51 protein-coding genes, 1 other RNA gene, 6 pseudogenes, 1 riboswitch and 2 other annotated features (2 of these 61 cut by a window edge) are annotated in these 57,671 nt (G+C 37.7%); of the genes and pseudogenes, 13 read left to right on the forward strand and 45 right to left on the reverse strand.

Features of this window, described 5'->3' with window-relative positions; translation table 11 throughout:
• The 3 genes from BK574_RS13300 to BK574_RS13310 all read left to right on the forward strand — a co-directional run.
• Nucleotides 1–39, forward strand: the end of a protein-coding gene (locus BK574_RS13300; protein ID WP_075386783.1) for a hypothetical protein. Its footprint begins 240 nt before the window's first position; the window shows 39 of its 279 coding nt (coding positions 241–279); its start codon lies off the left edge, out of view; its stop codon occupies nt 37–39.
• 1 nt (nt 40) lies between these two features.
• A complete protein-coding gene (locus BK574_RS13305; RefSeq protein WP_078428942.1) occupies nt 41–1,690 on the forward strand; it encodes a sodium:solute symporter family transporter in 1,650 nt (549 codons plus the stop codon).
• 110 nt (nt 1,691–1,800) lie between these two features.
• Complete coding sequence (locus BK574_RS13310; RefSeq protein WP_078428943.1) at nt 1,801–2,373, forward strand: YIP1 family protein; 573 nt, start codon at nt 1,801–1,803, stop codon at nt 2,371–2,373.
• 83 nt (nt 2,374–2,456) lie between these two features.
• On the opposite strand, the gene BK574_RS13315 is transcribed toward BK574_RS13310, so the two are convergent.
• Both BK574_RS13315 and mtnN read right to left on the reverse strand, forming a co-directional pair.
• The gene (locus BK574_RS13315) at nt 2,457–2,708 is read right to left on the reverse strand and encodes a YrhC family protein (RefSeq protein ID WP_158211651.1); all 252 of its coding nucleotides are present in this window, start codon (nt 2,706–2,708) and stop codon (nt 2,457–2,459) included.
• 147 nt (nt 2,709–2,855) lie between these two features.
• Entirely contained in the window at nt 2,856–3,554 is a 699-nt protein-coding gene (gene mtnN / locus BK574_RS13320; RefSeq protein WP_078428945.1) for a 5'-methylthioadenosine/S-adenosylhomocysteine nucleosidase, read from the reverse strand.
• 125 nt (nt 3,555–3,679) lie between these two features.
• On the opposite strand from mtnN, the gene BK574_RS13325 reads away from it, so the two are divergent.
• Complete coding sequence (locus BK574_RS13325; RefSeq protein WP_075386780.1) at nt 3,680–3,889, forward strand: DUF2536 family protein; 210 nt, start codon at nt 3,680–3,682, stop codon at nt 3,887–3,889.
• Between the two features lie 82 nt (nt 3,890–3,971).
• On the opposite strand, the gene BK574_RS13330 is transcribed toward BK574_RS13325, so the two are convergent.
• The 4 genes from BK574_RS13330 to BK574_RS13345 all read right to left on the reverse strand — a co-directional run bounded on the left by BK574_RS13330 (nt 3,972) and on the right by BK574_RS13345 (nt 7,082).
• Complete coding sequence (locus BK574_RS13330; protein ID WP_078428946.1) at nt 3,972–4,604, reverse strand: YrrS family protein; 633 nt, start codon at nt 4,602–4,604, stop codon at nt 3,972–3,974.
• 88 nt (nt 4,605–4,692) lie between these two features.
• The gene (locus BK574_RS13335; RefSeq protein ID WP_078428947.1) at nt 4,693–5,865 is read right to left on the reverse strand and encodes an ABC-2 transporter permease; all 1,173 of its coding nucleotides are present in this window, start codon (nt 5,863–5,865) and stop codon (nt 4,693–4,695) included.
• A complete protein-coding gene (locus tag BK574_RS13340; RefSeq protein ID WP_078428948.1) occupies nt 5,849–6,709 on the reverse strand; it encodes an ATP-binding cassette domain-containing protein in 861 nt (286 codons plus the stop codon). The genes BK574_RS13335 and BK574_RS13340 overlap by 17 nt, the downstream gene beginning before the upstream one ends.
• Nucleotides 6,702–7,082 carry a GntR family transcriptional regulator gene (locus BK574_RS13345; protein WP_078428949.1) on the reverse strand — a complete coding sequence of 127 codons (381 nt, stop codon included), beginning with the start codon at nt 7,080–7,082 and terminating at the stop codon, nt 6,702–6,704. Before BK574_RS13345 ends, BK574_RS13340 begins: the two co-directional genes overlap by 8 nt.
• Nucleotides 7,083–7,405: 323 nt before the next feature.
• On the opposite strand from BK574_RS13345, the gene BK574_RS13350 reads away from it, so the two are divergent.
• Nucleotides 7,406–8,413, forward strand: coding sequence for a LysM peptidoglycan-binding domain-containing protein (locus BK574_RS13350; protein WP_078428950.1), 1,008 nt, complete (start codon nt 7,406–7,408; stop codon nt 8,411–8,413).
• Nucleotides 8,414–8,664: 251 nt separating this feature from the next.
• Here BK574_RS13350 and BK574_RS13355 read toward each other — a convergent pair.
• Together BK574_RS13355 and BK574_RS13360 are read right to left on the reverse strand one after the other, a co-directional pair.
• Nucleotides 8,665–10,017, reverse strand: a pseudogene (locus tag BK574_RS13355) (RNA-guided endonuclease TnpB family protein).
• Nucleotides 10,018–10,464: 447 nt separating this feature from the next.
• Nucleotides 10,465–11,736 (reverse strand): IS4 family transposase, encoded by a 1,272-nt coding sequence (locus BK574_RS13360; RefSeq protein ID WP_078428951.1) that lies wholly within the window; start codon nt 11,734–11,736, stop codon nt 10,465–10,467.
• A gap of 154 nt (nt 11,737–11,890) precedes the next feature.
• Between BK574_RS13360 and BK574_RS28830 the strand changes: the two genes are divergently transcribed.
• The 4 genes from BK574_RS28830 to xerA all read left to right on the forward strand — a co-directional run bounded on the left by BK574_RS28830 (nt 11,891) and on the right by xerA (nt 14,535).
• Nucleotides 11,891–12,106: a L,D-transpeptidase gene (locus BK574_RS28830; protein ID WP_078430861.1), complete on the forward strand. Its 216-nt coding sequence runs from the start codon at nt 11,891–11,893 to the stop codon at nt 12,104–12,106.
• A gap of 233 nt (nt 12,107–12,339) precedes the next feature.
• Nucleotides 12,340–12,540: a hypothetical protein gene (locus BK574_RS27550; protein ID WP_158211652.1), complete on the forward strand. Its 201-nt coding sequence runs from the start codon at nt 12,340–12,342 to the stop codon at nt 12,538–12,540.
• A 77-nt stretch (nt 12,541–12,617) separates the two neighbouring features.
• The gene (locus BK574_RS13370) at nt 12,618–13,583 is read left to right on the forward strand and encodes a tyrosine-type recombinase/integrase (RefSeq protein WP_078428952.1); all 966 of its coding nucleotides are present in this window, start codon (nt 12,618–12,620) and stop codon (nt 13,581–13,583) included.
• On the forward strand, nt 13,573–14,535 hold the full coding sequence (xerA, locus tag BK574_RS13375; protein WP_158211653.1) for a site-specific tyrosine recombinase/integron integrase: 963 nt from the start codon (nt 13,573–13,575) through the stop codon (nt 14,533–14,535). Before BK574_RS13370 ends, xerA begins: the two co-directional genes overlap by 11 nt.
• Nucleotides 14,536–14,627: 92 nt before the next feature.
• Here xerA and BK574_RS13380 read toward each other — a convergent pair.
• The 22 genes and pseudogenes from BK574_RS13380 to BK574_RS13490 all read right to left on the reverse strand — a co-directional run.
• Nucleotides 14,628–15,053, reverse strand: a pseudogene (locus BK574_RS13380) (reverse transcriptase domain-containing protein); the annotation flags it as partial.
• 599 nt (nt 15,054–15,652) lie between these two features.
• Nucleotides 15,653–16,129, reverse strand: a complete 477-nt coding sequence (gene greA, locus BK574_RS13390) for a transcription elongation factor GreA (RefSeq protein WP_075386769.1) — start codon at nt 16,127–16,129, stop codon at nt 15,653–15,655.
• Nucleotides 16,130–16,344: 215 nt separating this feature from the next.
• Nucleotides 16,345–16,937 (reverse strand): annotated as a pseudogene (locus tag BK574_RS13395) (uridine-cytidine kinase).
• A complete protein-coding gene (locus tag BK574_RS13400; protein WP_075386767.1) occupies nt 16,937–18,214 on the reverse strand; it encodes a peptidase U32 family protein in 1,278 nt (425 codons plus the stop codon). The pseudogene BK574_RS13395 and the gene BK574_RS13400 overlap by 1 nt, the downstream one beginning before the upstream one ends.
• Before the next feature lie 13 nt (nt 18,215–18,227).
• Nucleotides 18,228–19,160 carry a peptidase U32 family protein gene (locus tag BK574_RS13405; RefSeq protein ID WP_075386766.1) on the reverse strand — a complete coding sequence of 311 codons (933 nt, stop codon included), beginning with the start codon at nt 19,158–19,160 and terminating at the stop codon, nt 18,228–18,230.
• 14 nt (nt 19,161–19,174) lie between these two features.
• Nucleotides 19,175–19,819 (reverse strand): O-methyltransferase, encoded by a 645-nt coding sequence (locus BK574_RS13410; RefSeq protein WP_078428955.1) that lies wholly within the window; start codon nt 19,817–19,819, stop codon nt 19,175–19,177.
• A 175-nt stretch (nt 19,820–19,994) separates the two neighbouring features.
• On the reverse strand, nt 19,995–21,149 hold the full coding sequence (gene mltG / locus BK574_RS13415) for an endolytic transglycosylase MltG (protein ID WP_078428956.1): 1,155 nt from the start codon (nt 21,147–21,149) through the stop codon (nt 19,995–19,997).
• 304 nt (nt 21,150–21,453) lie between these two features.
• Nucleotides 21,454–21,762, reverse strand: a complete 309-nt coding sequence (locus tag BK574_RS13420; protein WP_075386763.1) for a DUF1292 domain-containing protein — start codon at nt 21,760–21,762, stop codon at nt 21,454–21,456.
• A gap of 15 nt (nt 21,763–21,777) precedes the next feature.
• Entirely contained in the window at nt 21,778–22,197 is a 420-nt protein-coding gene (ruvX, locus tag BK574_RS13425) for a Holliday junction resolvase RuvX (RefSeq protein ID WP_078428957.1), read from the reverse strand.
• Complete coding sequence (locus tag BK574_RS13430) at nt 22,197–22,466, reverse strand: IreB family regulatory phosphoprotein (protein ID WP_078428958.1); 270 nt, start codon at nt 22,464–22,466, stop codon at nt 22,197–22,199. The genes ruvX and BK574_RS13430 overlap by 1 nt, the downstream gene beginning before the upstream one ends.
• A gap of 87 nt (nt 22,467–22,553) precedes the next feature.
• Nucleotides 22,554–25,196 carry an alanine--tRNA ligase gene (gene alaS / locus BK574_RS13435; protein WP_078428959.1) on the reverse strand — a complete coding sequence of 881 codons (2,643 nt, stop codon included), beginning with the start codon at nt 25,194–25,196 and terminating at the stop codon, nt 22,554–22,556.
• Between the two features lie 288 nt (nt 25,197–25,484).
• Nucleotides 25,485–25,693: a binding site (T-box leader), on the reverse strand.
• Between the two features lie 46 nt (nt 25,694–25,739).
• Nucleotides 25,740–26,804, reverse strand: a complete 1,065-nt coding sequence (locus tag BK574_RS13440) for an AI-2E family transporter (protein ID WP_078428960.1) — start codon at nt 26,802–26,804, stop codon at nt 25,740–25,742.
• 738 nt (nt 26,805–27,542) lie between these two features.
• Nucleotides 27,543–27,725 (reverse strand): hypothetical protein, encoded by a 183-nt coding sequence (locus tag BK574_RS13445; RefSeq protein ID WP_075386758.1) that lies wholly within the window; start codon nt 27,723–27,725, stop codon nt 27,543–27,545.
• Between the two features lie 27 nt (nt 27,726–27,752).
• Entirely contained in the window at nt 27,753–27,941 is a 189-nt protein-coding gene (locus BK574_RS13450; protein WP_175576513.1) for a hypothetical protein, read from the reverse strand.
• Between the two features lie 18 nt (nt 27,942–27,959).
• Nucleotides 27,960–28,433 carry a PRC-barrel domain-containing protein gene (locus BK574_RS13455; RefSeq protein WP_075386756.1) on the reverse strand — a complete coding sequence of 158 codons (474 nt, stop codon included), beginning with the start codon at nt 28,431–28,433 and terminating at the stop codon, nt 27,960–27,962.
• Nucleotides 28,434–28,493: 60 nt separating this feature from the next.
• Complete coding sequence (gene recD2 / locus BK574_RS13460; RefSeq protein ID WP_078428961.1) at nt 28,494–30,761, reverse strand: SF1B family DNA helicase RecD2; 2,268 nt, start codon at nt 30,759–30,761, stop codon at nt 28,494–28,496.
• 11 nt (nt 30,762–30,772) lie between these two features.
• On the reverse strand, nt 30,773–31,435 hold the full coding sequence (locus BK574_RS13465) for a tetratricopeptide repeat protein (protein ID WP_078428962.1): 663 nt from the start codon (nt 31,433–31,435) through the stop codon (nt 30,773–30,775).
• Nucleotides 31,436–31,682: 247 nt separating this feature from the next.
• Nucleotides 31,683–32,798, reverse strand: coding sequence for a tRNA 2-thiouridine(34) synthase MnmA (gene mnmA / locus BK574_RS13470; RefSeq protein WP_075389117.1), 1,116 nt, complete (start codon nt 32,796–32,798; stop codon nt 31,683–31,685).
• A gap of 36 nt (nt 32,799–32,834) precedes the next feature.
• A complete protein-coding gene (locus tag BK574_RS13475; protein WP_078428963.1) occupies nt 32,835–33,977 on the reverse strand; it encodes a cysteine desulfurase family protein in 1,143 nt (380 codons plus the stop codon).
• A gap of 232 nt (nt 33,978–34,209) precedes the next feature.
• The gene (gene cymR, locus BK574_RS13480; protein ID WP_075389119.1) at nt 34,210–34,629 is read right to left on the reverse strand and encodes a cysteine metabolism transcriptional regulator CymR; all 420 of its coding nucleotides are present in this window, start codon (nt 34,627–34,629) and stop codon (nt 34,210–34,212) included.
• Nucleotides 34,562–35,272: a YczE/YyaS/YitT family protein gene (locus tag BK574_RS13485; protein WP_238458020.1), complete on the reverse strand. Its 711-nt coding sequence runs from the start codon at nt 35,270–35,272 to the stop codon at nt 34,562–34,564. Before BK574_RS13485 ends, cymR begins: the two co-directional genes overlap by 68 nt.
• Nucleotides 35,273–35,463: 191 nt before the next feature.
• Nucleotides 35,464–36,708, reverse strand: a complete 1,245-nt coding sequence (locus BK574_RS13490) for a replication-associated recombination protein A (protein ID WP_238458133.1) — start codon at nt 36,706–36,708, stop codon at nt 35,464–35,466.
• 374 nt (nt 36,709–37,082) lie between these two features.
• On the opposite strand from BK574_RS13490, the gene BK574_RS13495 reads away from it, so the two are divergent.
• The 3 genes and pseudogenes from BK574_RS13495 to BK574_RS13505 form a co-directional block, all read left to right on the forward strand.
• Complete coding sequence (locus BK574_RS13495) at nt 37,083–37,712, forward strand: RsfA family transcriptional regulator (RefSeq protein WP_078428965.1); 630 nt, start codon at nt 37,083–37,085, stop codon at nt 37,710–37,712.
• A 224-nt stretch (nt 37,713–37,936) separates the two neighbouring features.
• Nucleotides 37,937–38,923: pseudogene (locus BK574_RS13500) on the forward strand (nuclease/transposase family protein); the annotation flags it as partial.
• A 151-nt stretch (nt 38,924–39,074) separates the two neighbouring features.
• Nucleotides 39,075–39,527, forward strand: a pseudogene (locus BK574_RS13505) (IS200/IS605 family accessory protein TnpB-related protein); the annotation flags it as partial.
• Between the two features lie 154 nt (nt 39,528–39,681).
• On the opposite strand, the gene BK574_RS13510 reads toward BK574_RS13505, so the two are convergent.
• The 6 genes and pseudogenes from BK574_RS13510 to ssrS form a co-directional block, all read right to left on the reverse strand.
• Nucleotides 39,682–40,401 (reverse strand): LutC/YkgG family protein, encoded by a 720-nt coding sequence (locus tag BK574_RS13510; protein ID WP_078428967.1) that lies wholly within the window; start codon nt 40,399–40,401, stop codon nt 39,682–39,684.
• Nucleotides 40,401–41,828, reverse strand: a complete 1,428-nt coding sequence (locus BK574_RS13515) for a LutB/LldF family L-lactate oxidation iron-sulfur protein (RefSeq protein ID WP_075389123.1) — start codon at nt 41,826–41,828, stop codon at nt 40,401–40,403. The genes BK574_RS13510 and BK574_RS13515 overlap by 1 nt, the downstream gene beginning before the upstream one ends.
• Before the next feature lie 23 nt (nt 41,829–41,851).
• Nucleotides 41,852–42,571, reverse strand: a complete 720-nt coding sequence (locus tag BK574_RS13520) for a (Fe-S)-binding protein (protein ID WP_078428968.1) — start codon at nt 42,569–42,571, stop codon at nt 41,852–41,854.
• A 140-nt stretch (nt 42,572–42,711) separates the two neighbouring features.
• Nucleotides 42,712–44,490, reverse strand: a pseudogene (locus tag BK574_RS13525) (L-lactate permease).
• 171 nt (nt 44,491–44,661) lie between these two features.
• Nucleotides 44,662–45,429 (reverse strand): tRNA threonylcarbamoyladenosine dehydratase, encoded by a 768-nt coding sequence (locus tag BK574_RS13530; RefSeq protein WP_078428969.1) that lies wholly within the window; start codon nt 45,427–45,429, stop codon nt 44,662–44,664.
• A 311-nt stretch (nt 45,430–45,740) separates the two neighbouring features.
• Nucleotides 45,741–45,919, reverse strand: a non-coding RNA gene (gene ssrS / locus BK574_RS13535) — 6S RNA.
• 305 nt (nt 45,920–46,224) lie between these two features.
• On the opposite strand from ssrS, the gene BK574_RS13540 reads away from it, so the two are divergent.
• Nucleotides 46,225–46,512: a hypothetical protein gene (locus tag BK574_RS13540; protein WP_078428970.1), complete on the forward strand. Its 288-nt coding sequence runs from the start codon at nt 46,225–46,227 to the stop codon at nt 46,510–46,512.
• Here BK574_RS13540 and BK574_RS13545 read toward each other — a convergent pair.
• The 9 genes from BK574_RS13545 to BK574_RS13580 form a co-directional block, all read right to left on the reverse strand.
• The gene (locus tag BK574_RS13545) at nt 46,487–47,719 is read right to left on the reverse strand and encodes a homoserine dehydrogenase (protein WP_158211654.1); all 1,233 of its coding nucleotides are present in this window, start codon (nt 47,717–47,719) and stop codon (nt 46,487–46,489) included. The two genes, BK574_RS13540 and BK574_RS13545, sit on opposite strands and share 26 nt — an antisense overlap.
• A 74-nt stretch (nt 47,720–47,793) precedes the next feature.
• A riboswitch (SAM riboswitch) is annotated at nt 47,794–47,905 on the reverse strand.
• A gap of 78 nt (nt 47,906–47,983) precedes the next feature.
• Nucleotides 47,984–49,777 (reverse strand): aspartate--tRNA ligase, encoded by a 1,794-nt coding sequence (gene aspS, locus BK574_RS13550; protein ID WP_078428972.1) that lies wholly within the window; start codon nt 49,775–49,777, stop codon nt 47,984–47,986.
• 2 nt (nt 49,778–49,779) lie between these two features.
• Nucleotides 49,780–51,057: a histidine--tRNA ligase gene (gene hisS / locus BK574_RS13555; RefSeq protein WP_078428973.1), complete on the reverse strand. Its 1,278-nt coding sequence runs from the start codon at nt 51,055–51,057 to the stop codon at nt 49,780–49,782.
• Nucleotides 51,058–51,166: 109 nt separating this feature from the next.
• Nucleotides 51,167–51,391, reverse strand: a binding site (T-box leader).
• Nucleotides 51,392–51,448: 57 nt separating this feature from the next.
• A complete protein-coding gene (locus tag BK574_RS27890; protein WP_169917330.1) occupies nt 51,449–51,613 on the reverse strand; it encodes a hypothetical protein in 165 nt (54 codons plus the stop codon).
• A gap of 95 nt (nt 51,614–51,708) precedes the next feature.
• Nucleotides 51,709–52,155, reverse strand: coding sequence for a D-aminoacyl-tRNA deacylase (gene dtd / locus BK574_RS13560; RefSeq protein ID WP_078428974.1), 447 nt, complete (start codon nt 52,153–52,155; stop codon nt 51,709–51,711).
• A gap of 68 nt (nt 52,156–52,223) precedes the next feature.
• A complete protein-coding gene (locus tag BK574_RS13565; RefSeq protein ID WP_078428975.1) occupies nt 52,224–54,410 on the reverse strand; it encodes a RelA/SpoT family protein in 2,187 nt (728 codons plus the stop codon).
• Between the two features lie 272 nt (nt 54,411–54,682).
• Nucleotides 54,683–55,195 (reverse strand): adenine phosphoribosyltransferase, encoded by a 513-nt coding sequence (locus BK574_RS13570; RefSeq protein WP_075389133.1) that lies wholly within the window; start codon nt 55,193–55,195, stop codon nt 54,683–54,685.
• 3 nt (nt 55,196–55,198) lie between these two features.
• A complete protein-coding gene (gene recJ / locus BK574_RS13575; protein WP_078428976.1) occupies nt 55,199–57,550 on the reverse strand; it encodes a single-stranded-DNA-specific exonuclease RecJ in 2,352 nt (783 codons plus the stop codon).
• Between the two features lie 87 nt (nt 57,551–57,637).
• Nucleotides 57,638–57,671, reverse strand: the 3' end of a protein-coding gene (locus tag BK574_RS13580; protein WP_078428977.1) for a LapA family protein. Its footprint extends 299 nt past the window's final position; only the last 34 of its 333 coding nucleotides appear in the window; its start codon lies off the right edge, out of view; it ends in the stop codon at nt 57,638–57,640.

Consider the following 57,671-nt stretch of genomic DNA (forward strand, 5'->3'; position numbering starts at 1 on the left):
GCTAATGAGAAAAAGGGCCATGAGAAAGGAGTAAGCTAATATGGAAGAACAAGTGTGGCAATTATCCAATCCAGTTATCGGAATCGTAATCGTTGTAGCAACATTCGTACTCTTTTATGCAGTAAGTTACTTTTCCAATCGTGCTAGTAAATCCGTTGAAGATTTATATGCTGCTGGTGGTGGCGTTGGTCCAATCACAAACGGTCTAGCAATGGCTTCAACCTACATGAGTTTAGCTACATTCTTAGGAGTAACAGGATTAATCCTAAACCTTCAAGTTCCATTCGTTATGTTATGGATCCAAATGATTTTAGCTATTCCATTAATTACAATTATTTACGGAACTTCATTACGTCGTATGGGTGCTTTCTCCCCTACTCACTTTGTTCGTGAGCGTTATGGTGTATCCGCTTCCATTATTGCAGCATTATTTATGATCTTAGTATCAATCATGTACGCACTAGGGCAAATGATTGGTATTGCTGTTACATTTGAAACACTCCTTGGTATCCCTTATATTACAGGACTTATTGTTGGTGGTGTTCTAATTGTTGGATACGTAACCATAGGTGGAATGAACGGGGCTACTAACAACGCCGCTATTCAAATGGTCATAATCGCTCTTATGTTCATCGTACCTCTTGGAGCAATTATGAAAGCAATGGGCGGAACGGGTTGGTACTTCCCTCCACTTCTATATGCTGATATGGTACCTGCAATGCTTGAAGCAATGCCTGGATTTTTTGATTATCAATATTCATCAAAATGGTATTTTGCTATTATTCCAGCTTTAACAATTGGTTCATTAGGGTTACCTCACTTAGCGATGCGTATTTACACAGCTTCTAGTTTAAGAAGTGCTAGACAAGCTATGGTGTGGTTCGCTCTAGTATTAGGTCTTGTTTTCTCTGCAACATATGCAATGGGCTTTGCAGGTGTGTACTACACGCAAATTTCTGGAGTAGAGATTTCTGCTGCAGATGCGGATAAGCTTACCATCATTCTTAACCTTGTTTATAACCCTGAATGGGTAACAGCACTCGTTATTGCTGGTGCGATTTCTGCAGGTTTATCGACATTAAGTGGTAACTTATTAGCAATTGGTGCGTTAATTTCTCAAGATATCGTTACAACGCTTAAACCAAACTTAACTAGTAAATCAAAAATACGTTTAGGTTATTTTTCAATCGCAATGGGTGGTTTAGTCAGTGTGTTACTAGCATTTAATCCACCTGAATTCTTAACCGTAAGTATTCTATGGGCCTTTGGACTAGCCGGTGTTACGAATGCACCACTGATCATCATGGGTGTTTGGTGGAAAGAAGCAAACAAATTCGGTGCAATGGCAGCGTCAGTGTTTGCCGGTGTATTATATGTAATTGTTTCTCCGTTCGTCTTACCAAATATCGTCGTAAGTGGACATGCTTTAACAGACGGTATGGGATTATCTGGTGCAATGTTATGTGTGCCACTTAGCTTTATTTTACTAATTGTAGTATCATATATTACAAATCGTATTCCATCTTTACAAAAGTATTTGCCAACTGAAGCAGATCATAAATTAATTGAACGTATTCACGGGTGGAGTGATGTAAATCCTGCTCGTTATAACAGCACATTTGGAGCGTTCGTTATTACTGCATTAAGTATTGCTATCTTAATTTGGTCAATACTACCTTGGGAATTTTAATTAGAAAAGCATAAGCGTCGTTTAGCGGCGCTTATGAGAGATTTTTAAACAACAAAGTCAGAAGTTAACAGATGATACAAAACAAATGGATTTAAAATGAGGGGATATTAATGGCAGGGTTGATACTTTATATTCGCACCATCCTACTAAACACCGAAGCTATAGCCGAACTAACAACTTCTCCAAAATGGAATATATGGGGTCACCTTGTTACTATCCTTTTAGGCTTCATTTATGGCTTTATTTCTATTCAACAAAATATGGACTACATTTCTAGCTTCGATGCTGAATTTTTACGAAATATAGTCGTTCCTGGATTTTTCATCGTTGCAGGCATTATTATGGTGTTTCTTACGAGAGTTGCTCTCTCTCTACTTTTATGGGCAGCGTCTCGAGGATTTGGTGGTCCTGGATTACTAGGTCAAATTTTCCGACTATCCGCTGGTGCGATGATCCCGTCTATTCTTGCGATGCCGGGGTTTATAGCTAACGGTCTCGATGCTACTGTACCTTTTATCGCAGTAGTTGGTGTTATAGTAGGGATTGCTTGGATGTATATCACATGTGTAAAAATTGTATTAGTCACTCAGAAATTTGTACCATGGAAAGCTTATATATCCGTGCTCGTGATCTTTATTTTCTTTATTAGCATCTACTACATCGTCATTCCGCCCGCAACTTAATAAACGGTGTCTAATGCACCATTAAAGAAGAAGAGGCTAACATTTGATGTCGGCCTCTTCTTTATATATAATGTTATTTCTATTTATTGTCCATACTCTTCATTATTTAGCTGATTTCGGTAATGCATGGCTCTGCGATGAAAAATGAACGCTGTCACTAATGACAATACCGTTCCTCCCATCATATACTCAGCATAATTTCCACTCAAAGGAGCTTCGTTGGGAACGAGGAGTCCAATACACATAAAGACACTTAAGGACAATAAAATAAAACCAAAACGCTTATAGTCTTCTGCTTTTCCTTTTAGTTCACGAATTTTCTTATTATCATCCATATACATTCCTCCTATTACACTCTCCTATTCTATCATAGAAAGGTGTGACGAAGAGGATGTAACTGTTGTTACTAGAGGAAACTTATAGGATATACCTTATTTAATTAGAACACTTAAGTCAAATTTTTGACTTCAACTTTCTTATTCTTACTGCTTCTTGAGTTGATCAACCATAAGTAAAACGAGATTTGCTGAATTTATAGAGGCTGTCTCTAAAAATTGATCATAGGAGACTTTTGCATCGCTACCTGCAATATCTGAAAGAGACCGAATGATCACAAATGGACATTCAAACTGATGACATACTTGTGCAATGGCTCCTGCTTCCATTTCTGCACAATATGGATTATTAAAACGAGATTTAATGTCTTCGACTCGTTCATGATCACTCATAAATGAATCGCCTGAGACAATTAAGCCTTTCACCGAATGAACCCCAACATCATTCGCTGCGACTTCAGCTAAGGTAACTAACTCTGTATGAGGTGTATAAAACGCTGGCATTCTTGGGACTTGACCAAATTCATAACCAAAAACAGTAGCGTCAACATCGTTATAACGTACTTCTGTTGAGATCACGATATCCCCCACGTTTAAATCTTCATGAAATCCTCCTGCGGACCCCGTATTTATAACTTTTTCAACCTTAAATAATTGAATTAACAAAGTCGTTCCAATCGCTGCATTCACTTTCCCGATCCCTGATTTAAGTAAAACAACATCGACACCATTTAAAGAGCCTTGATGAAATTCACACCCTGCAATCGTTTGATCTACTCGGCCATCGAGCTTACTTTTTAATAATTCAACCTCTTCATCCATCGCTCCGATAATTCCAATTCTCATATGTATCTTCCCTTCTGTTACAACAGTACACTTCAACATTTTTCCAATAATATCAATAAAGTATACAATGTCCAATGTTCTTGGTATATTATAACTGAAATTGGAGTGAAAGGGAGAGAAAACGTATGCAAATTCATTTAAATAATATTGGAGATAAAGTTGAATGTTTTGAAGCCCGAAGCTTTAAAGAGTTAGAAAAGCAGATCAATGAGCAAATTGATAATAATCAAGTACTCATGCTAGAAGTTCATCAAGTCCAACACCATGTATATATTCATGAAAAAACTTCTTTGCCGATTTATACTGCCATTGTTCATTTTAAAGCAAAAAAATAAAGCTGCCCAACTAAGAGTCAGTCTTCCCTTCTGAGATGAAGGCTTTCTGACTCTTTCGTTTGGACAGCACTTTTAATCTTTTTTAACGAAGATACGGGTTTTCAGATAACTGGATGACCTCTACTGGCTTCCACCCTCGTTCAGGTACCCATTCAATGCGAACACGGTATGGTGTGTGTTTGTTATCTCTACCACTAACCGTACCAACTGCGCTTTGTGGATTACCGCCATTTTCAATTCGCCAAATTGTAATGTCATCGTCTAGACCTGTCGCATATTGGATAGCATGCGTCATTTCCTTCCAGTTAACATGATCTTTTGAAAAGTGTTGTGACTCTAATTCAAATGGTTCACTTTGCACCGTTCCAATCGGTTGCCAATCACCAGGACGAACTTCATCATTGAAGCCTTCCTCTTCATCTTCCTCTTCATCTTCTTCCCGTAGTTCTTCATTTTCAATTTCGTTTTTGCTTGTTTCGTCTTGGGCAGAATCGATATCTGTATTCTCTTCAATTAGTTGTTCAGTGTTTTCTTCATTATGCTCTTCTTGTTGTTCTTCTTGATCGTGATCAGCAATGGCTTCCTCGCTTCCAGAGCTAAAGAATAATTGTATAGCAAAGTATATAATTAAGATTGCTACAACTCCAATCGCTACATTCAGCAATCGATTTAAACGGCGTTTTTTACGTTGTTCATACCTTGTTGAGTAGTCCATTGGCCATCTCTCCTTCCCAATTCCACCCTAATACTATCATGTGCTTTACTATGTTTCTAGTTATTTTACTACTATTTCCTTTTCCTTACTAGTAATTAATTACCCGAATTGGTACTAGTTCGTGAAAGTTTTCATATATGGCTATTTGCGGACGGCTTTCCCCAATCAATTGCTCAATCTGTTCAACATCTCTAGGTTCGACACTAATTGAACCAAATAAAGTAAACGTCGGCTGGCTTTGGTGATAGGACCAACTGCCATAATGTGTGCCCCATTCTGGACCGACATACGAAAACAATGGATCCTCATCTAGAAAGACAAGACTAATACCCAACTCATCTAGTAATCTAGGGTCTGAAAGATGCGATGCCGTTAATACAACTTCATATTGAATGACTGAATAACTAGAATAATTAGTTCCTTCTTTTTCAAGCTCTAAATTAAGACGTTCAACAGATATGTGTTCAATAATACTCTTCTTCGTATTCAGGGGCGGTGATGACATGGCAAAAGCGGAACTAGCCATCGTTATCATCAGGAAAAAAAATACACCTATGAATGAAGCTGTTATATATATTTTCTTTTTGACGTTAAGATAGTTATGATAATTCCAAATTGAGAACAAGATAGACACTACAGTTAATAATAAAGTAATAATAAAAAAGAATTGATTTAATAGCGGTTCAATGGTCGCTAGAGGTCGACCGAAAATCACACCTGTTGGTACGCTCCAAAACATTGGGAGAAAAATCGCTCCAAAAATAAACAGACAACCTATCCATGTCGCAACATAAGAACCAAAACTTAGATGGAAAAATAGATAAAAACTAATGAATAGCAAAATAAGTGCATTAAAGAACAAAATCACACTACCTGCGTTGCCAACCCCTACAGAGTGCCCTAATATTACTTGGACAAAAAATAAAGCTCCAAACGTAATGACATTAATACTAACTGCAATAATTAGTAAAGAACAAAACTTAGCTAAAACAATTGATGGAACTGAAATCGGCAACTTCCAAATTCGTTTATGAATACCGCTCAATTCTTCTGTACGACAAATATGTGTCATTAATCCATAACTCATTAATAGATTAAACAATGCAATGAAAAGTACTATTCCACTTAGGTCATTATAACGAAATCCGCTCATTCTACTAATATACCATCCGATAAAAAATAGAAATAAAACTGTAATTGGAATAACTATCATAGCAATGCTTTTTAAAGAGAGTAAATCTTTCTTAATCAAAGATCGCATGATTTACTCCCCCTTCAACGACAAAATATAGGATTTCATCTAATGTTGGGGGTCGACAGTGTCCATCTAACTCATCACCATGCTCTTTGTCGATAATGCCTGTCACTTCATATGCTCCTTTTTGGTAGCCGTAAATTCCAGATCTAGGTAGCTTCATTTGAAGTGATGTTGTGAAATAGAGATAGTTGTCTTTTAATCGGTCCTTCTCATCATAAAGTGCAATTTGACCCTCTCTTACAAAAACAACAAAATCAGCGATTTGTTCAAAGTCCGTCGTAATATGTGATGATAAAATTACGGTCTTGTCACCCGTCTCAATCCATTGCTGTAATAGCAACAATAGCTCTTGTCTTGCTACAAGGTCTAATCCTGCTGTAGGTTCATCGAAAATAAGCACCGCTGGATGAAAGCATAGAACTAAAAGCATATTTAACTTTAGTTTCATTCCTTTTGAAAGCTCATACACCTTTTTCTTTGGCATTAAATTAAATTCACGAAGCAACTTTTGTTCAAGGTTTACATCCCAATTGGAATAAAAAGAAGAAACAAAATCGATCGTTTGTCGGACTGTAAAATCACTATACATATTTACTTCATCTGAGACATAACAAATCTTTTTATTAAAGGTCACTCGATCTTGTTCATACGAACAACTCTCAACCACAACTTCTCCTGACGTAAAAGGGGTAACATTCGACATCCCTTTTAATAATGTCGTTTTACCAGCACCATTTCTACCGATTACTGCTGTTATAAAGCCTTTTCTTATATTCAAATCGATAGGGCCTAATTGAAAACCTTTATATCTTTGCATTCCTTGTTCGATCGCCACTGCATCAGTCATTCTCTTCCTCCTTGATCCGCTGAATAATTGTTACCATTTCGTCGGAATTTAGTCCTAAGCTTTTTCCTCGTAGCAATAATTGTTTGGCTTCTTCTACAAATTGTTGTTCTGCTTTCTCTTGTAAAATGCTTTTTTCTGTTGACTTCACAAACGTTCCTTTACCTGCTCTTGTATAAATAAAACCCTCTTGCTCTAATTCCGAGTAAGCCCGTTTTACAGTAATCACACTCGTATGAATGTTTTTAGCAAGTGTCCTAATTGACGGTAGTTCCTTATCTCCTGTTAGGCTCCCGGCAATTATTTGCTGTTTGATTTGATCTTTCAGTTGCTTATAAAATGGTTCCTTTGATTCATTCGATAGATGAATCCACATCTCGACACCTCAACTGTATATAAAGTATATACACAGTATAAACTTAGGGTTTTTCCGTTTCAAGGATAAAAAACACCATATGAGGATATTCTTTTTCAAAAAGAACGAATTAGTTTTTCTGAAAACTGTATAGGAATTTCGCAATCCTTGTCGAATAAAGAGAATGACACGGTTCTTTTTTCCTAATTTCATGATAATTGGAAGGAGAAACCAGAGCCAAAACTTGTCAAAAATAAAAGAATTTTCTCGATAAGATACGCAACCATCGTTTAGATTTGTCACTTAATCTGGAAAGTTATTAATAGTAGAGAAGAGGAAATGTTGTGTCAAAGAAATCAAATGAGACGTTTGAATTTGTCCCACGTTCAATCAAACACAAAAAAAGGAAGCGAAAACGAACTTCTTTTATAATATTAGCTATCTTATTAACGCTAAGTATTGGCGTTATTTCTACTGCCGTAATTAAATTAGAAATGTTTCCTCAATCACAAACAGGAAATATTGCTCCCGAACAAATGGAAGATGAAGATCGTTCTTCAGACGACGATCCAGACGAAAGTCCAGACCAAACAGATCGTTCATCTAATAATACAGATGAAGAACCGCTAGAAGAAAATGAAGATAAAACGAGTTCAAATAAAAATACTAGCGAAGGTGGAACAAAAGAAGTCACTCAAAATGAGGCTAACCAAGATGAAAATAAGTCATCTTCGCAAATCGAAACAAAACCTAAAGAAACTAACACCACACCAAAAGAAAATAAAAAACAACCTGCAGATAGCAAACCTGAATTGGTCATTATCCATGAAGTTGGTCCAAATGAAACGTTATATAGCATTACTAGAAAATACTATATAGATACCGAGCAACAACATAAAGTTGCCCAGTTCAACGGTATTGTAAATCCAGCTACTGACATAAAGGCTGGACTACAATTAAAACTACCTGATACTGACATCATTGCATTTCACGAGGTCGAAAAAGGGGAGACACTTTTTAGTATTACTAACAAATATTACGGTAACGCAAATGAACTCATTTCACTAGCAAAATATAATGGGATTTTCGACCCATCAACGGATGTCAAAGTAGGAATGAAACTGAACATCCCACATCCTTCTATACTAAAAAATTATAGAGAAGACGGTTATACCATTAAAGTAAGTAAAACGATGAATACATTAACCGTCTATCGGAATTCAGAGGTCTTTAAGACCTTTTCGGTCGCCACAGGAAAAGACGCATCATTGACACCTGAAGGCGTTTACCAAATTGTCAGTCAACGTACCCCCACTGAGAACCTTGCGATTCCTATTTCAGTGGGGGCTTGAGTTTGCTACTCAGGTCTCCTCGTTAAGACGATTTGACGCTCTGAATAGCGAGTGTCATTAAGCACTCCCCGAACACTGTTTTTGGTTGGTATTGGCGATGAACTATCGTTTTCCCACTTGCACCACCCTTCCGAAAAAGAGCAGTTCTTCCTTACGGAAGAAACCACCACTCAGATTACTCTGGCGTGTGCTACAAGCCCCGACAAGTCGAGTACACATGGATGTGGTTGACGCACCCACTAAACTATGCGCTAAGCAACAGTTTTACGTTTTTGTACTTCCAATTTGATTGGAGTTTTGACTTTAAGATTTTCATCCAATTCTACGACTTCTGATTTACGCAAAATATTCAATGCCCCGTTGATGTCAGCATGGATACATGGTCCAGTTTTACTTTGATACTGACCACGATGTATACGTTTACCACTAAATGAGTAGTTCGTCTTATCGTCCTTCGACCAAACAGGGGTAGTGTCTCTATCTAAGAAACTAGCTTTTGATGTATAGCTTTCTTCTTGTTTTTTGAAACGAATGCCTTCTTTCAGGCATTTGTTTTCGATTGCAGAAATCAGTTTATGAAATGGAATTTGAACAAATTGTTGTTTGTTCTTTTTGCCCATATCGGACTCTTGTTTCCAACCAACGTTATAACCAACAACAATGGTGTCGATGTTTAGTTGTTTGACTTTTTTAAACAATAAGCCTACGGCTTGTGAGATATAACCATTGATTTGACTACTTCTTTTGTTCCAAAGTGTTGCCATACGGTTGGTTACAACACGTTTTGAAATTCCGTTTTCGATATTTTTTTCTTGCAGCTCACTTATCGTTTTATTGAAATATTGGTTGATAGACTTTATCTTTTTCCCATCCATCAAGAACGTATCGCCATGATTTGTTGCACAACTCATCAAGTAGTCTACACCTAAATCGCAACTCAAAGCATTCATCGTTATCGTTGGTTGTTTCTTCATTTGAGCGACTTGCATTTCATATGTGTAATGCACCTCAAAGAACCGACCTTTTTGCTTTGGCACTATTTCAATGTATGAGATTTTCTTGTTTAACAAATTTTTAGGCATACGAATTTTAATCGAACCCAAACGTTTTCTAAATTCAACGTTCATCGGAATTGACCAGTACCCGTCTTTATCTACTTTTGGAACTTGGTAGATTTCGATAATGCGTTTCTCAGTAGTGGAAGAATACTTCGGAAATTGTGGACGACCCGTGAAATTCTCAGGGTTTTTCTTCCACTTTTTCAGCGCCTCAAAAAAGCTCTTCGCCTCTGAAAATAGAGTTCTGCGAATAGCTTGAACGGAGTTCGATTGAACACCCCAATAGTTAACATCTGCCTTCATTGCAGCGTCTACTTCTTTAGTGGTCGCCATCTTATTGTAAATTAAGTAATTTTGTTTCAACGTGTACAATCCCACATTACGTAACGCCTTCGAACTGTGAGACATGCGTTGAAGCAGACGAAATTCTTTAGCCGTAAGGCTACCACGTCCATATTCTGTTTCTGAGTGAAACGTTGAATATTTTCAGTTTTCTTTTGTTTACGCAATACTTTAATGGGTTTCTTTTTAGCCACTTGTGTTCACCACCTTTCTCAGCGAGTCAATAGATTAATCTAATATTGATTATATCATTAAATAAAAAAATAAACGAACATTAGTTCCCTTAAAAACCAGAAAAATTATATAAAAACAATCAATGAAATTGAACCTAACGGTTGACGGCAATTCATCTCCACCTGATTTGTTGGGGTAACGACCTTAACCAAATCAGGTGGAGTCTTCTTGCCTAAAAGGATAAAGTAGAAAAGCCATGGTACAATCCAAAAAATATCCCTGGGGCCGACCCCAATGTCATCAAGACAAGTTTCCAATTAGTTCCCAATTAGTAACTCTCATGAACCACACAGTATTAAAATGAAAAATTCCAAACTATGATACTGAAAACAACTAAAAAAAGACAATAGGATGCCCGGGAGATGTTTTACATTTTTTTACATCACCCTAAGGCATCCTCTTTTACTTCGTTAAATGCTATAATGCAGACTTCTGAACTAGCCCGTTTCTATTAGCTCGCAACCCCTTAGTACGTTTGAAACTTCTACCTGGTCTTATGGGAGTACGATTCCTTTTGATTTCGTCAAGCATTTGCTTATATAGCTTTTTACGTCGTCTTGGACTTTCCTCTAATATAATACGGACTAGATTAGCTTTCAGCTTACCGGTCAAAACGTTGGCGTTAGCTGTGTATTCATATTTTAGATCCTTTCCTTCTTGCTCTTTGGCAATCATTTCGTCAGCCTCTTGTTTAACTAGCGAGGCCATGTTTGCTAGAAACATGGTCGCATAAAAATCTTGTTCAACTGAAAGAGGAGTATCACCTGTAAACTTTTCAAGTTGAAGTTTATTTTTTAATTCATCATATTTTGTTTCAATTCTCCACCGCTTAAAATAGAGTGTTTTAAAATCCTGTATCCCAAATGTTTCATCTTCTATATTTGTGATGAGCAACTCATCTTCACCCGATGGCAGTGTAAACCGTATAGCCCTTAAGCGCATCACGCTCCCTTTTCTTTTAAGCTCAATTATTTGGTCAGGCACCGAAGATTTAATACTAGATTTATAATAATTGACAGGTGTTCTAATCATAAATTTTACATTTAATTCTATTAGATAAGCGAAAAAATCTAATGATGGATATCCTCGATCAAAAAGAAAAAGGTCGTTATTGTTCAAGTGATCTTTAAAGCTGTTCATCAGTTTGATAGCGACAGACCGTGCTCCATCTGTACATTTTGTAATCAAAGCCTTTACAATTAGATTATTTTCGGTATCATAGATACAGGATGCCATTGCGCGAGCCAGTTCTAAAGAACTGCCTTTCGAAACGCCAAAGGCATCCCTTAATCTTATGGAATTATTTATTTCCAAGATGGATGCATCGATAGCGAAAATACGAAACCCCATAAATTTTTTATAAGGATTTTCCTTGTAGTACCAATCCACAATGGTATCAAATAATTTTATAAATGCTGCCGGTTTAATCTTCTTTCTAGCCTCAGAAAACGCCTGTTTACTAATACTTTCCGTCCTATTTCCAAGAAGCTTAAAATAGTCATCCAGCTCAATCTGAAAGCTTTTTTTCACGAAATTGAGCATAAAAAGAATAGTGCTAAGAAAATTTAATTTGTGTCTCCCTTCACGAGTAAAATAGGTTGGTTTGGAACGTGATTCACACTTAAAAACATAGTCATGTAGGACGTTCTGGGTTACCTCTACAGCTTCTAAAAACAGGCTTTTTGCCACAAAAAATCACCACTTCATCGTTGATATACCAAAAAATGGTATTCAGGTCGATTATTGTGGTGATTTTGAAAAGTCAAGTGGTTTTTCGTGCTGTTAATAATATTTTTATGACAATCTTATCCATTTACATATTTTGTAATCTTAAGTTGATGACATTGGGGCCGACCCTAGTAATCCACTTGGCAGTCATTGGCTTGGACTCAATGTTCCAGGAACTAATAACTATATCTATGGGATACACGGCACAAATGACCCTTCTTCGATTGGAAAGCATGTCAGTCTCGGATGTATTCGAATGCAAAATGCAGACGTTCTTTGGATGTATAATAATATCCCCCTACAAACAACGGTTTATATTTTCAGTGAGTAATATCTTTATAAACAAAGCTTAGGCAATGCCCATGCTTTGTTTTTTTATTATATTAATGGAAATTTTCATGGAAGGTCACTACTCCCCCTTTTAGCGCACACAGACAATTCTATTTGAAATTCATATAGTATTACATGGGATTTTTCACCAACATTTGAAAGGATGTTCTCTATAATAAAAAAGTATCAAAAAGCAGCGAACATACGAAGCGCCAACCCAATTTCCTCATCTTAATGGTCGACCAAGAACGCTTCCCGTCAGTCTATGAAACCAAAGAATTAACAGAGTGGCGAAAAGAACATTTAGTAACACAAGAGTTATTACGTGAGAATGGTTTAGAGTTTTTAAATCATTATGCAGGGAGTACAGCATGTTCCCCTAAACTACATTACATTATGCAAGGATACAAAACCCTGAGATCGCCGCTGCACTAGAATCTCATCCAATTAATGAAGCAACAATTCCAAAACGGTCGAAACTCAAATTAGAAAATAATTTTCGTAAAAAACCAATGACTTCCTTACGACGAAAATATACGATGACGTCACAGGCTGCCCCCCTGGTTGGGAAGTTAGCGAACCAAATTGAGGAGTTTATAAGAACGGCAATTGGCATGAAAAAATACAGTAAAGGAACAATTAAAGAATTCCGATTTAGTCTAACTCGATTCTCCGTAGGTTGTCCTAACTGCCTTGAAAATGGCATAGAAACTTTACGTGGTCAAGACATTATTCGCTGGTTGAGCTCTCGTAGACAAGCTGGGATTTCTCAATGTACCATAGATAAAAACTTGTCTCACCTTCGGTCTTTTATTTCCTACGCCATGGAACGGGGCTGGCGGTCAGACAATCCAATGGAGGCACTAAAAATGGTACCTAAACAACCAAAAGAACAAGCTTACCTAACTGAAGATGAAATGATGAGATTACTATCTGCACCAGACCGATCTGAGCTAGAAGGATTTACTGATTATATGGCGCTTCTTGTTCTATATTCTACTGGTCTTCGTGTGGGAGAACTAAGTAATTTGAACATCGAAGACGTAGACATAAAAGAGGGCTGGGTCCATATTCGTGAAGGCAAAGGCCGTGACAGACAAATCGCCATTCCAAAAGCTGCTTTAAATGATTTCAAGCAATATCTTGGGTTGTACCGGAAGGAGAAATCTGGTCCATTCTTACTTAATTTAAAGGGAACTCGTATAAAGCCTTGGACCGTTACTAGACGTATTTGCCATTATGCAGAAGTCGCCAATATTCAAAAACCTGTAAGCCCACATACCATTCGTCATACCTTCACCGCCCACCTTATTAAACGTGGAGGCCGGATTGAAGTCATCGCAAAAGCTTTAGGGCATAAGACATTAGCTGAAACGAGTGCCTATGCTCATGCAGATTTTGAAGATCTCAGAAAAGCAGTCAGTTTATTACGTAAAAATATACCACCTTTGTCAGGAGAGAAAAAAGATGATGAATGAATCTACGATTCAAGAGTTTCTAGAATATGCACAAATGGTTCGAGGATGTCGTCCCAAAACCGCTGAAGCTTACGCCATTGATCTAAAAGTAATGAATACTTTCTGCACTATTTACTATCCACACGTGGATAATCCCTCTAAAGCTAAATTGGTTGTGGATTATATTCGTTATCTTCGCGTTGAGCGAAAAAATGCCTCAGCTGCGGTTGGTCGAAAGTTGGCAACTCTTTCAGCTTATATTGACTTTCTCATCCTGATGGAACTACTAGATTCAAAACAAGATCAACGTGAAAAATGGCCGAAACTACTAGATACACCAGAGCGTCTTCCAGTCGTACTTGAAAATAAAGAAATGCAGGATATTCTTTCTCAACCAGATACCACAACAATTCTTGGCCGTCGCGACCGAGCAATTCTTACATTAATTTATTCTGCCGGTTTACGCGTGAGTGAAATTTGTTCTTTGAAAGTGATAGACGTCAATTTCACTGAAAAACAAATCCTTATTTCTGGTAAAGGGGGACGTCAACGTTATGTGCCACTGGATTCCATCGTAGAAGAGGCTCTTGATGAGTACTTAGGATCTAGAACTAGCGAGATTCCTGAACTCTTTGTAAGCAAAAAAGGTGGTCCCCTCACTCCTCGTGCGATCCAATACATGGTTAAAAAATATGCAGAAGGAGCTAATATTGATAAGAATGTGACTCCACATAAATTGCGGCACACTTGTGCTACGCACCTTCTTCAAGATGGGGCTCATTTGGTGTCCATTCAAAAATTACTTGGACATAAAAGTTTATCTACAACTCAAATCTATTTACATATCACAATTACTGATTTAAAAGAACTTTCAAAGCAACACCCTATGAGAAAAATGCGCACCATTATGGGGCTAAAGGGAGACCCCATCAGTTCTTTTCAGACACCTTACGGTATTCGAACAGGTACTTAACAAAATAAATAGTAATCATGCGATAGAGTTAGCATTTAACAGTATTTTAGTAGTTTTTTCACCTTAAAGGTTGTATTTGGCCCTAAATTAATGTCGCTAAATCTCTCTAGGTCGATATCTACTATCCATCGATAACCTTCTTTAATATACTTCCTAGCTTGACGAACGGCATCATGACCTCTCTTGTTGGGACGGAAACCGTAACTCTGTTGAGAGAACGTTGGGTCATAAATTCTATTCAATGTTTGTGCAATAGCTTGTTGTAAGAAACGGTCTATCACTGTCGGAATTCCTAACTTCCTTACCCCACCGTTTGGTTTCGGGATTTCGACTCGACGGACAGGTTGTGGTTGATAGGTACCTTCTTCGAGTTGCACTCGTAAGGATGACCAGTGTTTCATGAAATGAGGTCGTAGGTTTTGTACGTTCATTCCATCTACACCGTGACTTCCTTTATTACGCTCCACTCTCTCGAGTGCGCTTAATAAGTTTTGATGTGATAGTACTCGTTCTAACATTGATATCAGTCTCCTACGTGAATTAGTCTATCTTCTTGTGTGGTGTTAACTTTCAGCCCTTCTAATGTCCCCCGTGAAATTCATCACTTCCTCCATTAGGAAGGTTCTATGTTTCTGCTTCATTAAGTTACACGTACGCCAAGCGCTAATTCTTCTTAAATGATTCAGCCCTTCCCTTAATTTCTAGAAAATTAAGGTACTATGGCTTCTGCTGACTTCTGACTGTTCAGCTATTTATCACTAAATAGGTTACCAAGTGTGCTTGGCGTATCAGTCAGACCTCCCCAGGAAGAATGCAATCTTTCCCTCCACCTATCTGCTTCATTTACTCTGTATCACCTTTGACAGAAAGGACTTTGTTTTGTTTTGCAAACTCATCCAATGATACCTAGCCTGATATGAAGTTCGTGTCCCTCAGACCGGAGGTTTGCCGCTCGCTTCCTTCAGATTCCACGTCACCATGGACACCCTTGCGTTAAGCTAACTGCTACTTCTGCCTTCACAGCTCGGGACTTTCACCCTAGAGATTGCACCCATGCTGGGCGCACAAAAAGAACTGCTCAAGTTAATTTAACTCGAACAGTTCTTTCTCATCCTTTTTATTTTACTTCTAAGATTTCAACTTTCATTTCTCCAGCTGGTGTGTTAACGGTTACTTTCTCACCAACTGATTTTCCAAGTAAGCTTTGTGCCATTGGAGAGTCGTTAGAGATCTTACCTTCAAAAGGATCCGACTCAGCACTACCAACAATAGTATATTCTTCTTCGTCTCCATCAGGAAGTTCTACAAAGCGAACTGTTTTTCCTAAAGAAACGACAGAACTGTTTGTATCATCATCTTTAATAATAACGGCATTGCGAATCATTTTTTCTAATTGAGAAATTCGACCTTCTACAAATGCTTGCTCTTCTTTTGCTGAATCGTACTCAGAGTTCTCAGAAAGATCACCGAAGCTGCGTGCCACTTTTATACGTTCAACCACTTCTTTACGCTTCTCTGTTTTTAGAAACTCAATTTCCTCTTCTAACTTTTGCTTCCCTTCAAGGGTCATATAATGTTTTTTCTCTTCAGCCATGACGTTCACTCCTCTTTCCTACAAAAAAAGTATATTACTTTATGAAATACATTTTCAAAATCAGGCTATGTAAAAGAAAAGCAAGGCAATGATTACCTCGCTTTTCTTTATCCCATTAGTACTTCAAAGCCTCATTAAAGATACTCTTATAGTATAAACAAAAACAACGTATCCTGCTATGCTGTTATGATAACTTTTTACATTTTTTCTTAGATTTACTTTTGCTCAGTGAAATAGGATTGAGCTTCAATGATAGAACGGATTTTTGTTACCATTAAATCAATAGCGACTCGATTTTGTCCACCTTCTGGAATAATAATGTCTGCATAACGTTTTGTTGGTTCAATAAACTGTAAATGCATCGGTCTCACAACGGTCGTATATTGTTCAATAACCGAATTTAAAGTTCTACCTCGATCTTGAATGTCTCGCGATAACCTTCGTAAAATACGAATATCTGCATCTGTATCCACAAACACTTTAATGTCCATAAGGTCACGAAGACGTTTGTCTTCTAGTATTAATATTCCTTCTAATATGATTACATCTTTGGAACTTCAATCGATTGTCCTTCTTGAAGCTTTTGGAGCTGTTTTATGAGTAAATCATTATCAAATGCTAATGGATGATCATAATTCGTACATAGCCTTTCTTCCATGGATAAGTGACTTTGATCTTTATAATATGCATCTTGTTCAATTAATACTATTGATTTTTCATTAAATTGGTGAAAAATTTCCTTTGCAACGGTTGTTTTTCCAGATCCTGTTCCGCCTGCAACACCAATTATTATCGGCTTTTGTTTCATTATTTAACCTCTTTACGCATCATATTCCAAGGATAGACAGGTTGTTTCGTTTTTATCTTTACAATTTGTAGCGGGTGACGGGCTGCATCTAATTCATTTCCGTCTTCATCCCAAATTGTATCGACAGTTTGAACAAAGTTTTCAATTTCTGGACCAAAGAACTCGATTTCATCACCTGGTTTAAAGTGATTTCTTTGTTGTAACGTTACAATACCCGTCTTATCATCATAGTCTAATACAAGACCTGCAAAATCATACGTCGTGCGTTTCGGATGAATACCATACATTTGTTCTTTAAAAGTTGGCGTTTCTTCAAAAAACTGTGGGGCAAAGTCACGGTTTGCACATTTCTCTAGTTCCTCTAACCACTCTTGTTTAATTACGAAGTTGTCTGGGTCTTCACAATATGCATCAATCACTTTACGATAAACGGACGTCACTGTCGCTACATAATGAATTGATTTCATTCGCCCTTCAACTTTAAGACTATCGATACCTGCTTCTATTAATTGTGGAATCGATTGTAGTAAATTTAAATCTTTTGGACTCATTGTATATTGAGTGTCATTTTCCGCAAATAGCGGAATTTCTTTCACAAGCCCTTTTCCTTCTTCTTGTTGTTCGAATAAATCATAATCCCAACGACAGGATTGACAGCAACCGCCACGGTTGGAATCTCGCGCTGTCATATGGTTACTTAATACACAGCGGCCAGAATAGGCAATACACATTGCACCGTGGATAAATGTTTCAATTTCAATATCAACGTGTTTTTTCATTTCCAACATTTCTTCAAGACCTACTTCTCTAGCGAGTACGACACGTTCTAAGCCTTGTTCTTTCCAAAACTTTACTGCTAACCAGTTGCTTAAAGATTGTTGAGTGGATAAATGAACTTCAACATTTGGTGCGACACGACGACACGTTTCAATAATCAACGGGTCCGCTACGATAATCCCTGCTACTCCAACTTCTTGTAATCCTTCTAAATATTCTTCTAATCCATCCATATTTTCATTATGGGCAAAAATATTAGTCGTTACATAGACTTTGGCTCCATAACGCTTCGCAAATTCTACCCCTTCGCGCATTTCTTCTTTTGAAAAGTTATCGGCATTCGAGCGTAATCCGAACTCTTGTCCACCAATGAATACCGCATCTGCTCCGTATCGAACGGCAATTTTTAATTTTTCTAAGTTTCCTGCTGGGGCAAGTAGCTCAGGCTTTTTCGTGATAACTCTTTTTCCAGTTTCATTAATTTCTGAAATAGCTTGCATTTTGTTTCCCTCCTTAATACACTGTTTCTTTAAAGAAGAAGCCTGTGTCAATATCACGGTTTTTGGGTTGAATTTCGCGAATTTTCTCTACAAATTCTTCCTTTTTCTCGGCATATGCATCTTCATCTGTTAAATATAAGTGAATTGCTTCATGATAAAGTTGAGTCACTTTTTCCATATATTCCGTACTTTTTAAAATCCCATCAATTTTAAACGAGTCGACTTCAGCATCGATCATTTCTTCTAATTCATCAATAATACAAATATCTTTCGGACTCATAATATGGGTACCATTTTGATCTTCGTATATCGGATATTTCGCATTTCTTTCTTTATCAAATAAAAACATTTGACGTTCTTTATCTGTTTTTTCTATCGAAAGATTTTTCCCTTGATATTCAAAATAGTTTCCAACTAATGAACGCTTCGATTGGAACATATTCGTCATTCCATGCACTTGTACTTCAATCTCAACTTCCGCATTTTCCTTAGTTTCAACGATTGCATCCATATTAATTTCACGGGCAAGTACGGCTCGTTTCGCCCCTTGTCTTCCCCAATAATTAGCTGTGTACCAGTTCGTTGCAATCGTTTCAGGATTCCAGTGAAGCTTCATGTTTGGCGCGACATCACGGGCTATCATTAATAATGCTGGGTCACCGAATACAATTGCATCTACATCTATCTCTTTAAGAAACTTCATATAATCGGAAACATCACCAAGATGCTCATTATGAAAAATCGCATTCATCGCTACATATACTTTGACTCCCTGCGCTTTCGTAATTTCATTGACCTTCTTTATATCTTCTCTATTAAATTCCCCTGCTAAACGTAATCCAAAGCGTTGTTCACCAATTAATACCGCATCTGCACCAGCTTTTATTAATCGCTCAACAGCTTCAACATTATTTGGGGTTACTAAAATTTCTGGTTTTTTCCCCATGTCTTACACCTACTTTACTTTTTTATAGATAGGGCAATGCCATCTCCTATAGGCAAAATGGTCGTTGTAAATTGCTCATTTTTCATCAACCATTCATTATATCGACGGAGTTTTCTAGCCATGCCTGCATGATTTTTATTTTCGATACTTTCTTCAGCCACCAAGCCACGAAAAAGTATATTATCAGATATGATGAGCCCTCCTGAACGAACAAACGGCTCATAGATATGAAAAAAATTTTCATATTGCCCTTTAGCAGCATCAATAAATAATACATCAAATGGGGCATAAAATTCAAGTTGTTCGCCTACTTGTAAAGCATCTCCAAAAATGACATCTATTCGATTACCTAAATTCGCTCGTTCAATATAATGTAACGCTTGACTATACCGATGTTCATCTCGTTCAATTGTGACTACTTTTACATTTTCTAAAGCTTGTGCCATTCGAATAGCAGAGTAGCCGATCGCTGTTCCAATTTCAAGAATGGAATGAGGTTGGTTCATTCTTAGAAGTTGTAACATGGCTTCAATACCAACTAACTCCATAATCGGTACTTGCTGATCTCTAGCTAGTTGCTCCATTTCTGTGAGCAGATCATTTCGGTTAGGAATCAGCGATTCAATATACGTATTTATTTTATGATCATTAGGAAGCATTACTTTTCCTCCTTAGTGTGCCTCACTCTATAACGCTTTATTTTACCATAATCAACAGTTAATCGTGAAATATACTTATTCCACAAAAAATTAAAACAATCCTATATATAGAAGGAAAAACACTAGCATCATATAATGATCCTAGTGTTTCCTATAGAAATTCGTTTCGCTCTTATTATTCATCTTCTCCGCTTTCTTCCGATTGTGCAGCTTCAGCCCATTCATGTCTATACTGTTGGTGAATACGGTTATGTTCCTCATACGTTTTGGAATACAAAACGTCTCCACCGTATCTCGCATAAAAGTATAAATAATCAATTTCTTCTGGTTCAAATGCAGCCTTTATCGAAGCTTCTCCAGGGTTAGCCACTGGTCCAATTGGAATTCCTGCATACATATACGTATTGTACGGTGAGTCTACTCTTGTCTGTGCGATAGAGGTCATATATAGATGTTCACCGATCGCATAAGCAACCGTAGGATCAACTTGCAACCTCATATTACGGTCTAGTCGATTGTACAATACGCCAGATATCTTATAACGGTCTTCTTCTTTTTGTGCTTCTCGTTCAATAATTGAAGCTAATGTTAGAGTTTCATGGATCGAATACGGGTGATCTGGATAATACCCCATATACGTTGTAACGACTTTATCTGTCCGTTCAATCATCGATTCAATAATTACTTCAATAGAAACATCTTCTTCAAGGAAATCATATCGTGCTGGGAATAAATACCCTTCCAACGGGTGACGAATACCCTCTGTTAATATATCCTCCGTTAACACATCATAATTTTCAATTAACTTATTTAGGTATTCTTCATCACTTAACGTCTCGATAATTGTTTCTTCCTCGTGGTCTGTATTTTGGGCAATAATCCGTGCTACATTTACTAACCACAATCCCTCAGGCACTGTAAAAACAAGATCTGCATCTTGCATCATTCGCCCTTCTTTTAATTCATCAATAATTTCATCTAATGTCATTGCTTTGGATAGCTCGTAGTTCCCAGCTTGAAAGCCAGTTTCATTTTTGTATCTTACATAATAACGAAAGAATAAGCCATTTTTAATGACCCCTTCATCTTCTAAAATTCTTCCGATTTGCGTACTTGATGAACCAATTGGAATTTCGACAGCTACCATTTCTATACTTTCATCATCCATAGGCCCTAGAGCTGATTTAATATATATATAACCAAATGCTAATGCTGATATAAAAATAAAAAATATAATTGCGACACTTATAAGTACAATTTTTCGGACAATTTTTGCCCTCCGGACTTTCTCAGCATACTTCTCTAGTTGGTTATCTTTTGAATCACTCACAGTTCATCCTCCTTTCACCTTCACCATTATACTACAAAACAATGCATAATTCGTGAAAAATAGACAGATTTTATTCCGAAAGGCGAAAGGCGTCTGCCTGACTCCGAAAAGCCAATGTTCTGTCTAATGCAAAGTCCGCTTTTTGACTTTTGTCCTGAAAGGTTATATAGCCGCAATTAACTAAGTTATGTGCAATTCAAAATGTCCAAACTTTCACATATTAACAATATATTACCTAGCTATACAACCATATGCTTTTAACTCCATAAAAAAACAGGGCCACTTTCGCCCTGTTTCAATTTGCTTATTCCTCGTCGTCTTGTTCTTCAACGAATGTATTGAGCATTTCCTCAACCATTGCCCATTCTTCGTCAGTTTCGATAGGCATTAACGCAAGATCACTTCCGTCGTCGCCTTCTTTGTCCTCATATTGAAATGCAATGACTTCTTGCATATCATCATCTTCGTCATCCTCTTCACTGTCTCCAACGGGAACGAGAAGAATATAAGACTTCCCAGTTTCATCTACTGTAAACTTAAATAGTTCTTCAAATAGATGCTCATCTCCATTTTCATCTGGGATAATAATTCGTTCTCTTTCTTCTTGTGTCATGGTACACCTCTTCAATTAATTTGATTTACTGTCTAAGTAACCTTGTAAGATCATGACAGCAGCCATCTTATCAATGACTTTTTTTCGCTTTTTTCGGCTAACATCCGCTGAAATTAACATTCTTTCAGCTGCAACCGTCGTAAGACGCTCGTCCCATAAGATAACAGGGCAGTCAACATTCTCTTTTATTACTTCTGCGAATTGTTGACATGCCTCTCCACTTGGTCCGATGGTTCCGTTCATATTTTTAGGCAATCCAACAACGATAGCTCCAACATTGTACTCTTTAGCAAGATTTACAATATAGTTTGTATCCGCTGTCTGGTCATCCTCTTTTCGTCTGTACGTTTCAATGCCCTGAGCTGTCCACCCTAATTCATCACTAATAGCAATTCCAATCGTTTTAGTGCCTACATCTAAGCCTAAAATTCTCATTACTTCTCCTCTTGGTGCTGTGACAAATAAGACTTTACTAGCTCCTCAATCAATTCATCGCGCTCTAACTTACGAATAATCGACCTGGCATCCTTGTGTCTTGGAATGTATGCAGGGTCACCAGATAATAGATATCCAACAATTTGATTGATTGGGTGATAACCTTTCTCCTCAAGGGCTTCATAAACCGTTAGCAGCACTTCGCGGACATCGACATCAACCGTATCATCTTGAATATTAAACTTCATCGTATTGTCCATTGAGCCCATCACAAACACCTCTTTCTATACTGCCTATTTCCATGAGTAATCATACCCATAGCATGTTTGATTTCATTGTACACTATATTTTCCTTTTTAGGAAATTGATTTTAAATATTCTTCCACATAATTTAATGCACTTTCAAGCTTTTCTGGATCTTTACCACCTGCTTGTGCCATATCAGGACGGCCACCACCGCCACCGCCACAACGAGTAGCAACCTCTTTCACGAGTTTTCCAGCATGGAACCCTTTTTCCACAAGGTCTTTTGAAACTCCAGCCACGATGTTAACTTTACCATTACTCGCAGCTCCGAGTACGATTACTCCTGATGTGATTTTATCCTTCAGTGTATCCATAATTCCACGTAAATTATCCATATCAGTTGCTTGAACTTGCTTAATTAGTGCTTTAGTTCCAGCAATTTCTGTAACCTCATTTACAAGACTACCTGCTTCCATATTTCCTAGCTTCGCATTTAATGATTCATTTTCACGCTGAAGATCACGAATTTGTTGTTGCATCGTTTGGAAACGTTGTGGAACATCTTTTATATTTTTTGCCTTTACCAACTCAGCCGCATTGCGCAATAAATCGAGCTGACCATTCATAAATTCATACGCACCTTGACCTGTTACAGCTTCTATTCTTCTAACTCCAGCTCCAATTCCAGACTCAGAGATAATTTTAAATAAGCCAATTTCAGCCGTGTTCTTCACATGACATCCACCACAAAGCTCGATGCTGTATTCGCCCACTTGGACTACACGAACGACGTTACCATACTTTTCACCGAAAAGTGCCATCGCTCCCATTGCTTTAGCTTCTTCAATATTTTTGCTCATAATATTGACTGAAATCGCATTCCAAATCTTTTCGTTTACAATCTCTTCAATTCGCGTTAACTCTTCGCCTGTTACTTGTCCAAAGTGAGAAAAGTCAAAACGCAATCTTTCTTCAGAAACTAAAGATCCTGCCTGATTCACATGTTCTCCAAGTACATCTTTTAAAGCACGATGCAAAAGATGTGTTGCAGTATGGTTTTTGACAATTCCATTTCGACTTGTCTCTAAAACAACCGCTTCTACTTTAGCACCTTTTTTCAGTGTACCTTCTACCACTTTTACGAAGTGTAAATGCTGCCCATTTGGCGCTTTTTGTACATCTTCAACATGAACGACAACACCATCAGCTGTTAGAACACCTGTATCAGCTACTTGTCCACCACTTTCAGCATAAAATGGTGTAACATCTAAGATTACTTGAATTGTTTCATTAGAAGTTCCCGCAAAATCAGTTAATGCTTTATCTTTTATAATGACTTCAACTGTTGCATTTGTAGATAATTGTTCATAACCGATAAATTTGCTTTCTGCTTTTAACTCTCCTAATACTTGGTCTTGAACTTGCATCGAGGCCCCTTCTTGGCGAGCTGCACGAGCACGTTCTCTTTGACCCTCCATTGCTAATTCAAAACCTTCACGATCAATTACGAGTCCTTTTTCTTCAACGTATTCTTCGGTAAGGTCAACTGGAAATCCGTAAGTATCATATAAACGGAACACGTCTTTACCAGAAATCGTCGTTTCGCCTTTACTCTCAGCTTCTGCGAGAATTTTGGAGAGAATCGTAAGTCCTTCATGAAGGGTTTCATGAAAACGTTCTTCTTCATTCTTTATCACTTTCTGAATAAAGTCTGTTTTTTCTTTTACCTCTGGGTAGAAGTCAACCATGATTTCTCCAACGATCGGGACAAGTTCATACATAAATGGCTTTTCGATTTGAATAAGCTTTGCATAGCGTACGGCACGACGAAGAAGACGACGTAATACATATCCTCGGCCTTCATTCGAAGGAAGTGCACCATCTCCAACCGCAAATGTTACTGTTCGTATGTGGTCGGCAATCACTTTAAAAGAAACATCTGTTTCTGTATTCTGGCCATACTTCACACCCGAAATTTCTTCAGTTGCACGTATAATCGGCATAAAAAGGTCCGTATCAAAGTTCGTTTCTACATCTTGAATAACTGAAACTAATCTTTCTAATCCTGCTCCAGTATCAATATTCTTTTTAGGAAGTGGTGTATAGGTACCATCAGGATTATGATTAAATTGTGAAAACACTAAGTTCCAGACTTCAAGATAACGATCATTTTCTCCACCTGGATATAGCTCTGGGTCGTTTTCATCATTACCATACTTTGGCCCTCGATCATAGAAAATTTCTGTATTTGGACCACTTGGACCTTCACCAATATCCCAGAAGTTCCCTTCAAGACGAATAATTCGTTCTTCTGGAATACCGATTTTCTGCTTCCAAAAGTTATATGCCTCCTGATCTTCTGGATGAACAGTAACCGATAAGCGCTCTGGATCAAACCCAATCCATTTTTCGCTCGTTAAAAATTCCCATGCAAAATCAATCGCTTCTTCCTTAAAGTAGTCCCCGATAGAAAAATTCCCTAACATTTCAAAGAATGTATGATGTCGTGCTGTTTTCCCGACGTTCTCGATATCATTTGTACGAATTGACTTTTGTGCATTTGTTATTCTTGGATTCTCAGGAATAACACGACCATCAAAGTATTTTTTCAATGTTGCTACCCCACTGTTAATCCATAATAGGGACGGGTCATCGATAGGGACTAACGATGCACTTGGTTCAACATCATGACCTTTCTCCTTGAAAAAATCTAAATACATTTGACGAACTTGAGCAGAAGTTAACTTCTTCACTATGTATTCCTCCTTAATTCTCGTTAATCATCGTAACCAAAAAAAGTAAAAAATAACCATAAAAAGCATAATCGCACGTGGTCGTATATCTACCGAATTGGACGACGATTCGTTATTTGGGGTTTTACAGCCTAAATTAGTTTAGAAATGTTACAGTAAGGGATCTGGTGTCCGTTTTTAAATGAATACTAACTGTCTTTATGTAAATCACGGAAAGTATGTCTGCAAGCCAACCACCAACCCACTGACTCAGTGGATGGGCATAATAAAAAAACTCTCATCCCTAAAAAAAGGGACGAGAGTTATATTCACGCGGTACCACCCTAGTTATGGACAGTAATCTGGCCATCACCTCAAATGCTTTAACGCAGCAAACGGTAGGTTTTTCTACACTCAGGATTAGCTTTCTGTTACTCTTCGTTTAGCATTTCTTTCAGCCTAGGAAATACCTCTCTTTAAAACGGGCTTTAACATACTTGTTCCTTCAACGCATTCATTATATTTTGATTTCAATATTTATTATAAAAATGGATGCAACACTTGTCAATGATTGAGTAGATTTGTTCGTAAATGAAGTAATACAACTTTTACAACCGATAAAATCGGAACCGCTAATACAAGTCCTAGCACTCCAGCTGTTTCGACTCCAATTAAGAGAGCAATCATTATTAATATTGGATGTAAATGAACCGACTTCCCCACAATAACTGGAGATAAAATATTTCCCTCGATTTGCTGAAGAATGAAAATCAGTAGCACCGTAAAAATAAGCATTTGCCAAGAGTGAAGCGCAGCTACAATAACGGCTGGAAAAGCACCTAGGAATGCACCGAAATAAGGAATAATATCCGTCATGCCGATAAATAAGCCTAAGATAATTGGATAAGGTACACCGATTAGCCACAAACCAAGCATGGCGATAAGACCGACACACATCGAGACAAGAATTTGCCCACGAATATAGTTTCCTAATGATTGATCTACGTCACGAATAAATGCAACGCCTTCATTCCTCCATTTTTTTGGCGTAACATACCAAGCCACTTTTTCGATTAACTGATAATCTTTTAACAAGTAAAATACTAAAAATGGAATAACAATGAAATAAATAAATGAGCTCAAGATAGAACCGATAGTATCTAGGATTTGCTCTCCAATTGATTCAGCTCGTCCTTCTAAACTTGTGATCCAATCCGCTAATTGATTTTGCATCCCTTCTGGTAACGAGGAAATTTGCCTTTCAAATAAATTACTCCATTGTTGAATTTGTTGAATAATTTGAGGCAGATTATCAATAAATTCTCTAAGTTGTTGAATCACATATGGGAAAGCCGCTGTTATCAAAGACGCTAAGCCACCAAAAAATAATAAATAAATGATTAACACAGCCACTGGACGAGGTAGCCCATAAGCATGTGCATTTTCAATAACTGGATGTAATAAATAAGTAATGATTGCAGCTATAAGTAAAGGAATAGCCACTCGTGATAAAACTTGAAGAACTGGTAACCAAAGTGGAGATAATTGCAAAAAGATGTATAAACAAAGTAATACCAAAATTGTAATCGAAAGCTTAATAATCCATTGTACCCCTTTAGACTTTTCCATACATCTCCCTCCATAGTTATATACTGTACAACTTCACAAAAACTATGAAGAAAAGCGGAAGGCTCTTGGTCAGCCCCGACAAGTAAATGTTCTGACTGAACAAAAGTCCGCTTTTTGACTTTTTTCAGGTAGGTTATTTAACCTCGAGGGGCTAGAGCCTGCAGCTAGACAAAGAAAAGCGGAAGGCTCTTGGTCAGCCCCGACAAGTAAATGTTCTGACTGAAGAAAAGTTCGCTTTTCAACTTTTTTCAGGTAGGTTATTTAACCTCGAGGGGCTAGAGCCTGCAGCTAGACAAAGAAAAGCGGAAGGTGCCCGTTTAGCTCCGACAAGCAAATGTTCTGACTGAACAAAAGTCCGCTTTTTGACTTTTTTCAGGCAGGTTATTTGACCTCGAGGAGCTGGCACCTGTAGCTAGACAAAGAAAAGCGGAAGGCTCTTGGTCGGCCCCGACAAGTAAATGTTCTGTCAGATCAAAGTCCGTTTTTTGACTTTTATCTGGCAGGTTATTTAACCTCGAGGGGCTAGAGCCTGCAGCTAGACAAAGAAAAGCGGTGGGCTCTTGGTCGGCCCCGACAAGTAAATGTTCTGTCAGATCAAAGTCCGTTTTTTGACTTTTATCTGGCAGGTTATTTAACCTCGAGGGGCTAGAGCCTGCAGCTAGACAAAGAAAAGCGGTGGGCTCTTGTAATCGACAATCAAAAAAGACTGATACACGAAAGTATCAGCCTCCTAATTGTTTAAGCGATATTTTTTAACACTCTTTTTTTCATTTTTTGTAGACCATTTTTATCTGGGACGATGGTTTGAAAGTCAATGTTTGTTATCGGTTGTATCCATTTCATGAACCGTTTTCGATTGCGGCGATCTCTCATCGAGAAAGCTGCCGCACCCAAGCCAAGCGCTAACATTACACTACGCAACGGTAATCACCACCATTTTAATGGAGTTTACATTTCAATTTGCAAATCCTGGTCTTCAAATAAATCATCTAGGGAACTTAGGGAACCGTCTTCTTCAACTTGGTGGAGTGACAATTTTCCTTTGGTAATCGTCATTTCAACAAAGCAATTCCAACAATAATATTGATTTGTTCCTATTTTACCGATATCTTTACAATTACAGTTTGGACATTGCATGATAGGGTCTCCTCTTTTTTATAATTGAACAACAAGAATGTCTTTGCCAATTGTTAAAGGATAATCGGTTTTTACGACTTTACGCCCTTCTTTAATATCAGCAATTAGACCTTCTGTTACTTCATACCCTACAATCGTGCCCAATTCTTCCATAAAATATACATCTTCTACCAAACCTAGCTTTTCACCCTCACTCGTAAGCAATGGCCTCCCTGCAAGCTTTTCCTTCCCTTGCTTTAGATGATGTTCGTTCTCTTGTTTATGATATACAGTTATATCTTTCATATCATGAACCATTAGGCTTTCATGCCCAAACCCTGTAATGGTATCAATCGGTACGAATAGATGGCGATTAAACCAACCTTTTTTATCAACGACTATGCCTTTAACCACCCCGTGATCATTAAGCAACAAATCATTAACAATCCCTAGTTCCTCACCTGTCTTTGCACAATAAAGTGACCGTCCACAAATAGTTGCAAATGTTCGCAAAGGACCTCCTCCTCTCGAACAGTTATAGTGTTTGATGTTTGGCTTGTTTTCATCCTGGTTTCATGTTACCAGTGCTTCCTTAAGCTTATCGCAAAGCATGGAATTTCTAATATGCTCATCCTTTTGTTCAATCGCTTGAAAAAGGGCGTCATGCTCTCCACATAAAATTAAATACTGTTTAGCTCGGGTAACTCCCGTATAAATTAAATTACGCCTTAGCATTCGAAAATATCCTTTTACAACGGGCATAATTACAATTGGAAATTCACTTCCTTGGGCTTTATGAATTGAAGAACAATACGCATGGGTGATTTGGCTTAAATCTTTTTTGTTATAAACAACTTCTATTCCATCAAAAGAGATAACGATTTGATCCATTTTTTCTACATTTTCTTTTGCATAAATAATGGCTACAATTTCGCCACGGTCCCCATTAAATACCTGTTCATCAGGATTATTCATGAGCTGAAGTACAACATCACCTTTGCGATAAACTATATCGCCAAATTCGATTTCTCTTCGTCCTTCCACTGCTGGGTTCACAAGATTTTGCAATTCAACATTTAACCGTTCTATTCCTGCATTCCCTCTATACATCGGTGCTAGGACTTGAATATCTTTTGGTGTGTAGCCTTTCTTTATAGCATTTATATAGACTTTTTCAATAACTTGTATAACTTGGTTTTGAGTACAAGGAAAAAATCGCCGGTCTGCTTTCGCTTCTTTTAAATCATTTGGTAACGTACCGTCTTTAATTTCATGGGCGAGTTTAATAATCGAAGAACCCTCTTCTTGTCGATATATATCCGTCAATTCAACAACCGGTATGGCCTTGGATCGTAATAAGTCACTCAAAACTTGGCCAGGACCAACGGAAGGAAGTTGATCTTGATCTCCAACTAAAATCACTTGCATATGATCAGGAATCGACTTGAACAATTGATTGGCAAGCCAAATATCAACCATAGATACCTCATCAACAATCAGTAGATCTCCCTCTAGCTGCTCATATTCGTTTTTTTCAAACCCGCCATTACCACCTTTCCAGCCTAAGAGACGATGAATGGTTAAAGACGGAAGACCTGTAGCTTCTCCCATTCGTTTCGCTGCTCTTCCCGTAGGAGCCACTAACAAAACAGGAAAAGGATCCCCTGCCTGATAATTGCTTGGCTCGAGCGTAACTCCATGAAGCTTAGCATAAATTTCTACAATTCCTTTAATTACCGTCGTTTTCCCTGTCCCTGGTCCTCCTGTTAAGATCATAATTGGAGAGGACAAAGCTGTTTCAATCCCTGTTTTTTGCGAATCTGCATACTCCATTTTTAACGTCTCTTCTAATTCACCTAATGCGGTTAGAAATTCAGATTCAACAAACTGCAAAGGCTCTTCTCGATTAACGAGACGTTTAATATTTGTCACTAAACCCTTTTCCGCAAAAAATAATGTTTTTAAGTATATTCGTTCATCTTCAATGACGATTTTTCCTTCTTCATCCATTATGATCAAAGCATTCTCTACTTCTTCAGCTAATATTGGTGTTGAAGATGTCGACAATAAATTCGTTACCTCTTCCACCAATTCATCTTTGGCTAGGTAGACATGACCTTGCTGATTACTTAATTCATTTAAGCAATAATGACAACCTGCTTGAATTCGATCCGAGTGAATCCCTGAAATCCCAATCGCTTCGCCAAGTAAATCTGCTCTTTTAAATCCAATCCCTTCAACATCTTGGATCAATTGATATGGATTGTTCTGAATTACATCAAGCGTTTGTTGTTTATAGACTTGATATATTTTGATCGCAAGTTCTATACCGAAACCATATTTAGATAAAAATAGAATAACTTGTTCAATTCCTTGATGTTCAACAAGTTGATTATAGATTAACGTTCGTTTTTCTTCCGTTAGTTTTGGAACTTTGTCCAATATGGAAGGATCTTCAAGTATTAATGTAATGACACGTTCACCTAACGTCTTTACTATGGACTCTGCGGTTTTTTTACCGATCCCTGGAAAACGATCACTAGATAAATACTGAATAATGCCTTGAGCGGTTTGTGGGATATCACGTCGAAATTGTTCCACCACATATTGAAGGCCAAATTTCGGATGATCATGGAGCCTTCCGGTGAAAATGTAGACGTCTTGAGGTTCGATTTTCGGTAGAGTACCAACAACCGTAATTTGTGGATCCTCTATTTCTTCTGTAGACTTCAGCACTTTCACAGCCGCGACTGTATAAAAATTTTCTTCATTATGAAAGATAATATGAGTGACCTCTCCCTTTATATAAGGAGATTGGTCCTCGAATCCTTGGTTCTCCATCCATCTGCCTCCTATTGTGTTAGCAGTTCCTCCATTTTCTTTTTACCGTTTCCTGCTAGGAGATGATCTGGTTGTATTTCAAGTGCTTGTTCAAAAGCTTCTAATGCTTTTTGGGGTTCATTTTTATATGCATGAGCAACACCAATATTAAAAAAGGCATCCGCATGATTTTTATCATGAACCACGACTTCTTCAAATTGCTTCATTGCCTCATCAATTTGTTCAAGCTGAGCTAAGCACAGTCCATATTGAAAACGAGCATCTAAGTCGGTTGGATTCATTTCTAATGCTGTCTGGAAATGAACCAAGGCATGACTTAATTGACCTAACTGATAGTAACTCATTCCAATCATAAAATACACATCTGCTTCCTTCAGTTCGTTTTGGGTTGCTTGATTGAACATTTCAATCGCATCTTCAAACTTTTCCAATTGATAAAATGCATTTCCTGCTCCATAATAAGCAGTCCCCGCCTTAGCATCAAGGCCAATTGCTCGTTCAAAAAAGATGATCGATTTCTCAAGCTCACCAACTATCGCTAATAGATTTCCAAAGTTAACAAATCCAACTGGATCATTGGGATTCGCTTCAATTGCTTGATTAAAATGGGATGCTGCTTTCTCATAATCTCTTTCTTGCATCGCTTGTAGTCCAAGTTGTATGTAATCGTTCATTGTATTTACCTTCCTTATCGTTAGTTATTTATAGTATAACAAAGAAGTTAAAAAAGGCACTGTTACTCTAACCATAACAATCTCAAAGTTCAACAATGCCTTTTTCATTTTTGTTATCAATATTTTAACACTTGTGCCACTCTTCCTACCAAAGATATAGGGGATCCCCTTTATTTTAGATGGCTTTCAAAAGTTGGAAATTAGGTAGAATTTATACCTAGACACATAGAAAAGGAGAACCTTAAGATTAAAGTTCTCCCTCATCTGTCAAAATAACATCTATCGTCCCACCACCGATACATACTTCTCCATTATAAAAGACGACGGCTTGACCTGGTGTGACCGCTCGTTGTGGTTCATCAAAAATCACTTTCACTTTTTGATCAGGAAGTGGGATCACCGTTACACCTTGGTCAGGTTGACGATAGCGGAATTTCGCTGTACATTTGAATGGCTCTGTCGGTTGAATTGGACTAATCCAATTCAAATGAACACCTAGTAATCCTAAAGAATACAAACCAGGGTGATGATATCCTTGTCCAACATAGAGAATATTTTTCTCAATATTTTTCCCGATAACAAACCAAGGCTCACCTGCTCCACCTATTCCTAACCCTTGACGCTGACCTAATGTATAGTACATCAGACCATCATGTTTTCCTTTGACTTCACCGTCTAATGTTTGCATATCACCAGGTTGGGCTGGTAAATACGAGCTTAGAAATTCCTTAAAGTTTCGTTCACCGATAAAACAAATACCTGTACTATCTTTCTTTTTCGCTGTCGCTAAATTGGCCCTTTCAGCAATTTCTCGAACTTCTTTTTTCTCCATATGTCCGATTGGGAACATCGTCTTTGAAAGTTGATCTTGACTTAAAGCATTTAAAAAATACGTTTGATCTTTATTTTCATCTAGACCGCGTATTAATTTATGTTCACCTTCACGAAATTCAACACGTGCATAATGTCCTGTTGCTACATATTCCGCACCTAGCGTTAGCGCATGATGCAAAAAGGCTTTAAATTTAATTTCCTTATTACACATTACATCTGGATTAGGTGTACGACCAGCACGGTACTCGTCAAGAAAATACGTAAAAACTTTATCCCAATACTCTTTTTCAAAGTTCACTGCATAGTATGGAATTCCAATTTGATTACATACTTTTATAACATCGTTATAATCTTCTGTAGCGGTACAAACTCCATTTTCATCAGTGTCATCCCAATTTTTCATAAAAATCCCGATAACATCATAGCCTTGCTCTTTTAAAACAAGTGCTGTAACGGATGAATCAACTCCACCACTCATTCCTACAACGACACGGGTATTTTCTGGTTTATTTTCTAGTTGTCTATTCATACTACTCACCACCTACAAAGCTAAGGCCTCTTCAGATTATAGTGATGTAATTCTTTTCACAATTTTTACTGTTTCCTTAGCCGCTTTCTCTATATCTTCTATTGTATTTCCATAACCAAAGCTAAAACGAACTGCTGATTTTGCCTTCTCATCACTATTAAACATCGCTGACAGGACATGCGACGGTTCAATTGATCCTGCTGTACAAGCAGACCCACTCGAAACTGCAATTCCTGCAAGATCTAAATTCACAAGAAGAGATTCAACATTGACTCCTTTAAAACTTACATTTAACAAATGTGGTAAAACCTCAAGTTCATGCCCATTAACAGAAAAATCTATTTCACCTTCACGAAAAATCGACAACATTCGTTCACGAAAGTGGAGGTAACGCTGCATTTTTTCTTCAGCTTCTTTAATAGCAATTTTTGCAGCTTCTGCAAAACCGACGATACTCGCCACATTTTCCGTCCCAGCTCTACGTTTTCTTTCTTGTTCGCCACCGTACAATTGAGGCTTAAGATCATAACTTTTCTTTGCATATAAAAAGCCGATCCCTTTTGGTCCATTTATTTTGTGAGCGGAAACCGATAGAAAGGTGATCGCTAATTGCTCAACATCAATCGGAATCGTTCCATATGCTTGAACTGCATCCGTGTGAAAAGCGATACCTTTTTCATATAAGTATTCACCTATTTCCTCAATAGGCTGAATCGTGCCTACTTCATTATTACCGTACATGATCGAAACAAGGATTGTATCAGGACGGACCGTTTCCTTCAGGTCATTTAAAGAAACCTTTCCTTTATCATCAACTGGAAGATAAGTTACTTCAAACCCTTCTTCTTCTAATGATTTGCACGTATGAAGAACGGCATGATGTTCAACCGTTGATGTTATAATATGGTTACCTTTAGCTTTATTTTTTAGCGCATAGCCAATGATCGCCATATTATCAGCTTCTGTCCCACCACTAGTAAAAATTAATTCATCTGGATGAGCGCCTATCGTTTGGGCTAAAGATAAACGAGCTTCATCTAAAGCATGCCTCGTTCTACGGCCATAGCTATGGATACTAGATGGATTACCGAAATGGTCTGTAAAATATGGCATCATCGCTTCTAATGCATTTGGATGCATCGGCGAAGTCGCTGCATGGTCTAAATATATTAAATTCAATTATTACACCTACTTTTACTTTCACTTGTTGTAACTACCTTTTTATAAAGGTTTAAAAAGAAGGACAAAAAGAGCCGAGAAGATCAAGGCGGCGAAGCTGTGAGTACTGCAGCGTATGCTTTTAATACGTGAGGAACGCAACAGCAAGCCAACGAGCTACCACAGGACGTGGGGAACTTAGTCGAAGTTCTGCTACCGACCGCTATTTTTCCCAGACTTTCTGAACTACCTCTTAAATGTAGAACATATAATATTCCTGATTACCTTCACCCTTATATTCCGCTAAATCTTGAAGAGTAGTATTATCTAATACATCTTTCACTGCATCGCGAATTTTTATCCACAGATCTCGTTTCGCTGGCTCTTCATCATCAAGTACTTCAACTGGACTGATTGGTCCTTCAAGAACACGAATAATATCACCTGCTGTAATTTCTATTGGTTCTTTTGCAAGCATATACCCACCGTAAGCTCCTCTTACCGATTTTACAAGCATTGCATTTCTTAGTGGTGCAATTAATTGCTCAAGATAATGTTCCGATAAATTATGATCCTTCGCAATCGACTTTAGTGAAATCGGCCCTTCACCGTATTTCTTCGCTAACGCCATCATGATGGTCAACCCGTAACGTCCTTTTGTCGAAATCTTCATTATTAACCCCTCTTTCTATCAGTCGATCTACTAATCGTTGACATTGTGGTAGTGTTACGCCTACAACACTTCCAATTCCAAAACAAAAAATTAATGTACCTATAAATACAGGGCCACCTAATAACCAACCTGATGTAAGAACAACGATTTCCATTGCACTTCGAACCCACTGTACTTTAATTTTTGTTTTTTTCGTTATAGCTAACATAAGGCTATCTCTAGGACCTGCCCCACAGTTTGGTGCAATATAAAGTCCCATACCATAACCAATAATAATAATCCCACTTACAAGCATAATGAGCTTACTAATAAAGGATTCAGGTGTTGTTAGAAAAAATAAAAAAATATCAATAAACACTCCAACTAGCACCATATTAACAAACGCACCTAGTTGGGGCCATTCTTTTGTCAATAAAGTTGTTACACCAATGATGACAAAGCCCATAATTATTGACCACGTACCGATCGTTAACCCTAGCTGAGCTGTAAGTCCGATATGAAGGACATCCCACGGTGCACTGCCAAGATCAGCTTTTATCATTAACGCAATTCCGAATGACATGATCACTAACCCTAGCATAAAAATTCCCCAGCGTAAGCCTAGATTCTTTTTTCTCCAATCCATACGCTCATCTTTGTTCATATCCAATTCCTTCTCTCGCTATACTCTGCTGTAACCAGCTGTAACCCTAAATTCTTTGCCATTATAGCACGAATTGGCTTTTATTTCACTTTAAGAAGTTTAATTTCTTTAGGGGAGTAAAGGATAGAAAAGACGTCTATTTTCACCAATTGTTGGCGATACATCGTATCTTTCTATGCATCCGAAGAGGTTTAACTATTTTTTAGTTCATGTATTCGTTTATATAGTTGTGCTAATCGTTTTTCTTGTCCACTTTCTTTTGGTTTATAGTACGTTTTTTCTTGTAAATGATCAGGTAAGTACTGCTGCTTCACCCAACCCCCAAAATTATGTGGGTATTTATAATCTACACCTCGCCCTAAATCCTTTGCCCCTTTATAGTGAGCATCCTTTAAATGATCAGGTACTTCACCGATATTGATAGAACGAACATCCGATATCGCTTGATCTAATGCTTTGTATGCACTATTGGACTTAGGCGAAAGACAAAGTTCAGTCACAGCAACAGCTAATGGAATTCTCGCTTCAGGTAAGCCTAGACGTTCTGCGGATTGGATCGCAGACAAAACCATTTGTGGCACTTGACTGTTAGCCAAACCAACATCCTCCCAGGCCGTAACAAGAAGCCGTCTACAAATCACATCTAAATCTCCTGCTTCAATTAACCGAGCTAAATAATGGAGAGCTGCATCGACGTCTGAACCTCTCATGCTTTTTTGAAAAGCACTAATAATATTATAAAAGTGATCGCCCTTTTTATCGTAATGTAAGCTTTTCTTTTGCAGACACTCTTTAATAATATCTAATGTAATTGAAATTTGATCATCTTCATTAGGATCTGTTGATAATACCGCGATTTCTAAGCCATTAAGTGCTGAACGAATATCACCGCCACAATGTAGAGCAAGTTCATCTAAGACACCCTCTTCAATCAAAAGATCCAGTTTGCCAAACCCCTTTGCTTCATCATGTAATGCTCTTTCTAATACATCTTTTATTTCTTCTGCTTGTGGATAGGTTAATTCTAAGATTGTACAGCGTGATTTGATAGCATTATTGATTTCAAAATGCGGGTTTTCAGTAGTTGCACCAATAAGGATAATAAGTCCACTTTCTAAATATGGAAGCAAAAAGTCTTGCTGACTTTTATTAAATCGATGAACTTCATCAACGAATAAAATTGATTTACCGAGTAGTTTCGCTTCTTGTACGACAGCTTCCATCTCTTTCTTTCCTGAAGAAACTGCGTTAATTTCATGAAAAGGTAATGAAGTCACTTGGGCGATTACATTCGCAATTGTTGTTTTTCCCGTTCCAGGAGGGCCGTATAAAATAATCGATGATAACCGATTCGATTTTATCATTCGTTGAAGTAATTTCCCTTCACCGACAATATGCTTTTGTCCGACAATTTCCTCTAATGTAGTCGGTCGCATTCGGTAAGCAAGTGGCTCTCTAAAATAATTCTCCACTAATATCAACTCCATGTTTCCAGGTTAAACTAATCTATGATTCTCTATTTCAATCGTCACTTATATCCATTTTTAACGTTTAAAGCAACTTTCAACTATAGAGTGCTGATTATGATAATAGTTCTATTATATATACTATACCGTTTCACTTTGCAAATGAGCGAACTCCAATTCGCTTTTTTTATTTATATGGATAGTCGTCGTTATTGTTTTTCTGTGTAACCCTAGTATTTTTTAACATTGAATGTATATATCCTAGATTTCTTGGAAATAGTAGTAGTAAATTTCACTAAAATATGAATTTACTTATAAACCAAGAAAGATAAGGAGATGGTATGATGAAAGTTCGCCAAGATGCATGGTCACACGAAGACGATGTTCTGCTAGCAGAAACAGTATTACGACATATTCGAGAAGGGAGCACTCAATTAGTTGCTTTTGATGAAGTTGGTGATGAATTACATCGAACGTCTGCAGCATGTGGATTTCGCTGGAATGCAGTTGTACGCCAAAAATATGTAGATCAAATTAGAGAAGCTAAAAAGGAAAGAAAAGAACGCAAAAGAGCCGTTGCCTTTGCGACTAATCGTAGACCCGTTCGAAATGCAACCTTATATTATCCTAGTGTTACTACTGCACAACCTTTAAATCTAGATAATTTAGACATTGAAACCGTTATTTCATATCTTCGTTCTCTGACTACAAACCAACTACCAGCCGATCATTTGAAAAAAGAGAATGAAAAACTTTTAAAAGAAAATCTTGAGCTATTAACGCAAAATAAAGAGCTTGAAACAGAACTAAAAACAATTAAAGAGGAGCACCAAACGATTGAAGAGGACTATCAATCACTCATTCAAATTATGAATCGTGCAAGACGCATGGCTATTTTACAAGAAGAAGAGCCTTTATCTAACGCTACATTCCGTATGGATAAAAACGGAAATTTAGAAAAAGTCGCAAAATAAAAGCAACAGAACCTACTTCTGTTGCTTTTTTTCTTTATATTTATCTTCTTTAGGGAAAGAGTCGTATTTATCTAATTCTATCATTCCAACCAAGAGGACTCCTTCCTCAAAAATACGGTAGAATTTTAGGTGGGAGGTGAATTGGCAGTTTTAAGGACTATGTTTTTTATGCCTTTTTTGGTAAAATAATTTTTGTGGAACATACGTTTGGAGGTAAGACCAAAATGACAACCTACAAAACTATGCAAATCTGGGTTAAAAACGGTCATCGGATCCATCCTTACTTTACTGAAATGTGTCAAAACGCAAAAAAATTGTATAACTCGACCCACTTTTATATTCGTCAGATTTTTACTGGACTCACGCAAGAAAAAGAATTACACTCTCTTCAAACAGGAGTTTTAGATACGTTACAAAAGCATTTCCCTAGGATGAATGATAACCAACTTCTAGCGTATCAAAAGAAATTAGCGAAAGAAAAAGCGAAACCTGTGGAAAAACAAAAAGAAATCAAATGCAATTTATTTAAAGGGCCATCAAAAGAGAAACCTTGTGTTGATTACAATTTACTAGATGCTCTTTTTAAATCGATGGCTCTACATGATTATCGGTCCATGCCTACTCAAAGTAGCCAAGGAATCATGAAAATAGTGTTTCAAAATTGGAAATCGTTTTACGCAAGCTTGAAAGAATACAAGATGAACCCTACTAAGTTTAAAGCAAGACCAAGAATTCCTGGTTACAGTCGTGCGAAAGAGAAAGAGGTTTCATTCTCGAACCAAGATTGTGTAATAAAAGAAAATAAATTTTTGAAATTTCCCAAAACAAAGGAACGATTAAACATTGGGAAATTAGGTTTCACTGAAGGGAAACTGAAACAGGTGCGTGTCATCCCAAAGTATGGTCATTATGTAGTGGAGTTAATTTTCGAAGTTCGTACGGAACAAGGTATGAAACCAACGAAAAAGCGTTTCATGTCTGTTGATTTTGGTATTGATAACGTTGCAACCATTGTCACCAACACAGGTCGAATACCTGTATTAGTGAAGGGCAAAAACATCAAATCTGTTAATCAACGCTACAACCAATTAAAAGCTCATTTTATAGGTATTCTTCGTCAAGGGAAAAATCCAAACGAAGGTCCCTTTACTTCCAAGCAGTTAGAACAAATCAATAAAAAACGTTTTAATCAAATCAAAGATTTGTTTCATTGTCTAGCTCCAGCACCCAGCGACTATCGAGACTTCCCTCACCTCCGTACGATAAGTCAACATCGACTCACTAGCGTTCTTCGTGTTTCCTTTATCTCCTACGGCTTAGTCCAGTCCGTACGTCGCTAAACGGGCGCTTGCGCTTTTCGATAAAGCGAGCCACCAAATCGAGAAAATCGCCTTAGAGGAAGATGTTGATACCATCATCATCGGCCAAAACAAAGAATGGAAACAACATTCGAATATGGGTAAAAGGAACAACCAATCATTCACAGCGATACCACATAGCTTTTTAATTCAGATGATAAAATACAAAGCTGAAAAACATGGAATTAAAGTCATCGTAAACGAAGAATTGTATACATCAAAAGCAAGCTTCTTAGATCATGACGAAATCCCCGTTTACGGAGAAGTTGATTCGAAAAAATCATTTTCGGGTAAGCGTATTAAGCGCGGACTTTATTGTTCGAAAAACGGAACCATTATTAATGCTGATGTGAATGGTGCGGCCAATATTATGAGAAAAGTGTTCCCTAAAGCCTTTAATGAACCGTTTACTAGTGTTCAAACTTTATTGCAACCCATAACGCTGGTGATTAAATAAAAGTAATCCCAAAGGCAAGACCAATGGGATAGCGGGGTTGGGTGTTTTCAGCACACCAATGTGTCAACTCCACTGGTGGTTAATCGTCATCGTCAAAGTCGATACCCTAGAAACCCCCACTTCAAATCCTAAAAGAATTAAGTGGCGGGAGTATTCATTTATCTTCTATTATAATGTACGTTGCTTTAACAGGACCATGAACACCGACCACTAAGTTCATCTCGATATCAGCACTGTTACTAGGACCTGAAATAAAGTTTACACAAGAAGGAACTTTCCCTGTTTCTTCTTGAAGCTTATGAATATAGTGTGTTGCTTGTGTCATACGGGGTACAATCGTACTTTTCGGAATGAGTGCTACGTAATACTGTGGTAACAAACTCACCGATCTTCCTTTTCCATTACCACTAAGTAAAACAACCGTTCCAGATTCAGCGAGTGTTATATCAGCGAATGTAATTCCGATATCCGCTCTTTCGGCTAATTTTATATTTTCTTCTCCGACATTAGTATCCCATATATGAACATTAGTTCCTGTTGTATTCACTTTTTCATAATATTGATCAATTCCGTACTCTGCAAAACGTGGGTCATCCCAGCTTACAATCGATTTTGCTCCGTAACGACTCACGACCTCAGCTAATACTTGAGTTAACGTTTCCGTTGTCGCCATAGCCACATCGGTATGAATACGAGTACATTGATCCTTTAACACAGCTAATAGTTCGTCTTGAGTAAAATCTCTATAAACTTCCCATTGTGGCTGATGTTTCCAGTTCGGACGAGTAACTGGCTTCGTTTGTCGTTGTCGACCTAAGCTTTGAGCAACTTGGTTCAGAAATTTTTCTTTGTTATGCACTGTTCCAGTAGTCATTAGTTCTTCTCCCCCTTCTCACGTTCCTTAAACCACTTACGGAAGCTTTGTTTGCTTGGTTCTGGGAAATCCCGAATATCGGTCCACGGTTTAATTGGTCCTGGTCCTTTCGTTACTTTCCCTTCTTTTGAGAAAGGTCCCATCATCGACGGAGCTACTTTCGATCCCATGTTATACAACTTTGGTGAGCTTGCTGCCATAGCAAAGCCTTTCATTGCTAACTTTTCACCAAAACCACCTTTTCCTTGTTCTTCAACAATGTTACGACGATGTTTGACGAGTAAGTCGTGAAGTGGAATTTTTACTGGACAAGCTTCGGTACATGCTGCACATAAGCTAGAAGCGAAAGGAAGTTCTTTATAATCGTCATAACCACCTAGTAATGGTGATAATACTGCTCCAATTGGTCCAGGATATATGGAACCGTAAGAGTGACCACCGATATGACGATAGATAGGACAAACGTTAATACAAGCCGCACAACGAATACATTGAAGCGCCGATTGGAATTCCGTTCCCAATATGTTTGAACGGCCGTTGTCAACAATGACTAGATGGAATTCTTCTGGTCCATCAACATCGCCTGCATCTTTCGGTCCTGTTAACCCTGTAATATAACTTGTTAGCTTTTGTCCAACAGCACTTCGACATAACATACTAACTAAAATATCAAGTTCTTCCCACGTAGGAACAATTCGCTCCATCCCCATAACCGTAATTTGTGTTTTGGGAAGTGTTGTTGAAAGACGTGCGTTTCCTTCGTTAGTAACAAGTGAAATACTTCCTGATTCTGCTACAGCAAAGTTACAGCCTGTAATTCCGATATCTGCTTCTAAAAATTCCGCGCGAAGCTGTTCTCTTGCAAATAAAGCTAGTTCTTCAGGTTTGGATGATTTCGTGTATCCGCGTTTTTCTTGGAATGTATCTCTGATTTGATCTTTATTCTTGTGTAACGCAGGTGCGACGAGATGCGAAGGGGGGTCATGATCATCAATTTGAAGAATATACTCTCCTAAATCAGACTCGATTACTTCACATCCTAATGCTTCTAACGCTTGGTTCATGCTAATTTCTTCTGTAACCATTGATTTCGATTTAATAATTTTCTTGGCTTGTTTTTGTTTTGCAATATTCGTAATATACTCATTCGCTTCTTCTGCCGTTTGCGCAAAAAAGACATTTCCACCACGTTGAATGACATTATCCGTTAACTGTTCTAAATAATAATCTAAATTCTCAAGAGTATGTTGGCGAATTTCTTCAGCAAGGTTTCGCCACTCCTCCCAGTTTCCAAGCTCTTCTTGCGCTTCTAGTTTTTTATTTTTTAAACGTTCCTGAGCAGAAACCATCGCATTTCTCATAAACTCATTTTTTAGCCCTTTCTCGACTCGACCAAAAAATTGTTCATCACTAATTTTCATCGGCATTCAAATCACCACCTTACAATTTATTATTTTTTACTATTTAAAACCTGTGCAATATGCATCACTTTGATTGGTTTACCCTGACGTTCAATCCGACCACCAATATTCATTAAACAACCACAATCCGCCCCAATTAAAACTTCAGCTTCTGTTTCTTCGATATGTTCAATTTTTTCATTCACCATCTGCTCTGAAATTGGAACCATTTTAACTGAGAATGTTCCACCAAAACCACAGCACGTTTCTTTATTTGGTAAGCTAGCAAATTCTAACCCTTCGACATTTTCTAACAACTTCATCGGGGCATCTTTAACACCTAATAAACGAGTCATGTGACAAGATGTATGGTACGTTGCTTTTGTAGGTAACGATGCTCCCACATCTTCAATTTTTAGTACATCTACAATAAACTGTGTTAGTTCAAACGTTTTAGCTACTAACGCTTTCGCTCTTTCCTGCCACGCTTGATCGTCTTTAAAAAGGTGAGGATATTCATGAATCATAGAAACGCAAGAACCAGACGGCGATACCACATAATCAGATGAGGCAAACGTCTCGATCATATGCTTGGCAACATCCTTTGCTTCCTTATGATACCCACTATTGTATGCTGGTTGACCACAGCACGTTTGATTATCTGGAAATACAACTTCACAATTTAGACGCTCTAATATTTCGACCGTATCTTTTCCGACACCTGGATAGAAAACATCCGCTAGACAAGTTACAAATAATGATACTTTCATACATTTCATCCCCTTAGGTTATCTGGTCATCAGATGTGTATACTTATATCACTTACTTTAATAGGAATAGTAAAAACTTTCAAGCCCCACATTACATGTGGAGCTTGTCTTTTAATAATTTGAAATCCAAGTTTCACCAATTATGCTGCTATATCTTCTTTTTCAATTTTTCGGTTTTTTTCGCTTCCTTTATAAAAGGCAAAAATAGCAGCTACAATCACAATCATTACCATGAAAGTACCTAGATTATACCCAACTCCATTTATGAGAACAAAACCGATTCCTCCCGCAAAGATTACATAGAAGGCAGTAGGGATTAACGTCTTACGAATAATATTCCCTTCTTTACCGAGTAATCCAGCCGCAGCAGAAGCAGCAACGACATTATGAACACAGGTCATGTTTCCAGCAGCCCCGCCAACGGCTTGTAAAGCAATAATCGTTGATGCGGCTACACCGATATTTTCAGCTACACCGAACTGAAATAGTGAAAACATCATGTTACTAATGGTATTACTACCAGCAACAAATGCCCCTAATGCTCCAATCGTTGGAGCTACAGCAGGCCAGTTTTCACCTAATGCCACGGAAACAGTTTCGGCCAGAACCAGTGGCATACTACTATACCCCGAAGCATTTACACCTGAATTAATAAAGACTTGAACCATCGGCACAGCAAACAATAAGGCAGGTGCTGCACTTACAACTGTTCCGAACGATTCTTTTACCGCACGTCCATATGCTTTTGTATCCATTTTGTGCATAAAAAAGACAACAAATGAGACTAAGATTAAGATCGAACCTGGCAAATTTAAAGGAGGACTTGTAAATGTAATTGAAGTACCAAATACATCTGTCGCCGTAAATTTTGCTGCTTTTAACCAATCACCAAAAGGCAATGAATTCATTCGAGTCAACACAAGGACTACCCCTACGATTACGTAAGGTAACCATGACATAAATGGTGAAATTTTCTTTCCTACAGGTTGTGTAGATACTTTTAATTGACCTACCCAATCTGGATCCCAGTTTGCTCTATCTTCAAAATCCCACGTTTTCTTAGGTAAAAGGAAGCCTCGTTTTGCCGCAGGAATAACAATAGCGAGTCCAATTAATCCACCGAACATGGAAGGAAACTCAGGTCCAAGTAAATTCGCTACTAATGCGTAGGGAACCGTAAACGCAAGACCTGCAAATAAAGCAAATTTCCAAATCGCTAACCCTTCGGTAACGGATCTATTTTTTCCAAAGAACTTTGTCAGCATGGTGACCATGAATAATGGTATAAACAACCTGACGATTGCATGTATGATGGCAACTTCTCCACCAATAGCGCGAATGTATGCATCAAATGTCATACCAAGGCTCGCCGCCGTTTCTTGAACCATCATTTATTCACTTAAACCAGAATTCACACCAATTAAGATTGGTGTACCTACTGCACCAAATGATACTGGTGTAGATTGAATAATTAGAGCGACGATAACAGCTCCCATTGCAGGAAAGCCTATAGCAACTAATAACGGCGCTGCTATTGCAGCAGGTGTTCCCCAACCAGAAGCACCTTCAATGAAAGAACCAAACAACCAACAAATAATAATTGCTTGTACACGGCGATCTGGTGATACATCTGTAAATGTTTGTCGAATCGTTTGAATGGCACCGCTTTCTTTCAAAGCGTTCAAAAGCAAAATTGCCCCAAACACAATTAGTAGTACTTCTAACGCAGAGACAACACCTCTTGTACTTGCAGCTGCAACTTGATTTGTTGGAACATCCCACACAAACAATGCCACTAAAACGGTTACAATAAAAGCTAACGGCATTGCCCGTTTCGCTGGCCATCGTAAAATAACTAAAAAAAGAAAGACCGTTAAAATTGGAATAAGTGCCAAAAACGATAAAACCCCTAAACCCATAGAACAAACTCCCCTCATATTCTGAACTAATAACGTATGACCTTATCACCTTATCTTATGGTCATCAGATGTTTAAATCTTTTTTCATTATAAGGATTTGTCAAAAAATATTCAATATAGTTTTCGGAAAATATCTCATAAACAAAAAAAGCTGCTAAATTAGCAACTTTTTTATCGTTCAATATGAATGTGATTTTGTTCTAGTATCTTCGTAATAACATGGCCTGCCATAATCAACCCTGAAACTGAGGGCACAAATGCATTAGAAGATGGTGGGAGTTTTGCCTTCCGAATCGGTCCTTCTTCTGCAGATTCGGGAACAATTTCTTTCCGGATTTCTTCACGAATTTTGACTGGGCTTTCGTCTGAGAAAACAACATTGACTCCTTTATGTATTCCTTCTTTACGGAGCTTTGTCCGAACCACTTTAGCAATCGGATCATAACTCGTTTTAGAAATATCAGCAATACGCAACCGCGTTGGGTCCATTTTATTGGCTACACCCATACTCGAAATAATGCCAATGTTGCGTTGCAAGCATTGTTTAATGACATGAATTTTGTACGTTATTGTATCACACGCATCAACGACAAAATCTAAACCATAATCAAAAAATTGTTCATACGTTTCTTCTGTATAAAACATTTTTAGAGCAATGACTTCACAATCAGGATTAATATCTTTTATTCGTTCTTTCATTAAGTCTACTTTCGGCTTGCCCACTGTGGATATTAGAGCATGAATTTGACGGTTTACGTTTGTAATATCGACATAATCTTTATCCACAAGTACAAGGCGTCCAACACCTGATCTTGCTAATGCTTCTGCCGAAAATGAACCGACTCCACCAACCCCTAATACTGCGACTGTGCTGTTTTTTAACGTTTGAATTCCATCTTTTCCGATTGCTAATTCATTTCTTGAAAATTGATACAACATCTTACCTCTTCCTTTCTCTACGAACACACAAACACTCTATACTAATTTCGTTTCTTATTCAGATTATACCTATAATTGTAATCGGGGTAAAATATACCATAACCCTATTGAAAAAGCTATACTCTTCAGGAATCTATACTCCTATTATGTACTAAATAGTTCATGTCCATAAACTGATTCGACCAAACTGTTTAATAAAATAAAAAACGGCACCCTAATTGTTAGTTAGTGTCTAACAATTAGGGTGCCGTTCAAGTTCACATACGTACATTATTTGTTATTTTATTAAAATTAAATGAAAACATAAAAATAAGAGGCCCAAAGTGCCGTATCTCCCTAGTTTTGAACCTGCTCTCGCAGGTGGGTGCCAAGCTTCTTTCTTTATGCGTCCTTTATCGTTCAAGGCCTGCATTCTAAAAGAAGACTTAAACTCCCAATAAAAAAGTGTTGGCTCAAAACTGTCAGGCGCTTACGTACACGCTAGGACTCTTACTTTTCTTAATGAAATCATAGCATAAAATGATTTGAGGAGCAAGAATAAAAAAAGTTATTTTTCTGAATTTTCCATAAAGTGTATTTCTAACAAAATTCTACTTCTCTACCTCGCCTCAAGTTTTAACGGTGAAAGGGATGGGGCCTAAAAACAAATGCAACCTTCACTTGATTTGTCTCGGACTAACGATGTCCCTACACTTTTAATTATTTCTACTGCATGCGGTCTTTCATGCTTTTTGCGAAATTAAATAAGCTGTGCTACAGTGATACGTAATAATAAATGATTAAAGGGTGTTTTAAATGGATCCTATCTCCACTCAGCATTGTATCTTTGTTGAACAAAAAATTGAGTATACCAAAAAGTTGACCATTGAAAAAAACTTTAATATTGAACTTTATTCCGATAAAATTCGGTTAATGGATAAAGAGCTGTTACTTGAACATGTATTTGATATTTCTTATCGACGAGCGACTAATGAGATTGGATTTTTATACCTTCATACGAATCAAGGCGTCATACCGAATTTAGTCAAAACGAATCCCACACCCTTTATTGACACGTTTAGGAAAGTAAAGCAATTTTATTAACTGAAAAATCGCCTAAAAGCGGGTAACTGCTTTTTTGAATTAAGGTTTCTAGATCATATACTGTTTTTCCATAACCTAACTTCACAATGAGAGCTAGTTTTCCGTTCATGGTGTCTTCCGTATCTATACAGTCTGAAATTGTACGAAGTTGTAAAACAACTTCTTCTTTTTCAAATTCATCAACAAATACTACCACTTTTGTTTCCTTGTTCGATACCTGGTTTGAAAGCCGGACCTTTCGTCTTTCAAAACCTTGAAATTGTTCATGGAGAACAAAGTCTTCTACCATACTATTAGCAGTTGCTTCTTTTCCTGCACCTGGTCCACTCATCGTAATACAGTCAACCGTTTCTCCATCAATACATACACCATTCGTTACACCATTAATATTGTACAGTGGGTGTGTTTGCGTTACGAATGAAGGCGATACAAAACCACTAATTACTCCGTCTTCGTTTGCCGTTTTTGCAATGAGTTTAATCGTTAACCCTTGGCGTTCTGCAAATTCAATGGCTTCTACTTCCATCCCACTAATCCCTTTACAGGAGAAATTCTCTTCACGCGGCCATTCATTAAACGCCAACCGACTTAAAATTCTTATTTTATATAATGCGTCATACCCTTCTATATCGTCCGTGGGATCCGCTTCAGCATAACCTAGCACCTTAGCCTCAGCTAAGACGTCATCAAACTGCCGATTTTTCTCCTTCATCTCCGTTAAAATGTAGTTTGTTGTCCCATTCAAAATTCCTGACACCGATCGAATCGGTGTTGTTGTAAATAAGGTTTTAAAACTGTTTACGATCGGAATTCCACCACCAACAGCTGCTTCAAAGCCTAAATATACTTGGTACTCCTTAGCTAACTTCTCTAGTTCTGCCCCGTGCTTAGCAATTAGTTCTTTATTAGCTGTAATAATAGATGTTCCTGCCTGAATGAGTTTTATTATGTAGTCTCTTGCAGGTTCAACACCACCAATCGCCTCAAAAACAACGTCGTATTGGTTTTGAAAAAAATTAACCGGGTCGCTCGTCATACATTGCTTTGCACCTTGATTATTTCGCTCTTTTTTACAATCCCTCACTAGCACTTTTTTTACCTGTATTTCTTTTTTTAAAGCACTTTGCAATTCCTCTTTCGAACTTGTTAGTCGCTCATATACACCTGAACCTACTGTACCATAACCAATAATTCCAATACTTAACAACCGAATCCCCTCCTCATAAAAAGCGCGAAAACAAAAAACCTCTCCTGATAAGGGAAAGGTTTTTTAAACGCCTCCACTTATCTTTCAGAGCTATAGCTCTGCTGAAATTAGCACCTTTGTTTGTCTGGCATACAAACCGGTTGCCGGGCATCATCGGGTCAGTCCCTCAGCCTCTCGTGATAAGTTATATTTTCAGTTAATAAATTTTTCGAATTTTAATAGTTATGATTATAATTCGAATGTTCTTACTTTGTCAATCTTTTATTAAACTTGAACTTTTTTTTCTTCTTCTTTTTTAGGAACAATCGATAAATTCAATTCACGAAGTTGTGCATCACTCACCGTGCCTGGTGCGTTTGTTAACAAGCAACTTGCACTCGCTGTTTTCGGAAATGCAATCGTATCACGTAAATTATTTCTCCCTGCTAATAGCATAATGAGACGATCTAAACCTAATGCAATACCACCATGTGGCGGTGTACCATATTCAAACGCGTCTAAAAGGAACCCGAACTGTTCTTTCGCCTCTTCTTCAGAAAACCCTAGTGCAGTAAACATTTTTTCTTGGACATCACGTTGATAAATACGTTGTGAACCACCACCAAGCTCATAACCATTCAGTACGAGGTCATACGCTTCCGCACGAACATGACCAGGGTCTGTATCAAGTAAATGTAAATCTTCTTTTTTCGGACTTGTAAATGGATGGTGAAGCGCTACATAACGATTACCGTCTTCATCAAACTCTACTAATGGAAAATCTACAACCCATAAGAAATTAAACTTGCTCTTATCAATTAAATCTAGGTCCTTACCGAATTTTAAACGTAACGCTCCTAAGCTATCAAACACGATTTGCTTTTTATCAGCAGCAAAGAACAACAAGTCACCTGGTTCAGCATTCATTGCTTCACGCATACCACTCGTTTCTTCCTCGCTTAAGAACTTCGCAATTGGTCCTTTCAACTCGCTTTCTTCAACTTTTAACCAAGCTAAGCCTTTTGCCCCGTAAATCGCAACAAAGTCTGCTAGGTCGTCAATTTCTTTACGAGTAAGTTTAGTAGCGGCACCTTTTACATTTAATCCTTTCACGATGCCTCCATTGGCAATCGCATTGGCAAACACTTTGAATTGTGAGTTCTTCATCACATCTGTTAACTCAGATAACTCTAAACCAAAACGGGTATCAGGCTTATCTGACCCGTAACGGTTCATCGCATCATCGTAAGTTAATCGTTGGAAAGGAGTAGTGATATCGATTCCTTTTAATTCTTTCATGATTTTTGCCATCATCGTTTCCATCATCCCAAGCAAGTCTTCTTTATCCATAAATGAAGTCTCAATATCGACTTGAGTAAATTCAGGTTGACGATCCGCTCGTAAATCCTCATCTCGGAAACAACGAACAATTTGATAATAGCGCTCAAAACCAGAAACCATTAATAACTGTTTGAATAGCTGTGGTGACTGAGGAAGTGCGTAAAACTCTCCATGATGTACTCGGCTCGGCACTAGATAGTCACGAGCTCCTTCTGGTGTACTTTTTGTTAACATTGGTGTTTCGATTTCTAAAAATTGCTCGTTGTCCAGTGTATCGCGAATTAATTTCGTCGTTTTATGACGTAACGTAAAGATGTTTTGCATATCAGGACGTCGTAAATCCAAGTATCGGTAGCGTAAGCGAACATCTTCTGAAGCTTCTGTATCTTCTTCAATTTGAAAAGGAAGCGCTTTTGATGCATTTAGAATGGTAATTTGATCAACATGCACTTCTACTTTTCCCGTTGGAATTTTTTCATTAACAGTTTCAGCTTCACGTTTAACTACTATTCCTTCAACATCTAACACATACTCACCACGAACACGGTCAGCAATCGTATGGGCTTCAGCTGAAACTTCTGGATTAAATACGATTTGTACAATACCAGAACGGTCTCTTAAATCAATAAAAATAACTTGTCCTAAATCACGACGAGTTTGCACCCATCCTTTTAACTGTACTCTTTCACCAATTGTATTCTCTAATATTTGGCCACAGTGGTGTGTTCTCCCTATCATTCTTACTCCTCCTTCAATGTATCTTGCATATATGTAATAAATTCATCAAGTGATACTTCTACTTGTTCGCCTGTGCTCATTTTCTTCACATTTATTTTATTTGCTACTAATTCGTCTTCTCCTATAACAGCTGTATACTTTGCTTCGAGTCGATCAGCAGCTTTAAATTGTGCCTTAACTTTTTTGTCTAAATAATCTTTTTCACAAGATAATCCAGCTCTGCGTAATTCAAATAAAAGACTAGCAGCTTTATCTTTCGCAGTGTCACCTAACGCAACAATGTAACAATCAATCGATTGTTCAATTGGAATAACAATATTGGTGGCTTTTAACGCCATAAGCAAACGTTCAATGCTAAGAGCAAAACCAATACCAGGAGTTTCTGGACCTCCAATATTTTCGACGAGACCGTTGTAACGTCCACCACCACATAAAGTGGTAATTGCACCGAAACCTTCACCTTCAATCATGATCTCAAATGCAGTATGGTTGTAATAATCTAAACCTCGAACTAATGTCTGATCCACTACATATGAAATTCCCATTGTATCCAAGTGTTGTTTCACTTTTTCAAAGTAAGAGACTGACTCTTCATTTAAATAATCTAGTATCGAAGGAGCCGTTGCCATTAATTCATGATCCCTATCTTTTTTACAGTCTAAAATTCGTAATGGGTTTTTCTCGAGTCTTTGCTGACAGTCTGAACAAAACTCATTTATTCTTGGTTTAAAATGGTTAATTAATGCCTCGCGGTGAGCAATTCGGCTTTCTGTGTCGCCAAGACTATTAATCACAAGCTTCAAGCCAGTTAGCCCTAATTCACGGTAGAATTCCATAGCAAGTGCCATGACTTCAGCATCAATCCCAGGGTCATTACTTCCTAACGCTTCAATCCCAAATTGCACAAATTGACGCATTCTTCCTGATTGTGGGCGCTCATAACGAAACATAGGTCCTATATAATACAACTTTGTCGGTTGCCCTGGATTTCCATATAACTTATTTTCAACAAACGCTCGTGTTACCGATGCCGTTCCTTCTGGCCGTAGGGTAAGACTACGATCGCCACGATCCGTAAACGTATACGTTTCTTTTTGAACGATATCTGTTGTGTCACCTACACCACGTTGAAAGAGTTCTGTATGTTCAAAAATCGGGGTTCTAATTTCTTTATAATTGTAGCGTCGGCAAATATCTTGTGCTTTTCTTTCAACAAATTGCCACAACTCAGAAGTTCCAGGCAAAATGTCTTGGGTTCCTCGTGGAATATGTATACTCATTATGATCCTCCTACAATAATCTCCATTCGAAAAAGGTTATCTTTTACGATCAACACCACTAATCATCTTATTGTACAATAAAAAACCCCCACCCCTGATTAATAAATCAATCAGGGACGAGAGTTATACCCGTGGTGCCACCCTTATTGAAGCCTAAGCTTCCACTTTTAGCAGTTAACGCCTTGCTTACGTTTTTTCCTACTAACAACAGTGTTTCAGAAAAAAACCTCCAGAGTGTTCATTCATTAAGATCCATGTAGAAATGCTCTCAGCCTCGACATTTCCTCTCTAAACATGTGCCACCTTAACTACTTTTCCCCATCAACGGTTATACGATCTTGCATTTGTTTTTTATCTTACGAATGTTTAATTAATATGTCAACTACTTGTTTCAATTTCGTCCAAGCTTCTTCTTTAATTGTTTCACTTCTCTTAAAGACAATCCGAATTCATCTGCTAATTCCATACTTGTGCTGCTATTTTCTTTCTCGACAAAATCATGAAAATTAACATGAAAAAGTTGGTGCTCATTTTTTCCGCTGCCTTCTTGCTTCATACTTGTGCGCATAGAATCTTCCTTCCCTAGTAGCATCAAGAACTAGCATAACCAAAAATCACCTAATTCTTTCAGTTAAGGGGGAAAAAACTATGTTAATTTTGTTTACTATCAAGGATTAATGTCACGGGACCATAATTAATGAGCTGTACATCCATCATCGCTCCAAAAATCCCAGTTTCAACTTGCACACCTTTTTGACGCAATTGTTCATTAAAGGTTTCGTATAACGGTTCAGCAATATCGGGTTTCGCTGCCCCCATAAAGTTGGGCCTGCGTCCTTTACGGCAGTCTCCATAAAGTGTGAATTGAGAAATTGATAAAATTTGCCCGCCGACATCTAATAACGAAAGGTTTAATTTATCTTCTTCATCTTCAAAAATACGGAGGTTAACAATTTTATCACTTAAATACTTTACATCTTCAATCGTATCTTCATGAGTAATTCCAACAAGAAGCATCAAGCCAGAATTAATTTTTCCGACAACCTCTTCATTCACTTTTACTGATGCTTCACTTACCCTTTGTAAAACAACTTTCATGTCCTACTCAAACTCCATTCTTTTTCCATTCGATACACTCTCAATCAGTCGAGAATGTAAGTTTAACCTTAATGCATAATTCTGCGTACAGAATAGATATGAGGCAATTGCTTAATTTTTTCTACTACTTTATGCAAATGATCGATATTCTGAATTAATATCGTCATATGAATCGTTGCAACCTTATTCCGGTGGTCGGAACGACCCGACACTGCATTTATTGTCGTTCTGGATTCAGTAACTGCGTGGAGCACTTGATTCAATAAGCCATTTCGGTCAAATCCAGTAATTTCGATATCGACGTGATAACTTTTATGTTCTAGATGACTCGCTTCCCATTCAACCTGCAATAAGCGTGTCTTCGCTTCTTCCGTTAACACATTTGGACAGTCTGTACGGTGAATTGAAACACCACGCCCTTTGGTGATATAACCAATAATGTCATCACCAGGAACAGGACTACAGCATTTTGATAACCTGATTAATAAATTATCTACACCTTTTACCGTAACACCTGTACTCGTCTTTTTCTTCGGTGCTAATGTTTGGATTTCTGCTACTGCTTGAGCAAGCGATTGCTCTTCTTGCTCTTGACCAGTATCTTTTCTAAATTTTTCAGCTAAACGGTTTACAATTTGCTTAGGACTCATGCCACCATAACCAACAGCGGCAAACATATCTTCTTCACCCGCAAAGCTAAACTTATGGGCCACTTCATCGAGATTTTCAGGCGTGATAACCTCTTTTGGATCTAAATCAAGGGCCTTCACTTCTTTTTCTATCACTTCTCTACCTTTAACTACATTTTCTTCTCGACGCTCTTTCTTAAACCACTGGCGTATTTTATTTTTGGCGTGAGAACTTTGTGTTATTTTAATCCAATCTTGACTAGGACCATACGAATGCTTCGAAGTCATAATTTCAATGATATCGCCTGTTTTAAGTTGATGATCTAGAGTTACCATCTTTCCATTCACTTTTGCCCCAATACAGCGATTGCCGATTTCAGAATGAATGCGATAAGCAAAATCTAATGGGACAGATCCCCTTGGAAGCTCGATGACATCTCCTTTTGGCGTGAAAACAAATACCATATCAGAAAACAAGTCGATTTTTAGTGATTCCATAAATTCTTGAGCATCGTGTGAATCATTTTGGAACTCAATAATTTCCCGGAACCATGTCAATTTGGTTTCCATTGATTCACCGTCATTAGAAACACTTTTACCTTCTTTATATGCCCAGTGAGCCGCGACCCCAAATTCCGCAATACGATGCATTTCTTCAGATCGGATTTGAACTTCTAGCGGATCACCCGTTGGGCCAAGAACAGTCGTATGAAGAGATTGATACATGTTTGCTTTTGGCATCGCAATATAATCTTTAAAACGACCAGGCATAGGCTTCCAGCACGTATGAATAACACCAAGAACTGCATAGCAATCTTTAATATTCTTTACGATGATCCGAACAGCTAATAAATCATAAATTTCATTAAACTGTTTATTTTGCAAGGCCATCTTTCGATAGATACTGTAAATATGCTTCGGTCTTCCAGAAATATCAGCCACAACATGAATATCGTTTAAGTTCGATCGAATTCTCTTAACAACCTCATCAATATATTGCTCTCTCTCTGCACGTTTCTTCTTCATTAGATTAACGATTCGATAGTATTGCTGAGGATCTAAATAACGAAGAGCTGTATCTTCTAATTCCCATTTAATTGTTGAAATCCCTAGACGATGAGCCAACGGAGCAAATATTTCCAATGTTTCATTTGAAATTCGGCGCTGTTTTTCTGGAGGCAGATGTTTCAGAGTTCGCATATTATGAAGACGGTCTGCAAGTTTAATTAAGATAACACGAATATCTTTCGCCATCGCCACAAACATTTTCCGATGGTTCTCTGCCTGTTGTTCTTCTTTGGACTTATACTTAATTTTCCCTAGTTTTGTGACTCCGTCAACGAGCATCGCTACTTCACTATTAAAAGCCTCTTTCAGCTCTTCAAGTGTCACATCTGTATCTTCTACCACATCGTGAAGAAACGCAGCTGCAATCGTATCTGGGTCCATTCCTAATTCAACAAGTATGCCCGCAACTTGAATCGGATGGTGAATATATGGTTCACCAGATTTTCGATACTGCTGACTATGTGCCTCTTCAGCATATGCATATGCTTTTTTTATAAACGCCATATCTTTTTCTGAGAGATAGCGCTCTGCTTTTTCAAATAATTGATCTATCGTCATGGAATCACCTTTTTATCCCTACATAATTGGTCCCATTTTTTCTATATTTCTTTATATTATCATTAAGTCGTCTCAATGTGTAAAGAATTATTACGAAAAATGTCGAACTCAATTCCTATTTTTGACGATTACACAAGGAATTAGCCGTTAGAAACGTTGATTTATCGACAAGACTAGAGAGAATCGCTTATCTTTCTTTCACTTCAAATTTTCTATAGATTATAAACTAAAGAGAAGATACTCTATTAATGAGTACCTTCTCTTTTTATGAATTAATATTGTGTTAATGTAAACACATCATAGTTCTTTAGTTTGTCTCTTCCATCTAAATACGTTAGTTCAATTAGAAAAGCAATTCCAACAACTTCTCCTCCTAATTGCTCCACCATATTTATAGTAGCTTCAATTGTTCCTCCAGTTGCCAGAAGGTCATCTGCGATGACGACACGTTGTCCTTTTTGAATTGAATCTTTATGGATCGTTAAACTATCTTTTCCATATTCTAAACCATAGTCAACAGAAATAACTTCACGGGGAAGCTTTCCTTTTTTTCGTACAGGGACAAAGCCTTTCTCTAAGGCAAATGCAATCGGACAACCAACCACGAAACCTCGTGCTTCTGGTCCAACAATAACGTCTGCATTTTTTTTGTTTGCGTAATTTGATAGTTCTTCAATTGCTTTTTTATATACTTCTCCATCTTGCATTAATGTTGTAATGTCTTTAAAACGAATTCCTTCTTTTGGATAATCTTCTACGATCGTAATATACTTTTTGAAATCCATCTGTTATACCGACTCCTTAACTTTTCTTGCCTGTTCTATCACTTGATCGAACCAGAGCTTCAATTCGTAATAAGACGAATATAGAAACTGTTGCTCTAGCTTTGACTGTTCTGTCATTCGTTGATACGTTTCAGATTCGTCGAGTCCTTTTTTTGAAGGGGTAGGATGCAGGCTAATAATACCATTGTTTATTGTAACAAAATCTAATTCAAAAAACACCTTTGTCATAAAATCGACTGTGTTTTTGGACCAGCCTTTATGTGTCGCTAATTGTTGGCCGTACTTTTTAATATCAAATGCACCTTTTTTCGTTAGAAATGCATAATACCATTTAAAATGTTCTCTTTTCGGAAGCGTGGTGAAAAAATTCGAATCTTCTTGATAAAAAACAGAATAAATTCGCTCGGGAGTTCCTTCTTTCATTGAAAGTAATTCTTGTAATTGCTTAACGGAATTCGGTAAATCCAATAAAATAATATATTTACCCTCTAAATCGACAAGATCAAAAGAATGAACACATATTTCATCTTTTATCGTTTCTAATCCTAGCTTGTCCACTGTAGAACGTTGAAATGCAATTAATGTCCGTTTTTGTAATGGTAAGGATTGAATATTATCGAGTAGTTTCTTTGCATTTCGCCAGTCAAACAATTGCCATTCATTCACTTGAATATCCTCAAGAAAAATTTGTGGCTTACAATGACCGTTCCATTCATTCACCGAAATTGTACCTACAGCTGAAATTTTCGCTGCTTGGTTAATTTCGGGATGAAGGTAACCAAGTTGAAAGCCAATTCCATCTAATGTCGTTCCTTCGTGTTCAAAAAGGACCTTTAAATGATTTTCATCTGTTCCTATTCGACGAATTTGTGCGATGTTTACCTCTTCAATCATGACCTTAGGTACAGGATTACTTACACCGTATGGAGCGAGTTCTTCTAATTGATTAATAACGTCTAACGAAATTTCATCTAAAGTGGCTACGAGATCAACGTTTGTTATTGGTATAAAATCTTCTTCTGTCAGTAGTCGATCCGCTTGAGAATTTAATCTATTTCTTAACTCCTCGACATGTTCAATTTGCATAGTGAGACCTGCAGCCATTGGATGGCCACCAAAATGCGGTAAGATATCTCTACTTTCTGAGAGATTTACAAACATATCAAATCCTTCAATACTTCTAGCTGAGCCTTTGGCAACTCCTTTTTCTCGATCAAGACTCAGAACGATTGTTGGCCGATAAAATTTTTCAACTAACCTTGAAGCTACGATCCCAATAACTCCAGGATTCCAACCTTCTTTTCCAACGATCAATACTCGGTTATCCGATGGTGGAAATTGCGTTTCTACTTGGGCAATCGCTTCTTTAGCCATTTCATCGACAATTGCTTTTCTTTCTTTATTTAACTGGTCTATTTCTTCGGCAATTTCTTTACCCACCATTTCATCATCGGTCGTTAATAACTCAACAGCTGGATCCGCTGAGTCTAGACGTCCTGCAGCATTAATTCGAGGTCCAATAGCAAACCCAACATGTTCGGCATTGACAGTCTGACCATCAATCCCAGCGATTTTCTTAATCGCTCTTAACCCTGGTTTTGTTGTTCGCTGTAAGGCTTCAATTCCTTTTTTCGCAAGAAGACGATTTTCATCAACTAAAGGTACAAGGTCAGCAATTGTTCCGATCGCGACAATATCTAATAAATGAGAGGGTACTTCTTCAAGTAATGCATGCGCTAATTTAAATGCAACCCCAACTCCTGCTAATCCTTTAAATGGATAGGTACATCCAGGTTTTTTAGGATTTACAATCGCATAAGCATCTGGTAAATGAGGAGGAGCCTCATGATGATCGGTAATAATTAAGTCAATCCCAATTTCTTTAGCAACCTCAGCTTCATGAACAGCTGATATTCCTGTATCGACGGTAACGATTAAATCATACCCGTCTACCTTTGCTTGGCGAAATGCAGCCTCATTTGGGCCATACCCTTCAGTAAACCGGTTCGGTATATAATAGTTAAAGTTTGCTCCTAGTTCTTTCATTAAGTAGATCATTACGGATGTGCTACTTACTCCATCTGCATCATAGTCCCCGTAAATTAAGATTTTTTCGTTTTTTACAATGGCTTCCTTAATTCGATCAACCGCTTCTTTCATACCATCTAATAAGAATGGATCATAAAACGATACTTCTTCTTTATATAAAAAACGTGTGGCAGCTTGAACAGTATCAATTCCTCGAAGAACGAGGAGCTTTGCAACAATTGGTGATAAATTTAACTCTTCCATTAATAGATTTACTTTATCTTGTTCTAGCTGTGCTAACTTCCATCGTTTATTTGATTTAAGCATAAAAAACACCCCTTGACCTACTTATTATACAAGAGGGGTCATAGAGGGGCAATGAATAAGAATATGGTAGTTTTCTTTTTATTACTACTACTTTTCCTTTCCTTGTGATGGCTTGGAGGTT

The sequence above is a fragment of the Alkalihalobacterium alkalinitrilicum genome, assembly GCF_002019605.1.
Classification (GTDB): domain Bacteria; phylum Bacillota; class Bacilli; order Bacillales; family Bacillaceae_F; genus Alkalihalobacterium; species Alkalihalobacterium alkalinitrilicum.

Bases quoted from the DNA above. Each gene is read 5' to 3' on its own strand.
- BK574_RS13400 (WP_075386767.1), bottom strand. From the start codon at position 18,214: ATGCAAGCTATTTCAGAAATTAATGAAACTGGAAAAAGAGTTATCACG.
- BK574_RS13315 (WP_158211651.1), bottom strand. From the start codon at position 2,708: ATGGATGATAATAAGAAAATTCGTGAACTAAAAGGAAAAGCAGAAGAC.
- BK574_RS27550 (WP_158211652.1), top strand. From the start codon at position 12,340: ATGGTCGACCAAGAACGCTTCCCGTCAGTCTATGAAACCAAAGAATTA.
- BK574_RS13540 (WP_078428970.1), top strand. From the start codon at position 46,225: ATGGATCCTATCTCCACTCAGCATTGTATCTTTGTTGAACAAAAAATT.
- BK574_RS13325 (WP_075386780.1), top strand. From the start codon at position 3,680: ATGCAAATTCATTTAAATAATATTGGAGATAAAGTTGAATGTTTTGAA.
- mnmA (WP_075389117.1), bottom strand. From the start codon at position 32,798: ATGAATAGACAACTAGAAAATAAACCAGAAAATACCCGTGTCGTTGTA.
- xerA (WP_158211653.1), top strand. From the start codon at position 13,573: ATGATGAATGAATCTACGATTCAAGAGTTTCTAGAATATGCACAAATG.
- BK574_RS13485 (WP_238458020.1), bottom strand. From the start codon at position 35,272: ATGAACAAAGATGAGCGTATGGATTGGAGAAAAAAGAATCTAGGCTTA.
- aspS (WP_078428972.1), bottom strand. From the start codon at position 49,777: ATGATAGGGAGAACACACCACTGTGGCCAAATATTAGAGAATACAATT.
- BK574_RS13335 (WP_078428947.1), bottom strand. From the start codon at position 5,865: ATGCGATCTTTGATTAAGAAAGATTTACTCTCTTTAAAAAGCATTGCT.
- BK574_RS13440 (WP_078428960.1), bottom strand. From the start codon at position 26,804: ATGGAAAAGTCTAAAGGGGTACAATGGATTATTAAGCTTTCGATTACA.
- BK574_RS13465 (WP_078428962.1), bottom strand. From the start codon at position 31,435: ATGAACGATTACATACAACTTGGACTACAAGCGATGCAAGAAAGAGAT.
- BK574_RS13515 (WP_075389123.1), bottom strand. From the start codon at position 41,828: ATGCCGATGAAAATTAGTGATGAACAATTTTTTGGTCGAGTCGAGAAA.
- BK574_RS13530 (WP_078428969.1), bottom strand. From the start codon at position 45,429: ATGTTGTATCAATTTTCAAGAAATGAATTAGCAATCGGAAAAGATGGA.
- BK574_RS27890 (WP_169917330.1), bottom strand. From the start codon at position 51,613: ATGAAGCAAGAAGGCAGCGGAAAAAATGAGCACCAACTTTTTCATGTT.
- BK574_RS13510 (WP_078428967.1), bottom strand. From the start codon at position 40,401: ATGACTACTGGAACAGTGCATAACAAAGAAAAATTTCTGAACCAAGTT.
- BK574_RS13430 (WP_078428958.1), bottom strand. From the start codon at position 22,466: ATGGGCTCAATGGACAATACGATGAAGTTTAATATTCAAGATGATACG.
- hisS (WP_078428973.1), bottom strand. From the start codon at position 51,057: ATGAGTATACATATTCCACGAGGAACCCAAGACATTTTGCCTGGAACT.
- greA (WP_075386769.1), bottom strand. From the start codon at position 16,129: ATGGCTGAAGAGAAAAAACATTATATGACCCTTGAAGGGAAGCAAAAG.
- BK574_RS13305 (WP_078428942.1), top strand. From the start codon at position 41: ATGGAAGAACAAGTGTGGCAATTATCCAATCCAGTTATCGGAATCGTA.
- BK574_RS13420 (WP_075386763.1), bottom strand. From the start codon at position 21,762: ATGACACAAGAAGAAAGAGAACGAATTATTATCCCAGATGAAAATGGA.
- BK574_RS13520 (WP_078428968.1), bottom strand. From the start codon at position 42,571: ATGAAAGTATCATTATTTGTAACTTGTCTAGCGGATGTTTTCTATCCA.
- BK574_RS13405 (WP_075386766.1), bottom strand. From the start codon at position 19,160: ATGGGGAAAAAACCAGAAATTTTAGTAACCCCAAATAATGTTGAAGCT.
- dtd (WP_078428974.1), bottom strand. From the start codon at position 52,155: ATGAAAGTTGTTTTACAAAGGGTAAGTGAAGCATCAGTAAAAGTGAAT.
- BK574_RS13330 (WP_078428946.1), bottom strand. From the start codon at position 4,604: ATGGACTACTCAACAAGGTATGAACAACGTAAAAAACGCCGTTTAAAT.
- ruvX (WP_078428957.1), bottom strand. From the start codon at position 22,197: ATGAGAATTTTAGGCTTAGATGTAGGCACTAAAACGATTGGAATTGCT.
- recJ (WP_078428976.1), bottom strand. From the start codon at position 57,550: ATGCTTAAATCAAATAAACGATGGAAGTTAGCACAGCTAGAACAAGAT.
- BK574_RS13570 (WP_075389133.1), bottom strand. From the start codon at position 55,195: ATGGATTTCAAAAAGTATATTACGATCGTAGAAGATTATCCAAAAGAA.
- BK574_RS13345 (WP_078428949.1), bottom strand. From the start codon at position 7,082: ATGTGGATTCATCTATCGAATGAATCAAAGGAACCATTTTATAAGCAA.
- BK574_RS13310 (WP_078428943.1), top strand. From the start codon at position 1,801: ATGGCAGGGTTGATACTTTATATTCGCACCATCCTACTAAACACCGAA.
- recD2 (WP_078428961.1), bottom strand. From the start codon at position 30,761: ATGGAGAACCAAGGATTCGAGGACCAATCTCCTTATATAAAGGGAGAG.
- BK574_RS13495 (WP_078428965.1), top strand. From the start codon at position 37,083: ATGAAAGTTCGCCAAGATGCATGGTCACACGAAGACGATGTTCTGCTA.
- BK574_RS13450 (WP_175576513.1), bottom strand. From the start codon at position 27,941: ATGCAATGTCCAAACTGTAATTGTAAAGATATCGGTAAAATAGGAACA.
- BK574_RS13370 (WP_078428952.1), top strand. From the start codon at position 12,618: ATGACTTCCTTACGACGAAAATATACGATGACGTCACAGGCTGCCCCC.
- BK574_RS13490 (WP_238458133.1), bottom strand. From the start codon at position 36,708: ATGCGACCGACTACATTAGAGGAAATTGTCGGACAAAAGCATATTGTC.
- BK574_RS13565 (WP_078428975.1), bottom strand. From the start codon at position 54,410: ATGACGATAGATCAATTATTTGAAAAAGCAGAGCGCTATCTCTCAGAA.
- BK574_RS13340 (WP_078428948.1), bottom strand. From the start codon at position 6,709: ATGACTGATGCAGTGGCGATCGAACAAGGAATGCAAAGATATAAAGGT.
- BK574_RS13410 (WP_078428955.1), bottom strand. From the start codon at position 19,819: ATGCTTCCTAATGATCATAAAATAAATACGTATATTGAATCGCTGATT.
- cymR (WP_075389119.1), bottom strand. From the start codon at position 34,629: ATGAAGATTTCGACAAAAGGACGTTACGGGTTGACCATCATGATGGCG.
- mtnN (WP_078428945.1), bottom strand. From the start codon at position 3,554: ATGAGAATTGGAATTATCGGAGCGATGGATGAAGAGGTTGAATTATTA.